Origin of the sequence: Streptomyces griseofuscus, assembly GCF_014673495.1 — a bacterium.
Classification (GTDB): domain Bacteria; phylum Actinomycetota; class Actinomycetes; order Streptomycetales; family Streptomycetaceae; genus Streptomyces; species Streptomyces murinus.
Map to the genome: position 1 here is coordinate 1,882,989 of NZ_CP051006.1, position 57,216 is coordinate 1,940,204.

A 57,216-nucleotide genomic window follows, 5' to 3' on the forward strand; every position below is an offset into this window, starting at 1 on the left:
CCCGCGCCGAACGACAGATGGGAGGCGTCCCGCGGATCGTGCGTCCCGCCCTGCCCCTCGTCCGCGAACAGCGCGAGCGCGCCGTACGACACCACGACGGGCACCGCGGCCCGCACCCACGCGCCGTGGAAGCTGAGCGACTTACGGGCGTACAGCACCCCGTAGTTGGTCAGCGGGGTCTCGTGCCGGAGGACCTCCAGGACGGCGTCGCGCACGGTGCGGGAGCCGCTGGTGAGGGTGGAGTAGTACGCCGGGTTGCCGAGGATGCGGGAGAGCGCGTTGCTCACCAGGTTGGTGGACGGCTCGTGGCCCGCGCCGAGGGTGAGGAAGACCTGCCAGGTGACCTCCTCGGTGGTCAGGCCCAGCGGGTGGTCGAGCAGCCGGCTGGTGAGGTCGTCGCCGCGCCGCGCCGTCTTGGCGCCGATCAGGTCCATGACGTACCTGCCGTACTCGGCCTCGCCCTGGACGGACGCCTCACCGCCCTCCATCAGCGCGCCCAGCGCGTCGTTGAGGCGGTCGGCCTCGCCCTCGGGGAAGCCGAAGAGGCTGTTGAAGACGAGGGTCATCAGCGGGCGGGCGAAGTCGTTCACCAGATCCGCCTCGCCGCGCGGGCCGAACCGGGAGACCAGGATGTGCACGGCGCGCAGCACCCGTTCGCGCAGATCGTGCGGCTCGACCAGGTCGAAGGCCTGGAGCAGGGCGGTGCGGTAGCGGACGTGCTCGGCGCCGTCGGAGAAGAGGGTGTTGGGCCGCCAGCGCATCATGCCGAGGATCGGCAGGTCCTCGGGGACCGTCGCCTGCCAGGGGCGCGGGTCGCGGGACCAGGTCGCGTCGTCGTGCAGCATGTCGAGCGCGGCACGGCGGTCGGTGACCACGTACGCCGGTACGCCCGGGGCGAGTTCGGCCCAGCCGACCGGGCCCTGGGCGCGCAGCGCCTCGTAGTAGCGGCGCGGGTCGACGGCGAACCCGTCCTCCCACAGCCGCACGGGGGTGGAGCGGTCGAAGGACTCCGCGGGGGCGGGGTACGGCGTCACGAGCGCACCTCCCCGGCCACCGCGCGGGCGTTGAGGTCGATCAGGTGCTCCACGAGGGCGAGCAGCGCGTCGACGGAGGAGTTGCGGTCCCGGGCGTCGCACTCCACCAGCGGGGTGTCCGGAGCCAGGTCCAGGGACTCCCGCAGCTGCTCCGCGGGGTAACGGCGTGAGTCCGGGAAGGTGTTGACGGCGACGGCGTACGTCAGACCCGACTCCTCGACCAGGCCGAGCACATCGAAGGAGGCGTCCAGGCGGCGGCTGTCGACAAGGACGAGCGCGCCGAGCGCCCCGTACGCGATGTCCGCCCACAGCGCCCGGAAGCGCTCCTGTCCGGGGGTGCCGAACAGGTAGAGAACGGTCTCACCGCCGAGGGTGATGCGGCCGAAGTCGATGGCGACGGTGGTGGTCTTCTTGTCCCGCACCCCGTCGAGGTGGTCGACGGCGGTGGACGCCTGGGTGAGGTGTTCCTCGGTGTGCAGGGGGCGGATCTCGGACACCGAGTCGATCAGGGTGGTCTTGCCGACGCCGAACGGGCCGACGACGACGATCTTCACCAACTCCCTTGCCGCGGCGGGAAGGTGGAGTTCCCCGGCCCGGACACCGGAGTCGTCGGTCCGGCTGCCGGCCGGGACGGGTTCAGAGCTTGAGGGCGCGGAGGCCATCGGCGACTCTCTTCAGCAGATCGTGGTCGGGCTGGGCGGCGGGCGGGACGGGCGGGCGCGCGGTCACCAGCCCCTGGTCGATCAGGGCGGCGGCGAGGACCCGGATGGCGGAGACCGGCAGCCGCAGCAGCGCCGCCGCCTCCACGACAGTCAGGGAGCCGCCCTCCAGCGACTGGAGCAGCGCGTGCTGGGCCGCGGGCAGGTCGCCGAAGACCGGCCCGGTGGTGGAGGTGAGCACCGACAGGCGCTCCAGGCTGTTGCGGCTGGGCCGCGCCACCCCCGACGTGGAGAGGTAGGCGGGCACCAGCGGGCGGCCGGACCGGTGGCCCCTCACAGCAAAGCGCCGCCCTCGGCCGCGCGGGGGGCCGCGGCCATCGCCTTCTCGCCGAGCCGCGCCACCTGGGAGTGCACACGGTGGCCGAGCAGGTCGAGCCGGACCTCCGGGTCGCCGTACGCGGCGACACAGGTGCCGTGGTCGGTCGGGGCGACCAGGATGTAGCCGTGGTCGGACTCGATCACGACCTGCCTCAGCTGGGCGGCCGGCATGTCCGCGAACGCGGCGGCGGCGGTACGGCAGGCGCCCTGGACGGTCGAGGTGATCGCGGCGACCCGCTCGGCCGACTCCTGGGTGAGTGCCTCCGAGAAGCCGGAGATCAGCCCGTCCCTGGTGAGCAGGACGGCGGCCTTCACATGCGGGACTTCGAGGATCGGGTCGAGAACCCACGCAGTGTCACCGGTGTCGCGGTTGGTCATCGGGGAGCTGTCCCTTCGGATCGAGCTGCATCACGGGCAGCGGCGGTCGCCGACTGCAAGGCACCGAGGGCCGCCGCGGTCTCCTCGGGCGAGCGGGCGGGGGCGGCGGCGGTCTCGGCCGCGCTCGGACGGATCATCGCCGCCTGGTCCGGCGAGACCTGACGACGGCGACGGCGGGGGAGGTCGTCGACGGCGGGCGCGGGCTGATCGGGGCCGGACGTCGGCTGGTCGTCGACGGACACCGGACGGCCGTCGCCGGGCGCGTGGGCGTGCTCGGCATGTTCGACGCGCTCGGCGCGTGCCGCGTGCTCGGCGGGTTCCGCGTGCCCGGCCAGCGGTTCGGGCCTGGGGACCTCGCCGGTGCGGGTGGAGGGCGAGGTGCTCGCGGCGGCGGGGCGCAGCGCTGGGTCGATATGGCTCAGCAGGTGCTTGTCGACCAGCAGGACCGCGCGTACGCCCCCGTAGGGGGACGGCGTGGACAGGTCCACCGAGAGGTCGAACTGCCGGGTCAGCTGGCCGATCGCGGCGAGGCCCATCCGGGGCGGGTCGCCCAGGTCGGAGAACATGATCGGGTCGGTGCCCGCGACCACCCGCTGCGCGGCGGCGCGTTCGTCGGGCGCCATGCCGACACCCGCGTCGTCGACGGTCACGGCGACACCGTTGTGGACGTGTTCGAGGTTGACCACGACCGAGGTGTCAGGGGAGGAGTGCCGCAGCGCGTTGTCGAGGAGTTCGGCGGCGATGATCGCGACGGGCTCCACGGCGTGCGAGACCAGCGCGGTGCCGGGATCGAGGTGGTTGTGGAGCTTGACCCGCCGGTAGCCGGACAGCCGGGCCTGTCCGCCGGTGACGGCGTCGACGAGGTGCGACTCCTCGCGGGCCAGTCCGACCCAGGCTCCGCAGACCACCGCGGCGACCTGGGCGCGGCGCAGCGACTGCTCGTTCTCGTGGTCCAGGCTGTAGAGGTCCTGGGCCAGCTCCGGTTCGTCGTAGCGCTGCTGGAGTCCGTGGAGGATGTCCTGGAGGCGGTAGAGGCTCGCCTGGATCTCCCGGGTGGTGCCGCGCATACCGGCACGGGCGGCGGCGTCGACCCGCTTGCGCTCCTGGAGGACCGCGGTGCGCAGGGCCGCCAGCACCGGTTCGGTCGCGGCGCCCTCGGGGCCGACCGGGCCGGGCACCGGGACGTGCGGGTGCGCGGTGCGGGACGCCTCGGCGGGCATGCGCCGGGTGGCGAGGTGCTCCAGTTCGGCGGTGAACGCCTGCCGGATGCGCTCGGCCTCCTCGGCGCCGGCCCGCGCGGACTGCTCGGCCTGGTGGCGCAGGCCGGTCATCTCCCGCCGCAGCCGGGCGCGTTCGCGCCGGGAGCGCCACAGGCCGCTGCCCAGAGCTAGTGCCGACACCGTCCCGGCGGCCAGGCCTCCGAAGGCCAGCTCCGGTATCTCGATCATGGATGGGGACCTCGGGCATCTCGGATACGTCTGGGCGTCTGACAGTCGACTGCTGGGCGTGGGGGCAAGGGGCGTCCGTCGAGCAGTTGGCAAACTACACACTGTTCGCTGCCGGTTGCACCTGGCATTTGCCCGAATTCCGCTCGCTTTTGCACATTTGACAGCCACTCAGCGCTCGATCCGTGTCCGAATGGACTTCAGGAGGCGCTGTCAGTGGTGGGTGGCAGCAGGGGCGCGTCGGCCGCCGGATGCCACCGTCGTACCGGGAGTTCCCGAAGGTCACCGACGGCTGGCGGCACGCCGGGGGATTCGTGTGGCTGCCGGCCGGGACCGAGCAGGTGCGCCGGCACGAGGACGAGATGGAGCTCGCGGGGATCTTCGAGGAGTACCTGGACAACGGCGCCGGGCCCGAGGAGCGGGTGGAGGCGGACGTCTGGCGGCGCGGGCTCCAGCTCGATGTCGAGTCCGCCGCGACCTCCGTCCTGATGGATCCCGAGGACGTGGACGAGAACGGCGAGTGGGCCGTCTACACCTGGGCGAGCTGGCGGGGCGCACCGCCCGAGCGGCACGCGAATCTCCGGGTGTTCATGCGGGCCATGCACCGGGAGTTCCACAGTCTGCGGGACCACCGTCGCGAGGAGTGGAGGAGTGGCGGTGCTCGCGAGCGGCACGCCCCCTCCAGGGGCGGTGTCGGCCCGGGCGACGGCCGAGGCGGCACCCGTCTCGCGGGCGCGGACCGTGGCCGGCCCGACCAGCGAGTCGGGAGAACCCTCGGTGGCCCACTGCCCGGCGGGCATGCGGGTCCTCAACGCCGGCTACAAACGCGGTCTCCTTCAGCCAGTCCAACGGCGGGGAGCCCTACGACGGGGTCCAGGCGAACGCCCCGCTGTCGGACGGCACCGATGCGATCGGCGGCGGCTACTCCCCGCAGAGCTGGTACAGGAACGGCTGGGGCGAGTCCCAGGACGAGGTGACGGCCGACGCGCCCATCGTCAGCGGCAAGGGCTGGTACGCCGGGTTGTTCGCCGGCGAGGTACGGGCACGCGCGCTGTGCGGCTGAACCGTTCGGAAGAGGCCCGGCGGACGGCTGGGCCTCTTCACTGAGCACCGCCGCCGGTCAATGACGTCCCGCCGGGGTCGGCCAGGTGCTGTACGCGCCGCGGCAGTACAGCAGGGGTTCCCGGGAGTAGGTCTCTCCGCCGTGGACGTCGGCGATCAGCAGCCAGTGGTCGCCGGCGTCCACCGTCTGCACGGTGCGGCACTCGGCGTAGGCCAGCGCGATGTCGGTGAGGATCGGCGCGCCCCCGGCGTGCGCGGAGGGCTCCCAGACGAGGCCCGCGAACTTGTCCGGCCCCTTGTCGGCGAAGGTGCGGGACGCCTGCTCACCGGACTCGGCGAGGAAGTTGACCACGAAGGCGCCGGAGGCGGCCAGCGCCGGGAACGTCTGGGAACTCTTGCCGACCCCGACGAGCAGCCTCGGCGTCGCGGCCGAGACCGAGCAGACGGCGTTACAGGTGAAGCCGCGCGGCCTGCCCTGCTCGTCCAGCGCCGTGACGATGGCGACGGCCGTCGGGAAGGAGCCGAAGATCTCGCGGAACCGCTCGCTGTCTAGGGACATGTGGATCTCACCATGCTTTCGGATTCAGAGCAGTTCATGCTCGAGCTCGCGGATCACCTTGTGTGCGTTGTCGATCTCGACGGGGTCGGGATGCACCAGGAACACCGCGCCCGGCGAGGAGTTGAGGTCCACGGTCGGCCGGGTGGGCGCGCCGTCGGCGATGCGGAAGCGGACGCTCTCGAAGGCGGGGATCCGCTCCAGCGCGGCCGTGATGGCCGCGAGCGGCAGCGGTACGGCACTCCGCGCCATGAGGTTGACGCAGCGCGCCCGCTGGAGCACCGGGTAGCGGGCCGGGCGCCCGGCGAGCGCGACGCCGTCGCCCGCGTGGCAGTCGAGGGTGAGGCTCACCTGGTTCGCGCCGGTGCACAGGTCCAGCGCGGCCGGGTTCGCGAGGCCCGAGATGCGCGCCCCGGTCTCCAGGAGCAGCGGGCCCCGCGCGGTGAGGATCAGCTCGCTGTGCGCGGGCCCGTCGGTGATGCCGAGGGCGTCCAGCGAGCGCGCGATGTACGGCAGGATGATGTCGAGCACCGGGTCGTCCGGCGTCAGCAGGTCCTCCGCCTCGTAGATCCGGCGACCGCCCTCCCGTACCTGCTTGCGGCTGATCCAGGCGTCGGTGAACCAGTGACTCCCCTCGCGGCTTACGGTGTTGACGATGTACTCGTCCCCGGCGAGGTACTCCTGGGCGAGCACCTCCTCGTTCACCCGGAGCATGATGTTGGTCTTGCCGAGGACGGCCCGGCAGGCGTCCAGGACCTCCTGCTCGCTGTCGCAGGTGTAGACGTCGTCGGAGCCCGCGCTGTCCAGCGGCTTGACCACCAGGCGCACGATGTCCGGATGTCCGCGCCACCAGTCGAGCAGTTCGGCGGGGTCGGCGGAGCGGCACTGCCGGGCCGTGGGCACGCCCGCCCGGGAAAGGGCCTCCATCATCAGGGACTTGTCCCGGCGGGCGGCGGACAGCGCGGGGTCGTTGCCGCGCAGCCCGAGCCGGTGGGCCAGTTCGTCCGCCACCTCGACGCCGAACTCGCTCGCCGCGACGACGCCCACAGGGCGTCGCGCCGTCAAGTGGGCCAGTACGTCGGCCTCGTGGCCCGGATAGGTGAGGTCCTCGGTGAGCAGCGCGCTCGGCAGGCTCGCGCCGAAGGTGTCGGAGGCGAGGTCCCGGGAGCGCACATGCAGGACCCGATGGGTCTCGGCCGCCTGACGGGCCAGCATCGAGCCCGTGGAGAACGCGTCCACCAGGACCAGGGCGGGCCGGTCCTGCCGGTCTTGCGGGACAGTCATGGGTGGGGAACCAATCTGGGCTCGGACGAGGCGCTGTCGTAGCGCTCCGCCACGTGGTTGAGCATCCCGTACAGGTCGTCGGAGGAGAGCCGGCCGGCCGTACGGGCGGTGGGGGTGCTCAGGGGCAGGTTTCCGGTGGACCCCCAGGCCAGCGCCCCGCGTTCGTCGATGACGCAGGTCGCCGCCGACCTGTTGTCAGGGTGGAGGCAGTAGGGGATGTCGAGCAGACCGAGCCGGAACGCCTCGGTCAGCGCGGTGCCGATGTCCGCGTCCAGGTCCAGCACCGCCGCCACGATGGCCCGCGCCTCGGCGAGCGTCTCCTCGTAGTACGCGTCCTCCTCGGCGCTCCGGGCGGCCGCCGGTCCACGCGCGGCGGCCGCGGCGAGCCTCAGCGCGGACAGGTTCTCCGAGACGCTCGGGATCTGCCACGCCTCGGAGACCGTCTTGACGATCAGCCGCTCGCAGCCCGCGTCCCGGGCGAGCCGCGCGCTGTCCTCGATGAGCGCGCTCGCGCCCGCCGGGGTGCGCGGGAACAGGCCCATGTACGTGTACAGGACCACATGCCAGGTGGCGTCCCCCAGCAGCTCGGCCGCGAGGGTGCGCAGCGCCCGCAGCGCCCCGCGGTCCTGGGCCGGGAGGGTGCCCTGCGCGTAGCTGAAGGACATGTGGCGCAGCCCGTGGGCGTGGAAGAAGCAGCCCTCCAGCACCGCCGTCGCCACCAGCAGCGAGGGCGGGCAGAGCTGGCCGAGCAGGCAGCCGCCGAAGCTCTCGATGTGCCCGTGCTCGGTCTCCCCGGCCAGCAGCCGGCAGCTCTCCGACCAGGCGCGCACCGCGTCCGCGAGGGGGAGCCTGCTGTAGGGCAGGCAGTAGGAGATGGGGCCGCCCTCGGTGGCGTCCAGGCCGACCTCGACCAGCCGCCGGAACACGGCCAGCGGCAGCGCCGTGCCGTGCCGGACCTGTACGGGGAACTCCGGTCCGTACAGATCCGCCAGCATGTCCCGGGTGGCGGCCGCGGGGTGGGAGACGAGCGGGTAGCCGTTCAGCTCCTCGTCCGCGGCCAGCCGCTCCAGCGGGGTGGTGTGGTCGCCGACCCGGGTGTAGCTGTCGATGGTGATCGTCCCCACCACGGGGAAGTCGAGGGCGGCCACCTCGCGCAGCCCGGCCGCCATCGCACCGATCCTGCCGAAGCCCATGCGGGGCTGCACGACCAGGGTGCGGTCGGCCCGGCGGCCGGCCACGAACCGGTCGAGGTAGCCGGTCACCGCCCTGAGATCAGTTCGGTGGCGGGGGCTCCGCTGGCCGGGTCGATGGTGGCCACGTGGTACTTGTGCGGGTCGCCGGCCCGGACGCGGGAGATGATCGTCCCCGGGGCGGCGAAGTCGACCAGGCTGCTGGTGTAGAGGGTGCGCAGATGGGTGAGGCCGAGGCCGGAGACGTCCTGGAGCCAGGCCGTGATCTCGTCGTCCGCCGCGCCGTCCGCGCCGAGCACCGCGTGGATACGGTCCGCCGCGTCCGCCCGGTCGGGGTGGCAGCGGTCGAGGAAGGCGGCCAGCCGCGCGCCGCGGTCGGTGAAGGGCGAGAACACCATGGCCACGAGGGCCTCTTCGGACAGTCCGAACGCCTCCCGCGCGAACTCGTCGGAGAGCTCGCGCCGGTGGAGCCGCTTCTCGGCCGTGTCGTAGCGGCCGAGCGCCAGGTCGACGAGGTTCTGCGGCATCTCCTTCTTGTGCATCAGCTCCTCGGCCAGCTCCAGGTACTCGGCCAGGCCCTCGTCGTACGTCCGGCCCTGCACGAACTCGGCGCGCAGCGCCCGCAGATGGGCCATCAGGCCGGGGTTGGCGCAGTCGGACTCGCTGAAGCTGAAGGCGAGTTCGTCGAACTGGAACCCGAGGAAGTCCACGATCAGGTCCCAGTGGTCGTGCACCCGGTAACTCACCAGGTCGTAGACCGAGATGAACTGCGGCTGCATCGAGCGGTCGCCGGTCGAGACCTCCCGCTCGGCGAGTTCGCTCTCGCTGTCGTCGCCGAACAGCTCGCGGAAGTAGGTGTCGCCGATACCGCGCAGGGCCAGCAGGATGCCCCGGAAGCCCATCGTGCGGCACTCCTGCACATCCACGCCGGACGCCTTGGCGAGCCGCATGATCCAGGCGGAGTACAGCATTTGCTCGCGCCGGGAGTCGCCGGTCATCACCACGTCGACGCCGCCGTCGAACCAGGCGGCGCGGCCGTAGAAGTCGGCGACGGCCAGGTTGCAGCTGTTGCAGAAGGTCGGCCGGCCGTCGCCCGCGGCGCGGTGGCCGTTCATCAGGACGTCGACGCGGTTGATCTCGATCAGGCGCTCGGGCAGCGGCAGATCGACATGGAAGGGGCGGACCAGCGTGTGGTCGATGGTCAGCAGTTCCGCCCGGTCGTCGTCGAGCAGGCCGAGGGCCCGGTAGACGCGGTCGATGTTCTCCATGACGGCCCGGGGCACGCCCGCGTGCCGCATGTTGGCGACGCGCAGCGTGAAGGTGCGGCCGAAGTTCAGCGCGAGATGCAGCTGCACCGCGCGCACGAACGCGACGACGTACGTGCTGTCCTTGCCGCCGCCGTAGGCCACCATGACCTTGTAGTCGGGCAGCGCGTCGATGCCGCCCGCGGCCTCCACGAGCCGTTCCCCGGTCGCCTTGACGCCGTCGAGCTCCACATCGCTGAGGAAGCCGGTCAGCTGGGCGTGCAGCGTCGGGTACCGCTCGTTCGCGGGCTCCCCCGTGTGCTGGTTCATATGCGTATGGCCTCGAATTCGAAGGTGTCGATGATGCGGTGGATGTCGGCCTCCACCTGGGCCTCGTCGTCGTCCAGGAGGATGAAGCGGCCGCTGTGCAGGGCGTCGTAGGAGCCGCCCGGCTGGAGCACCTCGCCGACCGGGGGCAGCAGTTCCCGCCAGATCGAGGGCACGCTCGCGCGCAGGGAGACGGCCTTGGTGACCTGGGCGGGCAGCTCGGCCGGCTTCGGCACGCACAGCCAACCACCGGACGGGTCACCGGACTTGGTGGTGATCGCGGCGATGGACTCGCCGCCCACGGCGCGCAGCCAGACCTCGAAGAGGTTCACCCCGAAGAGCTTGTTCAGCAGATGCGGCACCTCGCTGCCACCCACCCGGCCGCCGATCTCCAGGAAGACCAGCTCGTCGCCGGGCGTGACGAAGACCTCCAGATGGAAGGGGGTCGCGCGGATGCCGAGCGCGGCGACGCACTCCCGGCTGAACGCCTCGATACGGTCGCGCAGTTCGCTGTTCTGCACCACGACCGAGCCGAGCGGGGCGCCGAGGCCGAAGGCCAGGCAGTCGTTCACATAGCGGGAGACCACCTGGAAGGGGATCTCCGCGTGGTCGTCCGCGTAGCCGTCGATGTGGAAGATGCGGCCGGTGACGAACTCCTCGATCTCGTACCGGGACAGGTCGAGGGTGGGCAGCAGTTCGATGAGCCGCCGCTCGTCCTCGACGCGGTGCACGCCGATGCTGGCGGCGCCGTCGACCGGCTTGAGGATCACCGGGTAGCCGGCGGACCGTGCGAACTCCACGGCGGCTTCCGGGGTTTCGCAGCTGCCGAAGCGCGGGACCCGGACGCCCTTTTGGGCGAGGATCTCCTTCATCCGCACCTTGTCGCGGTAGACCGCGACCTCGTCCGGGGTCGGGCCGGGGATGCCGAGGTCCCGGCGGACCCGGGCGGCGATCTCCAGGGTGAACTCGGACAGCGCGACGAGCTGGTCCACCGGGCCGACCCGGCGGGTGATCTCGGCGACCGCGTCCCGCAGCGCCTCGAAGTCGTTGACGTCGTCGACCTGGACCTGCGCGGCGATCTTCGCGGGATCGGCGAGCACGCCCTCGGCGCCGAGCGGGTCCACCACATAGCTGACCCGGTGGGCGTCGTGGTCGATGAACTCCTCGTAGCGGGTGAGCTCGTTGTCCCAGCGCACCCCGTCGGAGAAGCGCGGCCAGCGATTGACGATGACGATGTGCATTCAGACTGCTCCTGCGATCACGAGTTCCGGGTTGTCCCACGGCGGTACGGGGGCGGACGGCGGCTGCCAGGCGGCGAAGCCGTGCTGCTTGCCCTGGTGGAGGAAGTCCCGGAAGCGGGGGACGGCTTCCTCGCCGGTGAACACGTCGGTCCAGCCCTGGTCGATCAGATCGCGGCGCACCCGGTCGTTGTCCGACTCCGAGGTGGTCAGCTTTCCGCCCACGACACAGGGCAGTTCGATGCCCCGGCTGCGGAGCTCGGTCATCAGGACCCGGGCGCCGTGGTGGCCGTGCCCGTTGATGCTGGAGACCACGAGCAGATCGGGGCGGTGCTCCTCGATGCCGCGCAGCACCACCGGTACCGGGGTGCAGCTGCCGAGGTTGCGCACCAGACCGCCGTGCTCCTCCAGGAGCTTCTGGAGATAGACCAGGTTCCAGATGTGGGAATCGGACTCGACGGTGCTCACGAGGCACCGGAAGGACGTACTCAAGACTGCACTCCTACGGGAAGTCGTTCACGATCCGTGAGCGTCCGGCGGAAGCTGCGCATGGTCAGGGGCAGCAGGACGGCGCCGAAGACGCTGAGCACGACGGCGAGCACGCCCACCAGGCGCTGCGGCCCGTACGTGGCCCCGACGCTGCCGACCAGCAGTCCTGCGATGGGGTACGACAGGAGGTTGAGCAGGTAGAAGGGCCCCATCACCTTGCCGAGGTGCTCCCTGGGGATCACCTTCACCCGCTGGGTGCGGTTGAAGACGTTGTAGTACGCCGTCCCGGTGAGCACCGCGATGAACAGCACGGCGTAGACCGGGAACGAGCCGGCGATGCCGATCAGCAGCAGCGCGGCGCACAGCACCGCGAAGCCGAGCGCGCCCAGCAGCGAGACCTCGAACCGCTTGAGGACGAGCGGGATCACCAGCAGGTTGACCAGTCCGACGACGCCGACGCAGGTGTTGAGCAGCGCGAACGACCAGTCGGGCGCGGCGAAGACGCCGGTCACCAGCGCCGCGTTGGCGCTGAGCACCGAGGCCACCACGAGGTTGATGCCGAAGTTGAGGAAGCCGAGCAGCAGGACGGGGCGGTTGCCGGCCATCAGCTTCCAGCCCAGGCCCAGTTCGCGCAGGGTGGCCCGCGCGGTCACCGGTTCGGTCGGCCGCTCGCCGCGCGGCAGCGGCAGCCAGCAGGCGGCGGCGAGGCCGAACACGGAGGCGGCCACGGCCAGCAGCCACACCTTGCCGATCAGTGCGGCGGCGAGCGTCGCGAGCGCGGGACCGAGGGCCATCGCGAGCAGTTCCATGTTCTGCACCAGCGCCTGGGTACGCGCCATGGCCTCGCCCGCCGCCAGCTGGGGCACCATCTTCTCGACCGACATCCGGGTCGGCGCGACCAGCACCGAGAGGACCGCGCCGCTGGTCATCAGGGCGGGCGTGGTCCAGCCCGGCCGGGTCAGCAGGACCATCACGACCACGGCGAGCGCGAGGGCGCGGGCTCCGGTCACGACGGAGAACAGCCGGGCGCCGCCGTCCCGGTCGGCGATGAGGCCGGCGAAGGGATAGGCGATCAGGCCGGGCAGCCACTCCAGCGCGAAGGCGAAGCCCAGCGTGGAGACCTGCTTGGTGTCCTGGAAGAGCAGCAGCGGCACCGCGAACATCACGACCTGCTCGGCCATCAGACCGAGCAGCACGCCTGTGCCGAACAGGCCGCGGCCGAAGCGGGGTTGAGAGGTCACGAACCCGCCGCGTTTCGCTCGTGCTCGCGGATCAGCGGGGCGACATGCGTGTAGAAGATCCGCATCTCGTCGCGCGTCGGCCAGCCGGAGAAGATGAACTCGCTGACGCCCGCGGCCTTGTAGGCGTAGAGGTACTCGGCGACCTCCGCGTAGCTGCCGACGACGCACAGCGCCGGGCCTCCCCGGTAGGCGACGGCGCCGGACCACAGCATCGGCGACAGCCAGTCGTCGGAGGCGGTGTCGGCGAGCCGGAACGACGTCTTGACGGCCTCGGAGTCGGACTTGCCGACGAAGTCGCTGACCCAGGCGCGGTGTTGCTCGTCGGGGTCGCGCATCATGTCCTCGACCGCGGCGAGCGCCTCGGCGCGGGTCTCCCGGGCGAGGACGTGCATCCGGATGCCGACCTCGCAGCCCTGGGACAGCAGCGGCTCGGTGACGGCCGCGATGCCCTCGGGGGTGTCGCCGTAGCGCAGCCAGCAGTCCGCGTAGGTGATCGCGGTCTTCTGGGCCACCGCGGAGGCGCCGCTGATGTAGATGTGCGGACGGCCGCCGCCCTTGTAGCCGAGGCCGAGCTGCGCGTCCTCGATCGTGTAGTGCTCGCCCTTGTGGGTCAGGGGCGTCTCGCCGCGCCAGAAGCGGTGGCAGACGTCAAGGAACTCCTCGGATCTGGCATACCGCTGGTCATGGGCGAGAAAGTCCCCGTAAAAGGCCTGCTCGGCGGGCGAGATACCGGCCACGAGATTGAGCGCGATGCGCCCGTCGGACATCCAGGAGACGGTGTTCACGATCTGGGTGAACAGCGTCGGGGAAAGCAGTCCGGGACGGTAGGCGAGGATGAACTTGACCCGTTCGGTTTCCCGGACGAGGGCACCGATCATCGGAAGGGGATCGGGCATGTGGTAGCTGATTCCCATGAGGAGGGAATCAACTCCGAGTTCATCTGCTTCACGGGCGAAATCAACTATCCCGTCAAAGTCCAGCTCGCCCGCCTGATACTTGTCGGTGGCTTTCTGCTGGCCACTGTCCAGAGGCGAACACCAGTGCAACTTAAGATCGTTCATAGCTACCCACCCGAAAAGACTCTGTCTTTACAGCCGACGACCGAACAAATGAGGTAAATGGCGAAGCAGAAGAGCTTTACTGGCGCCATGCGAGATGTGTCCGACCTTGACACGTCTCCTGACGTTACGTCAAGATCACGGCGCTGCTCTCAGTAGAGAGTAAACCGCCGACTTTGACTTCGCGGACGAGAGACAACCGTGTCGGGCTGTGCTTCATCTCACACGCAAAGGTTGCAGCCGGCCGGCGTTCGCTTACGAAATAGGTCGGAGCAAAGGCAAATGATTTCTCAACGTCGGCCCAGCCTGAGGTGAGCGGAATGATTCGCCCCGGATCGGCCGGCCGACGCGACCGACGGACATGAAAGGTTACGAGGTTGTCCCAGGAGACGGGTAGGGTCCAACTGCCCACCCCACGCGCCCACCTGACGTCGGACCGGACCCGCGCCACGCTGGCCGTGCAGAGCAAGTTCCTCACCGGTGCCCGGGAGTTCCTGGTCGGCGAGGGCTTCCAGGAGCTGCTGCCGCCCACGATCGGACCGGTCACCGACCCCGGCGCCCGCGGTGCCAAGCAGGTCGACATCGACTACTACGGGCACCGCTACAAGCTGATGACCAGCGGGATCCTGTACAAGCAGGCCTCTTTGCTGAGCTTCGACAAGATCTTCCACGTGGCCCCGAACGTGCGGCTCGAACCGCTGGAGACCGCGGTCACCCACCGCCATCTGGTGGAGTTCCACCAGCTCGACGTGGAAATCGGCGAGGGCTCCCGCGAGGACGCCCTGGACATCGCCGAACGGCTGACGAAGTACGTGGTGGAGTACGTCCTCGTACACGCCCAGACCGAACTCGCGGTGCTGGGCCGCGACTTGGAGGCCTTCAAGCAGATACTCGCCGGCCCCTACGGCCGCCGCAGCCACGCGGATGTCGTGGCGGACCTCCAGGGACGCGGGCACGCCCAGGAGGCCGGCGCGGAGGTCGACTGGGAGGGCGAGGAGATCATCTCCCGGGCCGCCGCCCACCCCTTCTTCATCACCGACTACCCCAAGGGCTCCCGCGGCTTCTACGACAAGGAGAGCACGACGGAGCCGGGGGTGCTGCGCAACTTCGACCTCATCTTCCCGGGCGGTTTCGGCGAGATGATGAGCGGAAGCGAACGCGAATCCGACTATCGCAATCTCGTCATGCGCATCCGGGAAACCGGAGAGAACCCCGCCAAGTATGACTGGTACTTGACGCTCGCCCGCGAGGGACTCCCCTCCAGCGCCGGCTTCGGGCTCGGCGTGGAGCGCTTCACCCGGTTCCTGTGCGGCCTCGACGCGGCCTGGCAGGCGTCGGGCTACCCGAAGCTCCCGGGGGACCCGCGGCCATGACCGATCTGCACGCCCCGGGTTTCCCCCGGCAGCAGGTGGCGGAGCGCGCCCGGCACGGCACCGCGATGGCGTTCCCGGACGCCGACGGCTACGGGACGACCATGTTCGGGCAGCAGCCCACGGAGCCGGACGCGCCCCTGGACGCGATCGACCGGACCCGGCTGGTGCCCCCGGTCTTCGTGCCCCGGCGCCTTGAGCGGCTGATCGACCTGGGCCGTGAGCCGGTGGTGGGGGACGCCGAACTCGCCACCACCATCGGGGGGTTCAACTCTCCGCTGCCGGTCTATGTCTCCGCGTTCGGCTCGACCCGGGTCGCCAGCGGTGACCTCGGCCAGGCCGTAGCACGTCAAGCGGGCCGGCTGGGCATCCCTATGATCATTGGCGAGAACATCGTCCCTGTCGCCGGTTACGGCCGGATGGCGCAGACGGCTCCCAGCTCGCTGCTGCAAAGGATCACCGAGTACGCGGCGGCCGTGCCCGAGGGACAGGGCGGTGTCGTCGTCCAGCAGAGCACCGAGGACGCCGACGCGGAGGTCTGGAATCTCGTCTACAGCGATCCCGCGGTGCAGCCGCTGCTCGAATCGGGGCGCCTGGCCTTCGAGTTGAAGGTGGGCCAGGGCGCCAAGCCCGGCCTGGGCGGCATGACACTCGTACCGCGGGAGAAGGCCACGGCGCTCTCCGCGCAGTACGACCTCATGGACGTCTTCGGCGCCGACAGCGACGCGGTGCTGCGGTGCAGCAGTCCGGGCACCTTCACCGACGAGATCCTGCGGCACCAGATCCGGCTCATGCGGAACAACTATCCGCGCGCCCGGGTGTGGGTGAAGCTGCCGCCGGCCCGCGATGTGGGCGAGGCGGCGGCCGTCGCCTGGGCGGCCGGGGCGGACGCGGTCGGCGTGGACGGCGCCGAGGGCGGCACCGGCTGGGCACCGCGGGCGTTCCTCGGCCATGTCGGGCTGCCGCTCGCGGAGTGCCTCGACCGGGTCGACCCCCAGGACCACTGTCTGCTCGTCACCGGGCGGATCTGGGAGGGGGCGCGCGCCACCAAGTGCCTCGCGCTCGGCGCCCGCGCCGTGGGTCTGGGCCGGGCCGCGCTCGCGGCGGTGGACGAGGACCCGCACAGCGGTCTGGTGAACCTGGTCGAATGCCTGGCACTGGAGATGCGGATGCTGCTCAGTTCGCTCGGCAAGTACGAGATATCCGAGCTGAGCCGGGAGGACCTCTGGTCCGAGGAGCGGCACAAGCGCTGACCGGGGGCGCGGTGCGTGCGGGCGCCGTCCGCGACGGGGGATCGTCTCCCCGGCCGGGCGGCTCCGCACGACGAGGAACGGTCGTTATGACCCTGGAAGACCTGAAGGTGTTCGCGGCCGTGTGCGAGGCGCACAACCTCAGCACGGTGGCCCGCGAGATGAACCGCACCCAGTCCGCCGTGAGCCAGCACATCCGACGGCTGGAGAAGGAGACCGGACTGCCGCTGGTCGAGCGCCGGCCGCGCGGTGTGGTGCCGACCGGGGCGGGACTGATCCTGCACCGCGCCGTGCAGGAGGGGCTCACCGCGCTCAACGACGCGATGCGGCTGCCGGACGAACTGCGCACGGGCCGGCACGGCAGTGTGGCGATCGCCACGGGCAGCACCACGATCCGCCATTTCATGGGCGCCTCGGTCAAGGAGTTCCGGCACGCCTTTCCCGATGTACGCCTGGAGTTCCACACCGAGCGCTCCAGCGAGCGCTGCCTGGACGCGCTGCGCAAGGGCCTCGTGGAGCTGGCCTGGGTCACCATCACACCGGACGTGCACGCCTCTGGAGCAGCGTCCGGTGATCGACCTGGACTGGGTGCCGGCCGTGCCCCGGGACGATCCCCTCGCCGCCGAGCCCGCCCTGCCCCTCGCGGATCTCTCCCGCACCCAGCTGATCCGGCCACCGGCCGGCACCAGTTCCGGACGGCAGGTGGACGAGCGGCTGGGCCTGGGCCACGCGCTGGTGCCCGCCGTCCCCGCGGTCACCTCGCGCCCGGACCCGCTCTGTCTGATCCCGGTGCGCGGGCTGGTGCCACTGAAGGTCGGCTGGGCGGCCCGCCAGTGGTCGGCGCTGTCCCTCTCCGCGCACGCCTTCGCCGACACGGTGATCGCCCACCTCGACGCGCGGGGCGGCACGGCCGAGGAGCGGGAAGCGTCCTGAGCAGTGCCGACCCGCGCGCAGCCGGTCAGGCGGAGGAGCGGGGAAGCGTGCCGAGCCGCGCCGCGCCGCGGGTCGGTGGTCAGGCGGAGGGAGCCCCCGCCGTGCCGTCGGCCAGTTCCGCGACCAGGCGGGTGGCGAGCGGCACCTCGATGCCGTGCCGCCCGGCCGCCCGCAGTACGGCGCCACCGATCGCGTCCAGCTCCAGCGCCCGGCCGGCCTCCGCGTCCCGCAGCATGGAGGACTTGCTCTGCGCCGGGAAGGCGTCGTAGCGCGCGAGGACCTGGGCGGCGTCGCCCGGTCCCCCGCAGGCCCGGCTCACCGCGGTGGTCTCCTCGACCAGCGCCGCCAGCTCCTTGGCGTGCTCGTCCCGGATGCCGCCGATCGACAGCCCGTAACGGGTGGTGAGCAGGGCGAAGGGCGCGAGGAAGGCCAGCTTGGCCCAGAGGGCGGCGTTCTCGTCGGCGACCGTGCGGGTCTTCACCCCGGCGGCACTCAGCACGGCGGCCAGCGGCGCGAGCCGGGCCTCGTCCGCGCCGGCCACGTCGATCTCGGTGAAGGGGCTGCCGTGCTCGACGACGCCCGCGGCGGTGCGGGTGGACTCGACCCGGATGACGGCCGGTACGACCTGCTCGGCGCCGTAGCGTCCGCGCAGCGCGGCGACGTGCTCGACGCCGTTGAGCAGCGGCAGCACAAAGCCCCGGGCGTACTGGGGCGGCACCCGGTCGAGCGCCGTGTCGAGCGCGGTGTGCTTGACGGTGACCAGGCACAGGTCCACGGGCTCGCGCAGCTCGGTGTCCGCCTCCACCGGGGCCGTGAAATCACCGTGCTGTCCGCTGGACACCCGGATGCCGTCCCGGGTGAGCGTCCGCGCGGTGTCCTCCCCCGCCAGGCAGATCACCCGGTGTCCGGCACGGGAGAGCAGGGCTGCGAGGAGGCCGCCGACGCCCCCGGGGCCCAGCACGGCGATGGTCCAGGGCGTTGCGGGCGCGGTGTCCGGTGCGGTGTCCATAAGAAGGGGTGCCCTCTCCTTGGGCCGCGACAGCGACCGGGGATCGTCAGGATGTCCGGCAAGATCATCAGTTTGCGCCGGGGGCTCCGTCAACCCCAGGGATCGCTCGGGACGCCGTAGCGAACCTTTGGCGTGCTCCACGGACCGTCATTCCGCCCTCACGCCGCGTCCGGGAACGAGACCCCGCGACCCCTCTCGCGGTCGACGCCCGCTCCCCCGAAACAGGGACGATCCAGGCCGTTTTGGGGCCTCATCCTGTGACGCCACCCATAGGAGCCAGATCACGTCCTAGGGCGGACCGTAGCAACGGGGCGCCCTGAGCTGCGCAGATATCTCTATATCGGGGCATAACGGGCATTGCTCCGAAGTAGGGTAGTACGTCACATCCTTGCCAAGCACTTCGACCCCGGCTAACCATTGCTGTCGTTGCCGGGAAGCAACGGGCCGGACCGAGCGGATCTCCGTCGGAACCAACCGCCCGGTCCCACCCGCAGCGCGGGGCACACCGCCCCACCGCCACCGCGAGACTCGCGGCAGGCACGACCTTGTCCCCCAGAGGAAGAGTTCACGCATGACCATGGCCACCACTCGCACCCGCATCGCCCGCCTCGCCGTCACCGGTCTCGCCGCCACCGGAGCCGCTGCCGCGGCCCTGACCCTGGTGCCGACCAACGCGCAGGCCGCCGAGATGCCGCAGGTGCACGCCTCTGTGGTCAAGGCATCCCACACCACCGCCACCAAGGCGGGCTCCGGCAACAACCTGGACGGCTGGATCAAGCAGTCGCTGGCCATCATGAAGGCCAAGGGCATCCCCGGTAGCTACGACGGTCTGAAGCGCAACATCATGCGCGAGTCCGGCGGTAACCCCAACGCGCAGAACAACTGGGACGTCAACGCCAAGAACGGCGTTCCGTCCAAGGGTCTGCTCCAGGTGATCTCCCCCACCTTCAGCGCGTACCACGTCTCCGGTACCGCGAAGAACATCACCGACCCGGTGGCGAACATCACCGCCGCGGCCAACTACGCCGCCCACCGCTACGGTTCGATCGACAACGTCAACTCGGCGTACTGATCGCACCTGTTGACGCGGTCCCCGCATCGAAGGCCGGTGCCGGCAGCTCCCACGCTGCCGGCACCGGCCTTTTCAATGTCCCGGCGGGAACGGGGCGTTCAGCCGGCTCGCTCAGGTGCCGTCCGGAGCGCCGAGTCCGGTGAGCGCGCCGACCGGGTCCAGGTCGGGGGTGCCCCGGGGCCACCAGTCCTCTTCGCCGGGCTCGGACTCGTAGACGTACCAGAGTCCGTCGCGGCCCAGGCGGAGCTGGACCTGGCCGAGCGGGTGGGTGAGGCGGTTGCGCCAGGGCCGGAACGCGGGCAGGTCGGCGGCGAGCAGCAGCGGCCGGGCCCGGTCGAAGCGGCCGGCCGGCGGGTCCCACGGCTCCTCCAGGACGGCCAGCCCCTCCACCCCGCCCTGCCGCCAGGCGGCGACGGCCCGCGCGAGGTCGCCCGGGGTGCGGTCGGTGGCCCCGGCGAGCGTCGCGTAGAGCGCGCGGGTCGTCACGGTCAGTCCGGAGCCGGGGCGGGCCGCGGCGAGCCGTACCGCGTCCTGCCACAGGGACAGCTCGCCGACCGGGTCGCGTCCGGTGCCGAGCAGCGCGTGCGCGCGGGCGGCGGCGTCGGTCGCCAGCTGGTCCAGCGCGAACGGGTCCGGGCTGCCGGGCGCGGCGGGATACGCCGGGGGCTGCTCGGGGTGCGCGGGGACCGGCGCGGGCGGGGGCAGCGGGGGGCGTGTGCGCGGGGCGAGGGCCTCGGTGGCGCGTATGCCGGGCAGGGACGAGGGCTCCCGGTCCCGTCCGTCGCGGGCCGCGCGGGCGGCGCTGCGCCGGGAGAGCGCGTCGAGCAGCTCCCGCTCGCCGCGGCCGCGCAGGAGCAGCAGCACGAAGGGGTCGGCGTCGAGCAGCCGCGCCGTCTGGTAGCAGAGGGCGGCCGCGTGCTTGCAGGGGTGGCCCGAGTCGGGGCAGCTGCACCGCGGGGCGAGGTCGCCGGGGCCGGGCAGCAGCGGGACCCCGCAGTCGGCGAGGGAGTGCGGCAGTTCCTTGTCGAGCAGCGCGGCGATATGGCCGGGCCGGTCGACGGCGGTGTCCAGGAACCGCTCCCACTCGGCGTCCGCCAGCGGCCGTACCCGCACCTGGACGCGGTACGGGCGGGGGCGGCTCCCCCGCACATAGGCGAGGACCGATCCGGGGGTCACGGTGATCGCGTCCACATGCCCCTGGTCCGCGTACCCCCGGCCGCGCGCCACCCGCTTGGCGTCCAGCGCGCCCCGCTCCAGCGCCTGAACCCATGCGTTTCCCCACCAGGTCCCGGCGAACGCCCCGTCCTCGGCGCGCTCCCCGCGGGGCGCGAACGCCGGGAAGGTACGCCGGTGTTCACCGTCCCGGTGCGGGGTGGCCATGGTGGGCGGCGCGTGCGGCACGGCGGACTCGGGCTGGTGCTCGTGCTCGGGGAGGGTGGGCGCGGGATCGTCCGCCGGCTCGGCGTCGGCCTCCGGCGGCATCCGGAAGGCGGTCTTGAGGAACTGCCGCATCTCCCCGGCCACCTTGAGCCGCGCGGCCCGGGAGGGATCGTGCTCGCCGGACCGCCCGGAGGAGGCCATGCCCTGGGCACGAGCCTCGGCCCCCGCGGAACGCCCGGGCCTACGCCGCCCACCACGATCGGCCTCCGCCGCCGCTTCCGCCTCACGCCGGGCGGCCCGCAGGGCTTCTCGGGCGATGTCGCCGGGGCGGGGGGTGGAGACGGGTTCGGGGGCGGGACGCGGACCGGAGTCGGAGCTGGGGCCCGGGTCGGGGCGGGACTCTGAGATACGGCCGGGACGGGGGTCGGGGCGGGGCTCGGGTTCGGGGTCGGGGTGGGACTCGCGGTCGGGGTGCGGGTCACCGCCGAGGTGAGGGTCGTCACGCCCAGGCTGAGTGCCACAGCCGGGGTCAGCCTCACGGGCGAGGGTGAGGTCACGACCGGGAGCGGTGTCGTCGCCGAGGCTGGTGCTGGGGTCGGGGCCGGTGTCGTGGCCAAGGCCGGTGCCGCGGTCCACGCCGATACCGCGGCCGAAGCCCGTGCCACGACCAGGGCCGATACCGCCATCGACGCCGGTGTCGTGGCCAAACCCGGTACCCCGCTCGACGCCGCTGCCGCTACCGCTACTGAGACCGGTGCCCCGGTCCACGCCGATACGGCCATCGAGGCCGGTGTCATGGCCAAGCCCGGTGCCCCGCTCGACGCCGCTGCCGCCGCTGAGACCGGGGCCCCGGTCCACGATGCCGCGATCAGGGCCCGTGCCACGACCAAGGCCGATACCGCCATCGACGCCGGTGTCGTGGCCAAACCCGGTACCCCGCTCGACGCCGCTGCCGCTGCCGCTACTGAGACCGGTGCCCCGGTCCACGCCGATACCGCCATTGAGGCCGGTGCCGTGGCCAAACCCGGTGCCCCGCTCGCCGCCTGTGCCCCGGGCCCGGTCGGACTGGCGGTCAGGGCCGGAATCACGGCGGGGACTGAGGTCACGGCCCGGGTGGGGCTCACGGCCGGGACGGGGATCACCCGCCTCCGGCCCGCGGCGCTCTTCCTGGTGCCCCGCGCGATTGCCGCCGGCGGCAGCCGCCCGCAGTGCTGCCCTCGCGGCATCTCCTGGTCTGGGAGTGGGCTCGGCGGTGCGGCCTTCGGGGCTCGCGGTGTCGCCGAGGCCCTCGACACGATCGGGGCCCTCAGAGTCAGCAGGCCGCTCGGCATCGAGCCCCGGCTCATCCGACAGATCCGCATGCGCGCCGGGCTCGACAACCGCGCCGGACTCCACCGGCGCGTCTCCGGTCGACCCCTCTACGGCGGGGCCGTCTCCCGTCGGCCCGCCCTGACCCCGTACAACCGAATCCGCCCCCGGACATGCCCCCTCTCCGTCGCACCCCGCATCCGTCCCCTGGCGCCCGTCGGTCCCGGCGGCCGGACCCGTCGATGCCGCCCGCTCCGCCCCCGGCAGGGCCTGGGAGCGGCGTCGGGCCGCCCGCAGGGCCTCGCGGGCCAGGTCGGCCGGGCGGGTGGGGTCGGTGGGGGTCATGGGGTGCTCCGCAGGGAGACGAGGTCGGAGAGTTCGCGGTCGGTCAGCTCGGTGAGGGCGGCCTCGCCTGAGCCGAGGATGGCGTCGGCCAGGGCCCGCTTCGCGGCGAGCATCTCGGCGATCCGGTCCTCGACGGTGCCCTCGGTGACCAGGCGGTGGACCTGCACGGGCTGGGTCTGGCCGATGCGGTAGGCGCGGTCGGTGGCCTGCTCCTCGACGGCCGGGTTCCACCAGCGGTCGAAGTGCACGACATGCCCGGCACGGGTGAGGTTCAGGCCGGTGCCCGCGGCCTTCAGGGAGAGGACGAGCACCGGTGTGCCGCCGTCCTGGAACCGGTCGACCATCCGCTCCCGCTCCGGCACCGGGGTGCCGCCGTGCAGCAGCTCCACGGGGATCGCGCGGGCGGACAGATGGGCGGTGATGAGGCGCGCCATGCCGACGTACTGAGTGAAGACGAGCACCGAGCCGTCCTCGGCGAGGACCGTGTCCAACAGCTCGTCCAGCAGGGCGAGTTTGCCCGAGCGGTGGACCAGCCGGTCGGTCGCCCCGGCCTCCTTCAGATAGAGCGCGGGGTGGTCGCAGATCTGCTTCAGCGCACCGAGCAGCTTCAGCACGAGGCCCCTGCGGGCGATGCCCTCGGCGGTCTCGATGGCCAGCATCGACTCACGCACCACCGCCTCGTACAGCGCGGCCTGTTCGCGGGTGAGCGGCACCGGATGGTCGGTCTCGGTCTTCGGCGGGAGCTCCGGGACGATCCCGGGGTCGGACTTCTTGCGCCGCAGCAGGAAGGGCCGGACGAGGCGGCCGAGCCGGTCCACGGCCTCCTGGTCCTCGCCGTTCTCCACCGCGCGGGCGTGCCGGGCGCGGAAGGACTTCAGCGGGCCGAGGAGTCCCGGGGTGGTCCAGTCGAGCAGGGCCCACAGCTCGGAGAGGTTGTTCTCCACCGGGGTGCCGGTGAGCGCCACCCGTGCGGGGGCCTCGATGGTGCGCAGCGCCTTGGCGGTGGCCGAGTAGGGGTTCTTCACATGCTGGGCCTCGTCCGCGACGACCATCCCCCAGGTGTGCTCGGCGAGTCGGGCCGCGGCGGAGCGCATCGTGCCGTATGTGGTCAGGACGAAGCCGCCGTCGAGTCCGGCCAGGGTGCGTTCGGTGCCGTGGAAGCGGCGGACGGGGACGCCGGGGGCGAACTTCTCGATCTCCCGCTGCCAGTTGCCCAGCAGGGAGGCGGGGCAGACGACGAGGGTGGGTTCGCTGCGCGCCCGCTTCAGGTGCAGGGCGATGAGGGTGACGGTCTTGCCGAGACCCATGTCGTCGGCCAGGCAGCCGCCGAGGCCCAGGGAGGTCATCAGGTCCAGCCAGGCGAGGCCGCGCAGCTGGTAGTCGCGCAGGGTGGCGGCGAGTCCCGGGGGCGGCTCGGCGGGTAGCAGGCCGGCGGTGAGGCGGTCGCGGAGGGTGGCGAGGGCGCCGACGGGCACGGCCCGGACGGTCTCGCCGTCGACCTCGGCGGTGCCGGTGAGCGCCACGGACAGCGCGTCGAGGGGGTCGAGCAGGCCCAGTTCCCGTTTGCGGGCCTTGCGGACGAGGGCGGGGTCGACGAGCACCCAGCGGTCCCGCAGCCGTACGACGGGACGGTGGGCCTCGGCGAGGGCGTCCATCTCGGCCTCGTCCAGCGGGTCCCCGCCGAGCGCGAGCTGCCAGCGGAAGCGCAGCAGGTCCTCGCTCTCGAAGAAGCCGGTGCCGTCGGTCGCGGAGCCGGGTGCGGGCCGCACCTCGGCGGTGGCGGTGAGGTCGCGGGCGAGGTCCCGTGGCCAGTGCACGGCGACCCCGGCGGCGGCGAGCCGGCTCGCCGCGACGCCGAGCAGGTCGCCCACTTCCTCCTCGGACAGGGCGAGGACATCGGGCACGTCCTGTTCGGCGAGCCGGTCCAGGGGCGGCCACACCCGCCCGGCGCGGCGCACGGCGAGGGCCGCGTCCACCCGGGCGCGGGGGCCGAAGGCGGTGTCGGCCTCGCCCGCCCACAGGGCGGCCGCGTCCGCCACGAGGGTGGGGTCGGCGAGGCTGTGGACCTGCACGATCGCGGCCCCGGCGGCCCGGGCGCCCGCGCTCGCGCCGGTGTCGAAGGCGTCGTAGGCGGACAGGTCCAGGCGCAGCGAGACGCGTACGCCCGCGTCCATGCCCGCGGCGACCTCGGCCGCCCACGCGTGCGCCCCGGGCAGGGACTGGGGCTCGCGCGCGGCGAAGGGGCGGCCGCAGGCGTGGGCGGCGGCGGGGGTGCGGGGCAGGGTGTCGGCGATCGCGTCCAGGAAGGAGCGGATCAGTGCCTCCGGCTCGGGCAGCCGCAGCGGCCCGGGGTCCGGCAGCGGCACGGCGTGTCCCTCCGGAGGCAGGGCGGCGGCGATCGCCCGCAGATGGGCGATGTCGTCGGGCTCCAGCGGACCGGCCCGCCAGGCGTCCTGGCCGCTCGGGGTGAGGCCGGGCAGCAGCCGCCCGCGGGCGACGAGCCGCAGCGCGTGCAGCGCGGCGGCGCCCCAGCACGCGGTGGCCGGATGCGCGGCGGGGTCCCGGCGGGCGCGGACCAGCAGGGGCAGGGCATCGGCGAGCGGCAGGCCCAGCGCGGGCACCTGGCGGCGGCGCACTCCGGCGCCGTGCCGTCGTACGACGGTCAGCTCCTCGGGGTCGCCGGACGCGGTGGGCAGGGGCTCGCCCGCGGGGTCCCAGAAGGCGATACGGCCCTCGCGCGGCAGCGGCGCGGGCAGGTAGACCGCGGCCAGCCGCACGGGCACCGGGGCCGCGCCGGACTCCGTCCGGGAACCCGCCGTCCGCTCGGCCGCCGTCACCACACCGCTCATACGTTCCGCCACCTCCCGCCCGCACATCGGATCAGACGTCTCCGACTCTACGGGCGGGGTCTGACAACCGGCCCCGGAGCAGGGTCTACGGCACTGTCCGCGACACCACGTACACCATCGGGAAGTCCGGGTCGGACATGTTCACGACCACGTCCTGGGTGGGTGCCGGGTTCTTCTGGGTGTGGGTGAGGCCGTACCAGGAGCCGGAGCCGCCGAAGGTCCAGCCACTGACCTTGCGGTCGCGGGCGCTGACGGCGATGTCGCCCTTCTCCAGCTCGTCGCGGCGCTCGCCCATGGACTGGAGGAAGGTGTCCAGGCCGGCCGGGTTGGTGCGGAACTGCACGTACAGGCGGCTGGTCTTCCAGTTGTTGGTCTCGTACGACGCGATGCGGTCGGCGGGGCGCGGGACGTTCACCTGGTAGAGGCGGCGCTGCACCTTCGACGGCCAGCCGGCGGTGAGGCCGGTCGCGGAGTACTTGTCCTCCTTGTCCTTGCCGCTGTTGCGGCTCTGGTTCGCCGAGATCACCAGATAACCGGCCGGCACACCGATGAGCAGCACGATGATCAGCAGGGTGAGCGCACGGCGCCTGGCCTTGTGGCGGGGGTCCTCGGGAGGCCGCCGCGCCGGTTGCGGCGGGGCGGCCTGGCGGGGCAGGGATGTGGAGGCGGTCATGCGGTGTCCCGTTCGCGGCGGCCCTGGGCGTATCGCTCGTAGCGTTCGTACCGCTCGACCCGGCGGCGCTTGGCGCGCCGGAACCGGCGGGCGACCAGGCGGGCCAGGTCGGCCGCCCCCACCATACCGGCCTCGGGGCCGAGCTGGGCGCGGGTGATACGGGCCTCGGGGCGGTAGCCGCGGCCGGTGAGATGGCGCTTGAAGGCGTCCCTGGCGGGGCCGATGAGCAGATCGTCGGCGGCCGAGACGCCGCCGCCGATGACGAAGCAGGAGGGGTCGAGGGCGGCGGCCAGGTTGGCGATGCCGACGCCGAGCCACTGGCCGATGTCCTGGAGCAGCTCCACGCACATCGCGTCGCCCTCGCGGGCCAGCTCGGTGATCATCGGCCCGGTGATGTCGCCGATGTTGCCCCTGACGTGCTCGATGATCCCGTAGGCGACCGGCGAGTCGGCCTGGGCCAGCTCGCGCGCCTCGCGGACCAGGGCGTTCCCGGAGCTGTACTGCTCCCAGCAGCCGCGGTTGCCGCACGGGCAGCGGTGGCCGCCGGGCACGACCTGCATATGGCCGAACTCGCCCGCGACACCGAACTTGCCCCGCTTGACCTGGCCGTCCTCCAGGATCGCGCCGCCGATACCGGTACCCAGTGTGATCATCACCAGGTGGTCCTCGCCGCGCCCGGCGCCGAAGCGCCACTCGGCCCAGGCGGCCGTGTTGGCGTCGTTGTCCACCAGCACCGGCACGGAGAGGCGGCCGCTGAGCCGGTCGCGCAGCGGTTCGTTGCGCCACGACAGGTGGGGGGCGAACAGGACGCGGTTGCGGTCCGCGTCGACCCAGCCGGCGGCGCCGATGCCGACCGCGTGCACGTCATGCCGGTCGGAGAGGTCCAGGACCAGCTCGACGATGGTGTCCTCGACGACCTTGGGGCTCTTCGACTTGTCCGGGGTCTCCGTGCGGAGCTTCTCCAGGATGTTGCCGTCGGCGTCCACGACGCCCGCCATCACCTTGGTGCCACCGATGTCGATGCCGACGGTGGGGACACGGGGGGCCGTCAGGTGGGACCGGCGCTCCCGGGTGCCGACCGTCCGCAGGACGGGGGCGCGGCGGGAGCCGATGGGGGCCGTGAGGTCGCGATAGGTGCTCATCGTTGGTCGATTGTGCCTCAACGACGGTAAGGGTGCCGTACAGGGCGAGGGCGAGGGGCGGGCGATCCCGGTGGTGTCCCGGTTGACCGCGGCGCCCCTCGGAACCCTCAGTCGCGCTGGAGTTCGTGACGCAGGACGTCCAGGTCGGAGCCGCCGGCCATCTGCGCGGTCAGCTCGTCCAGGGTGATCTCGTCCCGTGTGTGATTGCCCACCATGGTGCCGCGGCGCAGCAGCACGAACCGGTCGCCCACCAGGTACGCGTGGTGCGGGTTGTGGGTGATCAGGACGACGCCCAGGCCCTCGTCGCGGGCGGCGGCGACGTACTTGAGGACCACACCGGACTGCTTGACGCCGAGGGCCGCGGTCGGCTCGTCCAGGACGAGGACCTTGGCGCCGAAGTGGACGGCGCGGGCGATGGCCACGCACTGGCGTTCGCCGCCGGACAGGGTGCCGATGGGCTGGTCGACATCGCGCAGGTCGATGCCCATGCGCAGCAGCGCCTCGCGGGTGGTGCGGCGCATGAGGGCGGTGTCGAGGCGCTTGAAGGGGCCGGTGCCCTTACGGGGCTCGGAGCCGAGGAAGAAGTTGCGCCAGACCGGCATCAGGGGCACCACGGCCAGGTCCTGGTAGACCGTGGCGATGCCCCGGTCCAGGGCCTCGCGCGGGGAGGCGAGGCGGGTCTCCTCGCCCTCGATGCTCAGGGTGCCGCCGTCGTGCTGGTGCAGTCCGGCGATCATCTTGATCAGGGTGGACTTGCCCGCGCCGTTGTCGCCGAGGACGCAGGTGATTTCCCCCGCGTGCACCTGGAGGGACACGCCGTCCAGGGCGCGCACATTGCCGTAGTGCTTGCCGACGCAGGACAGCTCGACCAGGGCGGGCGCGGCCGTCGTCGCCGTCGGGGTGGTCTCGTCCGTCATGCCGTCCGTCATGTCGTCGCCTCCGCGCGCTTGCGGACCCAGGCGTTGAGCAGGGTCGCGAGGAGCAGCATCGCTCCGAGGAAGAACTTGAACCAGTCGGGGTTCCACTCGGCGAAGACGATGCCCTTGCTGGTCATGCCGAAGATCAGGGCGCCCACCGCGGAGCCGACCGCGCTGCCGTAGCCGCCGGTGATCAGGCAGCCGCCGATGACGGCCGCGATGATGTAGATCAGCTCATTGCCGACGCCCTCGCCGGACTGGACGGCGTCGAAGGAGAAGAGCAGGTGCTGGCCGGAGATCCAGGCGCCGAAGGCAACGCCCATGTAGAGGCCGATCTTCGTCTTGGCCACCGGCACGCCGACCGCGCGGGCCGCGTCCTCGTTGCCGCCGACCGCGAAGATCCAGTTGCCGACGCGGGTGCGCAGCAGGATCCAGGAGCCGAGGGCGACCAGGGCGAGCCACCACAGGATGGTGATCTTGAAGTCGACGCCGCCGACGGTGACCGTGGAGGCGAAGACGGCGCGGGCGCTGGAGAAGCCCTGCATGTCGGCGATGGTCTTGGTGGAGACCGTGCCGTCGATCAGCTTGGTGAAGCCGAGGTTCATGCCGCACAGCATCAGGAAGGTGCCCAGCGTGATGATGAAGCTGGGCAGCTTGGTGCGCGTGAGCATGAAGCCGTTGAAGGCGCCGATGGCGAGGCTGACCAGCAGGGACACGCCGACGCCGACCCAGGTGTTCGCCGTCATCTGGTAGCTGAACATGGAGGAGATCAGCGCCGAGGACGTCACGAGGACACCGGCCGACAGATCGAACTCGCCGCCGATCATCAGCAGCGCGACCGGTACGGCCATGATCCCGATGGTCGAGGAGGCGTACAGGACGGTGCTGAGGCTGGAGGCGCGCAGGAAGCCGTCGGCGATCAGGGCGAAGAAGACGAAGACGGCGAGGGCGCCGACGACCGAGCCCAGCTCGGGGCGGGCGAGGAGCTTCTTCAGCGGGGAGGTCCGCAGGATCCGCTCGTCGGCCACCGGCGCCTCGGCCTTCTGTTCGACCGTGTTCGGCCCGGCGCTCTGTCCGGCGGTCATCGGGTGCCCCGCTCGGTGTACGCGGCCAGCGTGGCCGCCTGGTCCTTGGTGATGATCTGCGGTCCGGTCAGCACCGGCTTGCCGCCGCCGAGGACGTCGCCGTTGTACTTGTAGGCCCACAGCAGGTCGACCGCCTCGTACCCCTGGAGGTACGGCTGCTGGTCCACCGCGAAGCCCAGGGTGCCGTTCTGGAGCGAGGCCGCGACCTGCGCGTTGAGGTCGAAGGTGTCCACCTCGGCCTTGCTGCCCGCGTCGCTCCTCGCCTTCACGGCGGTGTCGGCGTAGGGCGCACCGAGGGTGACGACGCTGTCCAGGGACTTGTCGGCCTGGAGCTTGGCCTCGATGGCGGACTGCACGTCGGGCATGTTCGTGCCGTTGACGTAGAGCTTCTGGAGTTTGCCCTTGAAGGTCTTGGCGACGCCGTCGCAGCGCTGCTCATGGCCCACGTTGCCCTGCTCGTGCAGCACGCACAGGGCCTTCTTCCTGCCGCGCTTGTTCAGCTCGTCGCCGACCGCCTCACCGGCGATGGTCTCGTCCTGGCCGATGTGGGTGAGCGCGCCGAACGCCTTGGACTCCTCCGAGCCGGAGTTGACCGTGATCACCGGGATGCCGGCCTTCTCGGCGCGCTGGACGGCGGCCTTCATGGCGTCCGGCTTCGCCAGGGTGACGATGATGCCGTCGACCTTCTTGTCGACCGCCGCGTCCACCAGCTGGGCCTGCTGCTGGGCGTCGTCGTCGTGCGAGTACAGGAAGTTGATGTTGTCCTTGACGGCGGCCTGCTTGGCGCCGCTCTGCACGATGTCCCAGAAGGTGTCGCCGTCTCCCGAGTGCGTGATCATCGCGAAGGTCCAGCGGGGGGTGTTCACCGCCGCCCTGCCCTGGGCGACGGCGGCCTTGCGGGCGTCCTCGGCCCGCTTCCCGCCGGTGCTGCTGCAACCCGCGAGGCACACCGAGAGTGCCCCTGCGACCGCCATGACTGCCCAGGTCCGAAACCGTGCCACGAGGCCGTGCCCTTCTCGCTGTCTCCAGCTGACTCTCAGCTGTCCTTGCTCCGACGTGCGGATGGGGCGGCGAACTCACCGTCGGTGTGTCCCGGCGGCGACCTCACCAGCCCCAAACACTTCAGTATCGGTCACCGGGGTGGGCGGGCGGACGGCCGGGGAGGAGATTCCGGTCACCTTGTCCGGACAATGCGACGAACGCCGACCGGACGATATGACGAACGACCGGCGCGATCAGGGCCGTACGAGCAGCTGGAACTCGAAGGCGTAGCGGCTCGGGCGGTAGGTGTGGTCGCCGTACTCGACCGTGCGCCCTGTGTCGTCGTAGGTGGTGCGGCACATGGTGAGCAGCGGGGCGCCGTCGGCCTCGCCGAGCCGCTCGGCCTCCATGGCGGTGGCGCCGCGGGCGCCGATCGACTGGCGGGCGCTGTGCAGGGTGATCCCGGCGGTGCGCAGCAGCCGGTACAGGCCGGTCGCCTCCAGCTGGGCGGTGTCCAGGTCGAGCAGTCCGGGGGGCAGATGGTTGATCAGGTAGGCGATGGGCTCGCCGTGCGCGAGCCGGAGCCGTTCGACGCGGTGGACGTCGGCGCCCTCGGTGACGCCGAGCGCGGCCGCGAGCTCGGCGGTGGCCGGGACGACCGTGTTGACCAGGACCTTCGTCGTGGGGCGCTGGCCTGCCGCCGCCAGGTCGTCGTAGAGGCTGCTCAGCTCCAGCGGGCGCTTGACCCTGCTGTGCACGACCTGGGTGCCGACGCCCCGGCGGCGCACCAGCAGCCCCTTGTCGACCAGGGACTGGATGGCCTGGCGGACGGTGGGGCGGGACAGGCCGAGCCGCGCGGCCAGTTCGATCTCGTTGCCCAGCAGGCTCCCGGGGGTCAGGCTTCCGTGCTCGATCGCGGCCTCCAGCTGCTGGGACAGCTGGAAGTACAGCGGCACCGGTGAACCCCGGTCCACGCGGAGTTCGAGCGCGACGGTCGGGTCCACATCTGGTTTCGGCACGGGCCCGAGCGTAGCCGGGTGCGCAGTTGACGGGAAGTCGTGAAGTCCGGTTGTCCTAACATATGAATTGACAGGGGCCGGGGCGCGCCGTCACTTTGTTTCCATGCGCATCGGGGTCATCGGTACGGGCCGCATCGGCACCCTTCACGCGAACACGCTCAGCCGTCATCGCGAGGTCGGCTCGCTGATCCTGACGGACGCCGACCCGGCGCGTGCGCAGCGGCTCGCGCAGCGGCTGGGCGAGACGGCGGCGCCGGGGGTGGACGAGATCTTCCGCTGGGGTGTGGACGCGGTGGTGATCACCACGGCGACCGCGGCCCACGCCGAGCTGATCGGCCGGGCGGCACGCTCGGGCCTGCCGGTCTTCTGCGAGAAGCCGATCGCCCTGGACCTGCCGGGCACGCTCCAGGCGCTCGCCGAGGTGGCGGCGGCCGGCACGGTGCTCCAGATGGGCTTCCAGCGCCGCTTCGACGCGGGGTACGCCGGGGCGCGCGAGGCGGTGCGCGCCGGGCGGCTCGGCCGGCTGCACACCGTACGGGCCCTGACCTGCGACCAGTCCCCTCCTCCGGCCGAGTGGCTGCGGCCGTCCGGCGGGCTGTTCCGGGACACGCTCATCCATGACTTCGACATCCTGCGCTGGGTGACGGGCCGGGAGGTCACTGACGTCTACGCGGCCGGTTCGGACACGGGCCCCGCGATGTTCCGCGAGGCCGGTGACGCCTGTACGGGCGCGGCGCTGCTCACCCTGGACGACGGCACCCTGGCCACCACGACCGCGACCCGCACCAACGGCGCGGGCTACGACGTCCGGATGGAGCTGGCCGGGGAGCGGGACACGGTGGTGGTCGGACTGGACGACCGCACCCCGCTCGCCTCCACCGAACCGACCGGCCCACCACCCGCGGACAAGCCCTGGACCGGCTTCCTGGAACGCTTCGCGCCCGCGTACGAGGCCGAGCTGTGCGCCTTCGTGGAGGTGCTGCACGGCACCCGCGCCAACCCCTGCGACGGACCGGAGGCCCTCCAGGCGCTGCGGATCGCCGAGGCGTGCGAGATCTCGCGGCGGGAGCGGCGGGCGGTGGCGATGACGGAGATCGCGACGGCGCCGGAGTCCGGGGACGGCTGAGCCCCGGCGGCTCTACCGGCGCGCTCCGGCGGCTCTACCAGCGCACCGGCAGGCTCCGCAGCCCGCGCATCAGCATGCCCGGCAGCCATTCGTCGTGCGGGCCGTCCAGGGCGAGACCGGGGACGCGGTCCAGCAGGGTGGAGAGGGCGATACGGCCCTCCAGGCGGGCCAGGGGCGCACCCAGGCAGTAGTGGAGGCCGTGGCCGAAGGCGAGGTGGCCGCGGGTGTCACGGCGGATGTCGAAGCGGTCGGGGGCGGGGAAGCGGGCGCCGTCGCGCTGGGCGGCGGTGAGGCCGATCATCACGTGTTCGCCCTGCTCGACGCGGACGCCACCGATGTCCAGCGGCTCGGCCGCGTACCGGAACGTGGCGTTCTCCACCGGGCCCTCCCAGCGCAGCGTCTCCTCGACCACACCGTCGATCAGGCTCATGTCGGCGCGCAGGGCGGCGAGTTGGTCGGGGTGGGTGAGCAGGGCGAGGACGCCGTTGCCGATGAGATTGACCGTGGTCTCATGGCCCGCGATGAGCAACAGGAAGGCCATGCCGCGCAGTTCCTCGGGCGAGAGCCGGTCGCCGTCCTCGGCGGTGGTGCGGACCAGGTCGCCGAGAAGGTCGCCGGTGACCCCGGAGCGGCGCTTGTCCTCGATCAGTTCGGTGAGGTAATCGCCGAGCCGGGCCATCGCCTCGCGCTCGGACCCCGGGTCGGTCGGTGCGACCACCTGGGTGGAGATCTTGCGGAACCCGGTGCGGTCCATCTCGGGGACGCCGAGCAGTTCGCAGATGACGGTGAGGGGCAGCGGGTAGGCGAGGGCGGCGATGAGGTCGGCGTGGGAGCTGCTGCCCGCCGACAGCATCTCGTCCAGCAGTTCGTCCGTGATCCGCTGGATACGCGGCCGCAGTTGCTCGATCCGGCGCATGGTGAAGGCCCGGGTGACGAGGGCGCGCAGCCGGGTGTGCTGGGGCGGGTCGGTGGCCAGCAGATCCCTGCCGATCAGCTCCTGGTCGAGGAAGGTCACGCCGATCTTCGTGCCGTCCTTGGCGAGCCGGGGGTCGGCGAGGGCGGCGCGCGCCTCCTCGTACCCGACGACGAGCCAGGTCTCGTAGTCCTCGTCCGCATGGGGTATCCGGACCCGGTGCACCGGGCCGCACTCGCGCAGCATGGCGTACACCGGATGCGGGTCGCGCCGCAGCGCGTCCCCGAACTCCCCCAGGTCCACTGTCTTTCGCCGGTCCATGACTCCCCTTCCGGACTCCCCCGAGGCCGACCGGGCGCGTCCCGGTGCCCGGAGAACGCGCGGGGCGCGAGCCGGGTGCCCGGGACCGCGGAAATTCCCTGCGGGGAACGGGAGATGGCCGAAAAGGACGTGCCGGGCGCCGGGTACGACTCGCCCCGCGGCCGTCGGGTGGGGGTGGGGGCCGCGGGGCGAGGCTCGGTGTGGATCACATGCGGATCAGCCGTGGTTCAGCAGTCGAAGTCGATCAGGTCGAACGTCTCGTAGTGGTCGGAGGTGTAGTAGTCCTCCTGGCTGCGCTCACCGGTGACGATGCGGCGGGTGCCGCGGGTGGGGGCGCCGGGGGTCACCACGGTGTACTCGTGGTAGTAGCCGGAGGACTGGCTGGGCAGGACGCCCTCGCGGTTGGAGAAGACCGTGCCGTCCTGCGAGTAGGGGTAGGGGCCGCCCTTGGCGATGAGGGCGAGGGTGTCGTCGGCCTGCGGCGGCAGGGTGCTGTGGCAGATGCTGCCGACGGAGGCCGCGGAGACGGCGGGCGCGGCGGGGACGACGGACGCGTTCGCCGTGGTGGCGGAGACGGTCCCGCCGGCGAGGAGTGCGGACAGGACTGCGGCTGCGGCGCCGATACGAGCGGCGCGTGGGGGGATACGCATGACGCCATGATGACGCGCGTAGACAAGGACATGTCAACGACAACGCCGTGGAATTTCCCCTCAAGTAACCGTGTTTTTCAACCAGTTCACCTTCCTCCTCGGGACACCCACAGGACGGGCACAGGGCGGTCACCGAAGGCTCGGGGCGAGCCCGGCGCGCGCCTGGCGCGAGCCCGGTTGTGCGCCGGGGTCACTCCGCCTGCGCCAGCAGGGCATGCACCGCCGCGCTCGTCCGTTCCAGGTCGCCGGTGGCGAGGAGGTCCAGCAGGGCGCCCCTGAGGGTGGCGAGCACGAGGGTGCGCCGGGCCAGGCCCGCTTCGGTGTCGCGCACCTCGGGGCGCTGGCCGGCGGCGAGCAGGGCGAGCCAGTCCTCGACCGTGTCGCTCGCGAATCCGGCCCAGGGACCGTCGGGCTCCACGAGGGAGCGGGCATAGCTCTCGACCCAGAGCGTCAGCAGCCCGCGGTGGGCGTCCTCGGACAGCCACCGCCACAGCTCGCGGGCGATCGACCCCAGCCCCGCCGCCGGATCGCGCGCGGCCGCGAGCCGGCGCATGGCGGCCAGCTCATCGGCCCTGGCCCGCGCCAGCAGGGCCCGGACCAGGCCGTCCTTGCTGCCGAACAGATACAGCAGCACCCGCGGGGAGGACTTGATCTCCGCCGCGAGCGGGCGCAGGGACAGATCGGCCAGGCCGCTGCGCAGCGCATGGGCGTACGCCGCTTCCAGCAGTTCCTGCCGTCGCGGAGAAGGGGTTGCTTCGGATCGGGCCACCCGGGTTAGTGTACTGAAACAGTCGTTTCAGTGAGAGGTGGGTGGTCCTGATGGCGGCGGAACACGAGGTGGTCGTCCGTCCGCTCGGCCGGCCCGGGGACCTGGGCTGGGTGGTGATGGCGCACGGCGAGCTCTATGAGCGGGAGTTCGGCTGGGACGCGGACTTCGAGGCGCTGGTCGCCCGGATCGTCGCCGACCACACCCGCGCGACGGGGGCGGGACCGCGGGCGGCCTGGATCGCCGAGGTCGACGGGGTACGGGCCGGCTGTGTCTTCTGCGCGCCCGGCGACGAGGAGGGCACCGCGAAGCTGCGCCTGCTGCTGGTGGACCCCGCGGCGCGCGGGCTCGGGCTCGGCACCCGACTGGTCGAGGAATGCCTGCGCCACGCGCGCGAGGCGGGGTGCGCGGCGATCACGCTGTGGACGAACGACGTACTGAAGACGGCGCGCCGCATCTACGAGGCGCACGGCTTCGAACTGGTCGCGGCGCAGGCCCATCACAGCTTCGGCCACGACCTCGTCGGCCAGACATGGCGACGCGCCCTGTGACGTCCCTCCGCGCGAGCTCCGCGCGAGGGAGCCCGGGGCTCACCCCGCGTGCGTGGAGAACAGGCCGCCCGTCGGACCCTGCTTGTCGCCGCCCTGGGCCTTCTTCAGGGCGTTGGCCAGGCTCTCGATGGTCAGGGACTGGAGGATGACCCGGCCGTTGCCCTCCAGGGTGGCCAGGGAGAGGCCCTCGCCGCCGAAGACGGCGTTCATGATGCCCTGGCGATTGAGGCCGCCGACGCGCTGGACGCCGTACTGGATACCCTCCTCGAAGGCGACCACGCAGCCGGTGTCCACCTCGATACGGCCGCCGAAGTCGGCCGGGTTCAGGTCGATGAAGTTGCCCGCGCCCGCGATGATCACGGTGCCGTGACCGGTGAACTTCTCCAGGACGAAGCCCTCGCCGCCGCTCATGCCCGTACGGCCGCCCGCGAAGGCGATGCCGAACTCCACCGAGGACTCGGCGGCCACGAAGGCGTCCTTCTCGGCGAACCAGGCGCGCCGCCCGTCGAGTTCCAGCGCGCGCATCTCGCCGGGGAGCACGCCCGCGAAGCCGACCGTGCCCTGGCCGCCCTGCGCGGTGAAGTACTGGAAGGCCAGGGACTCACCGGCGAGCATCCGCTGGCCCACCTGCATGGCGGTGCCCATGGCCTGGCGCAGCATGCCGCCCATGCCACCGCTGCCGCCGCCCTGCTGCCCGCCGCTCCCGGAGGGGCCGGACAGCCGGGTCTCCATGGTCACGTTCGTGGTCTTGAACAGGAACTTCCCGGCCTCGCAGTACACGGTCTGGCCGGGGTTCAGGTTGACGACCGCCATCTGCATGGCGTTGCCGACGATCTCTTGCTGAAGGGTCACGCCCGGAAGAACGCGTCAGGAGGGGGCAAGAGTTCCGGCGCCGCACACGCGTGGCGCGGCTCACCCCCCGGTGATCGCCACCGGCGCCCCGGCCCTGGACGGTCGCGCGGCCGGGGGCAGGGTGCCGTCGACCGGGTCGTGGTGGATGCGGTCCGGCGGCAGGGACAGCGCGGTCAGGCCGTACACCGTGGCGGTGACCATCATGGGCGGGCCGCTGACGTAGGCGGTGTGGCCGGACCAGTCGCCGCGCCGGGCCACCGCGTCGGCCACCGAGCCGCTCTCGGCTGCGCCGGACTCCTCGCCGATCACCGGGACGACGCGCAGCCAGGAGCAGTTCTTCTCCAGGCGGGCGAGGGCGGTGGTGTCGTACAGCTCCTCCAGGGTGCGCGCGCCCACGAACAGGTGGGTGCCGCGGTGCAGGGGGCGCCGGGACAGCTCTTCGAGCAGGGCGCGGGCGGTGGCCCAGCCGGTGCCGCCGGCCACGATCAGTACGTCCCGCGCGGGGTCGCCGTCCAGGACCATGGAGCCCTGGGCGGGGCCGAGACGGAGCTGGTCACCGGCGCGGGTACCGGTGACCAGCGCCTCGCTGACACCGCCGGGGGCGGTACGGCGGACATGGAACTCCAGTTCGCCGTCGGGGCGGGGCGCGCAGGCGATCGAGTACGGCCGCCAGGTCAGCGGCAGCAGCGGGGTCTGGATCCGGGTGTACTGCCCGGCCTGGTAGGGAAACGGTTCCGCGGGGCGCACCCGGAACACCGCGAGGTCGGGTCCGCGCAGCTCGTGGGCGGTCACCGTGGCGTTCCAGTACGGCGGTTCGGCGAGCGCCCCGGCCGCGCCGTCCACCATGGCCCCGACCGCGAAGCGCACCATGCGCAGCCACGCCTGCTCCATCTCCTCGTTCCAGCGCGCGCCCGCGCTGCGCCGCAGGGCCTCGGCGAGCGCCTGCTCGAACACCTCGAAGTGCACGGGCCGGACGCCGAGTTTGCGGTGGTCGCGGCCGAGCCGGGCGCAGAAGTCGGCCACCTCCTGCGGCTGGTCGAGGTGTTCGATCAGATACCAGAAGGCCCGTTCCAGGTGGACCCGTTGGAAGTCCATGGAGTCGGGGAAGAGCGAGCGCAGATAGGGGTGGCGTTCGAACATCGCGTCGTAGAGGTGCCCGATGAGCTTGCCGAAGGGGGTGACCAGCGGCAGTTGGCGGGTGATGACCTGCTGGTCCGCGGCGCCGTCGTACGGCTGCCCGTGGGCCCTTCGCGCGGCGCTCACCCAGGGGCCCGGGTCCGGGCGGGCGGACGGGGACAGGAGCTGCTGGCGCAGGCGCATCGCGTCCCGCCGGGCGAGGAGTGCGTGGTACTCGTCGTGGCCGTCGCTGCTGGTGGTGTTCACGGACTGGCTCTCTCCCTGCGGTTCCTCGCGCGCCGCCCGCCCGTGCCCGGCCCCGTACCCGGCGGTCGTCGGCGCGCTCTGTCGGCGCCGTCTTCGCGTGGACCGCGCGGTGCGCCGGGTCACGGGCACCGAGCAACTCCCCTGCGCCGTGCGCGGGTTCACCGCCGGAAGCAGACGAATGGCGGTGGATCCGTGTCCCACGGCACCGGAGGTCCGGCTCGGAAGACGAGCCAGTATTGCACCGCGGGCCCGATGCCGTCCGGCCCCCCGCGATGGGGCCGTTCGGCCCTGTACACCCCCTGCCACCTGCTGATTCGCTGTACGGGCGGCACGCACCGCGGACAGCACGAGGGACGGGCGCCCGCCTCCCCGCGGAGCCCGCCCCTCGATCCGTGTGACGGTGTGTCAGCCACCCAATTCCTGGTGCCGCGCCGCCAGTCGGGCCGACCCGGCCTCGGTCGGGGCGCCGTACAGGCGCAGCCGGGAGATGCCACCGTCGGGGTAGATGTCGATGCGCGCATGGGTGCCGACGGCCGCTTCCGGCAGCACGAACCGGTGGTTGGTGTCGGGCTGGAGGCGGGTGCGGGGCAGGATCTCGCGCCACTCGCCGTCCTCGCCGTCGCGCACCGACACCGATGCCCAGCCGGCGCTGTTGCCCTTGAGGTAGGCGGTGTCGATCTCGACGGCGCCGATCCGGGACTGGGTGACGAGCCGGTAGCGGATCCAGTCGTGGCCCCGGTCGCGGCGGCGCCTGGTCTCCCAGCCGTCGTCCATCTTGCGGGAGCGGCCGGGCTGGATGGTGTTGGTGGCCGGGGAGTAGAAGCGGTCGGAGGCGTCCTCGACGCTGCCGCCGTTCTCCAGGGCGACCACGTCGAAGGTGCCGAGTGCCGCCAACCACGCGGGGTCCGGGGCGACTTCGCCGTAGACGCGCAGCCGGGCGATGCCGCCGTCGGGGTGCTGGTTGACGCGCAGATGGGTGAAGCGCTGCTCCAGGGAGACGGGGAAGCCGTTGGCGGCGTGGCCGCCGACGGGGGTGCGCGGGACGAGGGTCGTCCACTTCACGTCGTCGCCGAGCAGTTGCTCGGGCGAGGGCGAGCCGGGGACCGATGCTGCCTCGACGGAGACGGCCTGCGGGTAGTTGCCGCGGAAGTGGGCGGTGTCCACGACGATGCCGCGGATCACCCCGGGGGCGCCGAGGCGGACCAGCGCCCAGTCGTGGTCCTCGGGGGTGGGCCAGGGGTCCTCGGTGGCGGCGCCGCGCCGGCGGCGGGTCTCCCAGCCGTCCATGATCTTGCCCTTGTGCCCGAAGTGCTCGGGGTCGAACTCGGCGCGCTCGGGCACCAGCAGGTTCTCGCGCTGGGCGAAGAACTCGTCGTTGGCGGCGACGACACCGGCGCCGAGGCGGCGGTCGGCGAGGTTGGCGTACTGGGTGAAGGGGAAATCGGCGGTGCGGTAGTCCGCGTACGGGTCACCGCCTCCGTAGGGGTTCGCGTCGCCGGTAAAACCTGGTGTCGCCGTCACGGTGATCAGTGGTTCCTCTCGGGAGTCGGCCGGATGGGTCCTCGGGATGCCCCGGGGCGGGGCGGGGCTCAGGGGCGGTCGAGCAGGGTGCCCTTCGGCGGGGTGAACTCGCCGTCGGCGACGATGCGTTCGCCGCGCAGCCAGGTGGATCTGACGACGCCGTGCAGGGTGCGGCCCGCGTACGCGGTGACCCGGTTGCGGTGCTGGAGTCCCGCCGGGTCGACCGTGAAGGTCTCCTCGGGCGCGAGGACCGCGAAGTCGGCGTCGCGGCCGGGGGCGATGGCGCCCTTGCGGGCGTCGAGTCCGACGAGGGCTGCGGTGCGCGCGGACATCCAGCGCACGACGTCGTCCAGGGTGTGGCCGCGCCTTCGGGCCTCGGTCCACACGGCCGAGAGGCTGAGCTGGAGGCCGGAGATGCCGCCCCAGGCGGTGGCGAAGTCGGCGGTCTTGAGGTCGGCCGTGGAGGGCGAGTGGTCGGTGACGACGCAGTCGATGGTGCCGTCGGCGAGCGCGGCCCACAGCAGGTCCTGGTTGGCGGCCTCGCGGATCGGCGGGCAGCACTTGAACTCGCTGGCGCCGTCGGGGACTTCCTCGGCGGTGAGGGTGAGGTAGTGCGGGCAGGTCTCCACGGTGATCCGGACGCCCTCGGCGCGGGCGGCGCGGATCAGCGGCAGCGCGTCACTGGAGGACAGGTGCAGGACATGCACCCGGGCGTCCAGGCGGCGGGCGTGGGCGATCAGCGCGGCGATGGCGGTGTCCTCGGCGTCGCGGGGGCGCGAGGCGAGGAAGTCGGCGTAGCGGGGGCCGCCGTGCTGGGGGGCGGCGGCCAGGTGGTGCGGGTCCTCGGCGTGCACGATCAGCAGTCCGCCGAAGCCGGCGATCTCCGCGAGCGAGCGGGCGAGCTGCTCCTGGTCGAGGTGCGGGAACTCGTCCACGCCGGACGGGGACAGGAACGCCTTGAAGCCGAAGACCCCGGCGTCGTGCAGCGGGCGCAGGTCCTTGACGTTGCCGGGCAGGGCGCCGCCCCAGAAGCCGACGTCGATGTGCGCCTTGTCCCGGGCCACGTCCCGTTTGATCCGCAGATGCTCGACGGTGGTGGTCGGCGGCAGGGAGTTCAGCGGCATGTCGACGAGAGTGGTGATGCCGCCGGCGGCCGCGGCGCGGGTGGCGGTCCAGAAGCCCTCCCACTCGGTACGGCCCGGGTCGTTGACGTGCACATGAGTGTCGACCAGACCGGGCAGCAGCGCGTCGTCGCCGACGTCCACCAGGCGTGCGCCGGCCGGGATCTCGGTGTCGTACGGCAGTACGGCCGTGATCGTCCCGGCGGACACGGTGACCGTGGCGGCCCGCGTCCCCTCCGGGGTGATTACGCGCGTCGAGCGCAGCACCAGTTCAGCGTCGGACACCCGGACCCCTTTCTGTACCGCCGTCGGACACCCGGACCTCACGCCCGGGGAACGGGATATACAGCCACGAAACGGATTTCAACGTTCTGTTGAAGGAGTCTTCACTCCCGGTTCGGCGTCGTCAAGGGGCGTCCACTCGGCGGCGGATGCCAGGAGAGCACCCTGGACGTTTCCACAAAGCGGAATTAGAATTCCAGCAAGCAGAACGTAGCTCCGTACAAGCGGGGAGTCAACCGTCCGCCGGGTAGGCTGCTGCCCTCCGTTCGTCCCGAAAGGAACGTGCCGTGCCCACGTCGAGCGCCAGCACCCCCGAATCCGCCAAGGCCTCCGGCGGTGGCGGGGTCCAGTCCCTTGAGCGCGCCTTCGACCTGCTGGAACGGATGGCGGACGCGGGCGGCGAAGTGGGCCTCAGCGAACTGTCCGCGACCAGCGGGCTGCCGCTGCCCACCATCCACCGGCTGATGCGCACCCTGGTCGCCTGCGGCTATGTGCGCCAGCAGCCCAACCGGCGCTACGCGCTCGGCCCCCGGCTGATCCGGCTCGGCGAGTCGGCGTCCCGGCTGCTGGGCACCTGGGCGCGGCCGTATCTCGCACGGCTCGTGGAGGAGACCGGCGAGACCGCGAACATGGCGCTGCTGGACGGCGACGAGATCGTGTACGTGGCACAGGTGCCCTCCAAGCACTCGATGCGGATGTTCACCGAGGTCGGCCGGCGGGTGCTGCCGCACTCCACGGGCGTCGGCAAGGCGCTGCTCTCGGCGGTGCCGGACGGCGAGGTGCGGGCACTGCTGGGCCGTACCGGGATGCCCGCGGCGACGGACCGGACCATCACCACGCCGGAGGGGTTCCTCGAGGCGCTGGCGGAGGTACGGCGGCAGGGGTACGCCGTGGACGACAACGAGCAGGAGATCGGGGTGCGCTGCCTCGCCGTCTGCGTACCGGACTCCCCGACGGCCGCGGCGATCTCCATCTCGGGTCCGGCGGGCCGGGTGACCGAGGACGCGACGGACAAGATCGTGCCGGTGCTCCAGCAGGTCGCGATCGAGCTGTCCCGGTCGCTGGCGAGCTCCGGCGCGTAGGTTGCGCGAGCTGTTCGACGCCATCGCCCATACCGCGCGGCTCCGCGAGGTCGAGCGGCACAACAACGCCACCGCGGACCGCAGGGAGAGCGTCGCCGAGCACTCCTGGCATCTGGCGCTGGTCTGCTGGCTGCTGCACGGCGAGTTCGAGCGGGAGACCGGCCGGTCGCTGGACCTGGCGCGGATGATGAAGATGTGCCTGATGCACGACCTGGTGGAGATCGACACCGGAGACCCCTCGGCCTGGAGTCCCGGCGATCGGGAGGAGAAGGCGCGGCGGGAAGAGGCCGTCGCGCTGCGGCGGTTCGGCGCGCTGCCCGGTCCGCTGGCCGACGAGTTCCTGGACCTGTGGCACGAGTACGAGCGGGGGGCCACCGCGGAGGCGCGTCTGGTGCGCGGGGTGGACCGGCTCAACCCGGCCCTGATGCGCCTGCTCACCGGTCAGGGCTGGCACGACGTGCCGGCCGACGCCGAGGCGCTGGACCGGCTCCAGCTGCCCCGGGTGGCGGTGAGCGGGACGCTGACCGCGCTGTACCGCCGTATCCGGGAAGAGGCTCAGGAGCGGGGGCTGTTCGCGTCGGAGGAGTGATCCGGGCGGGGCAGTGACCCCTGGCCGCGGCGCGCGGGCTCCCCGAACAGGTCCACCGCCGCCCTGACCGCCCGCAGCGCCCCCGACAGCGCGCTCATCGAGCCGATGGCGCCCGCGAGGACCAGCAGGGAGCCGCGCAGCCGAGGTATCTCCGGGACGCCCTCGCAGGTCATGGCGGCGAGCGCGGCCAGTTCGTCCTCCGCCGCCGCACGGTCCGGGAAGTCCGTGCGCAGGGCGGCCAGTTCGCGGCGTAAGCGGGACACCGCCATGCGCAGCTCCGTCACCCTCGGGTCCTCTTCATCGCCGGTCACCGGCCTGTGCCCCAAGCTCCGCAAAGCAGCCCTCCCCAGGCAGCCACGCCGTCGTGCGCGGGTCAGTAAACGCCACCCGGCCCGGCGAGCGCCATGGGGCATACCGAAAATCAGCCCGGGATTCCGGAAAGCCGGGCCGCCGTCGGGTATGCAGGAGCCATGACGGACATCGAGGACCCCACCACGGAGGTCGCCGGTCTGGTGCTGGCCGCCGGGGGCGGCAGACGGCTCGGCGGACGGCCCAAGGCGCTGCTGGAACACCGGGGGCGGCCCCTGGTCGAGCACGCGGTGGGGGTGCTGCGGGCGGCCGGGGTCGGACGGATCCATGTCGTGCTGGGCGCGCGGGCCGAGGAGGCGCGCGAGCGGGCGGACCTGGGCGACTGCGTCCTGGTCGACAACCCGCGCTGGGCCGAGGGCATGGGCTCCTCGCTGCGCGCGGGACTCGCCGCGCTCGCCCGGACGGACGCACGGGCGGCCCTGGTCTTCCTGGTCGACCAGCCGGGCATCGGACCCGAGGCGGTGGCGCGGGTCCTTCGGGCGTACGACGGCGAGAACGCGCTGGTCTCGGCGGCCTACGACGGCACGCGCGGGCATCCGGTGCTGTTCGGGGCGGCCCACTGGGCGGGGATCGCGGCGGCCGCCACCGGGGACCGGGGCGCCCGCGCCTATCTGAAGGCCCACGAGGGAGCCGTCCGGCTGGTGGAGTGCGCGGATGTTGCGCGGCCGTACGACATCGACACCGAGGCCGACCTGAGCCACCTTGAGTGAACGGGGTGTCGCCGGCCGGGCTTGTGGCACCCGGCGTCAGCTTGCCTCGACCCGGAGAATCTCGACATCAACACACCATTGAAGTTCCACAATGAGGAAACTAGTATCCACTGATCAGAAGCGTCCGGCCGCACAGCGGGCGCGATTCATCCCTTTCGTGCCACTTGGCACGTGGTGCCACCGCTGAAGGAAGTGACAGCTCATGTCCGCACCAGCGCCGTCCCCGCTGGCCATCGTCGACGCCGAGCCCCTGCCCCGGCAGGAAGAGGTCCTCACGGACGCGGCGCTCGCCTTCGTGGCGGAGCTGCACCGGCGGTTCACCCCGCGCCGTGACGAACTCCTGGCCCGCCGGGCCGAGCGCCGCGCCGAGATCGCCCGCACCTCCACGCTCGACTTCCTGCCGGAGACCGCCGCCATCCGCGCGGACGACTCCTGGCGGGTCGCCCCGGCCCCGGCCGCGCTGAACGACCGGCGCGTCGAGATCACCGGGCCCACCGACCGCAAGATGACCATCAACGCGCTCAACTCGGGCGCCAGGGTCTGGCTCGCCGACTTCGAGGACGCCTCCGCGCCCACCTGGGAGAACGTCGTCCTCGGCCAGCTCAACCTGATCGCCGCCTACACGCGGGACATCGACTTCACCGACCCCGGGTCCGGCAAGTCGTACGCGCTGCGACCGGACGAGGAGCTGGCGACCGTCGTCATGCGCCCGCGCGGCTGGCACCTGGCCGAGCGCCACCTCGTCGCCGCCGACGGCAGTCAGGTGCCGGGCGCGCTCGTGGACTTCGGCCTGTACTTCTTCCACAACGCGCAGCGGCTGCTGGACCTCGGCAAGGGCCCGTACTTCTATCTGCCGAAGACCGAGTCGCACCTCGAAGCACGCCTGTGGAACGACGTGTTCGTGTTCGCGCAGGACTACGTGGGAGTCCCGCAGGGCACCATCCGCGCCACCGTGCTGATCGAGACCATCACGGCGGCGTACGAGATGGAGGAGATCCTCTACGAACTGCGCGACCACGCCTCGGGGTTGAACGCGGGACGCTGGGACTACCTGTTCTCCATCGTGAAGAACTTCCGTGACGGCGGCCCCAAGTTCGTGCTGCCGGACCGCAACGCGGTGACGATGACCGCCCCGTTCATGCGCGCCTACACCGAACTGCTCGTGCGCACCTGCCACAAGCGCGGCGCGCACGCGATCGGCGGCATGGCGGCCTTCATCCCCTCCCGCCGGGACGCGGAGGTCAACAAGGTGGCCTTCGAGAAGGTCCGCGCCGACAAGGACCGTGAGGCGAACGACGGTTTCGACGGCTCGTGGGTGGCCCACCCCGATCTGGTGCCGATCGCCATGGAGTCCTTCGACCGGGTGCTCGGCGACAAGCCGAACCAGAAGGACCGGCTGCGCGAGGACGTGCAGGTGTCGGCCGCCGACCTGATCGCCGTGGACTCGCTGGAGGCGAAGCCGACGTACGCCGGTCTGGTCAACGCCGTGCAGGTGGGCATCCGTTACATCGAGGCGTGGCTGCGCGGCCTCGGCGCGGTCGCCATCTTCAATCTGATGGAGGACGCGGCCACCGCCGAGATCTCCCGCTCCCAGATCTGGCAGTGGATCAACGCGGGCGTCGAGTTCGAGAACGGCGAGAAGGCGACGCCGGAGCTGGCCCGCAAGGTCGCGGCGGAGGAACTCGACAGCATCCGCAAGGAGATCGGCGAGGAGGCGTTCACCGCCGGGCACTGGCAGGAGGCGCACGATCTGCTGCTGCGGGTGTCCCTGGACGAGGACTACGCCGACTTCCTGACGCTGCCGGCGTACCAGCAGCTCAGGGGCTGAGCCCCGGCGGGTCTCGGGGTGGCTCGGGGTTTCCGCCCCGGGCCACCCCGCCGTTTTCCGGGGCCCGTCAGCGCAGGTGGATCGCCCCGTCGTGTTCCACGGCCGGCTTGCCGTGCAGATCGGGGACCTGCTTCAGCCAGTCCGGGCGGCCCGCCTGGGTACGGGCTGCGCGGGCGGCCTCCTCGGCTGCGACCTGTTCACGGCTCGGGAAGTCGGTGGGCAGCCACTCGGCCGACCGCCGCACCCGGGCCAGCAGATAGCCGACGTAGGCGTCCCGGACGTCGTCGGGCGTGGCGAACCCCGCGTCCTCGGCCAGCCAGGCGTCCGGCACCTCGGCGACGATCGCGCGCAGCAGCTCCTCCGTGACGCGCGGGGCGAGTTCGGCGTCGGCGGCGCGGACGTCGGGGCCGTACTGGCCGAGGGCGTGATGGCGGAAGTCGTACCGCTTGGCCGGGGTGGTGGTGTCCCAGCGGTGGTGGAAGACGAGGGCGGCGCCGTGGTCGATGAGCCACAGCCGCGGCGGCACGGTGCCGAGGGTGGGCCACACCATCAGGTTGGAGCTGTGCACGGTGCGGTCGACATTGACGGTCAGCGCGTCCAGCCACACCACGCGGCCGGCCTCCAGCGGGTCCACCGGGAAGACGCGGGCGAGCTCCGGGGTGAGGTCGCGGGCGCCCGGCAGATAGTCCATGCCGAGGTTCACCCCCGCGCTGGCGCTGTGCAGGTCGCGCACCTCCTGGTGCGGCTCCGCGGCGGCGACGGCCGGGTCGAAGTGCACGAGGACCAGCTCGGGGAAGCGCAGCCCGAGCGCGCGGGCCAGCTCGCCGACGATCACCTCCGCGACCAGCGCCTTGTGCCCCTGTGCCGAACCGGTGAACTTCACGACGTACGTGCCGAGGTCGTCGGCCTCGACGATGCCGGGGACGGAGCCGCCGGAGCGCAGCGGCTCGATGTAGCGGGTCGCGGTGACCTCTCTCAGCATGTCCTTGCGTCACCAGCCTCTGCCGCCCTGCGTTCCACCAGGTGAGCATAGACCGAGCGCGCCTCACCGGTGCCGGGGGAAGCGGCCGGTGACGCGATTCGGGCGGGCGGCGGGGGCGGTCAGCGGTCCGCGGGTGGCCACCGAGGCGACGTAGCCGCGGTCCACCGGGACGTCCCTGAAGTGCCAGTCGACCCGGGGCCGCGGGCCGTCCGGGGTGCCCAGCCCGATGTAGTCCAGGGCGGGGTCGCGGCCGAGACCGGTGCCGAGGCCCTTCAGATACGCCTCCTTCCGCGTCCACAGCCGGGCCACGGCCCCGGGGCGGCGGACCGGGTCGAGGGCCCGGGCCTCCCGCTGCTCGTCGGGGTGCAGCATCAGGGCCAGCTCGCCGCTCCCCTCGATGTCGGGCACCAGCTCCACGTCCACCCCGATCGGCTCGCCCGCGACGCCGATCAGCACCAGGTCGCCGCGGTGGGAGAGCGAGAAGTGGAGATCGCCGGGGAAGCCGAGGAGAGCGGGGCGGCCATGGGGTCCGCCGCAGCAGGGGCAGGTCTCGCGGGCGTAGCGGATCTCCCCGGGCGGCACCCCTAGGTAGGACCCCAGTACCGTGCGCAGCGTGCGGTGCGCGGCCGTGAAGCGGACGCGGTCCACGGGTCTGGCGAAGGAGGCGGCACGCTCGCGTTCGGACGCGTCCAGCGTGGCCGCGTCGGGGGCGGCGTCCGAGCCGGCGTCCGTGGTGTCGGACAGCCGTAGCAGCCGCAGGTCGGGGGTGCCCGGGGGCGGGAGGCTGTGCCGTACTGGCTGCGGGGTGGATTCCACTGGACTGCTCCCGGCCGTGGAGGGGGTGTCATACGTGTTCATACGAGTCATACGCGTTCGTCAGAGAGGGCCGTCACATCGCGCGGGCCGTGGCCGTGGCCGTGCGCACCGGTGCCGCCGTCGCCTCCGCCGCGGACCGCTCCCCGGCCACCGGCTCGGTGGGCAGGTCGCGGCGTCCGGCCAGCGGCTTCACCAGCAACAGCAGGCTGCTGACGGCGAGTCCCGCGGTCAGCAGCCACAGCGTCGGCCGCAGTCCGACGGCCGTACCGAGCGCGCCGCCGAGCAGCGCGCCGACCGGCACCGAGCCGTAGTTGGCGACGGAGTAGCTCGCCGTGATCCGGCCGAGCAGTCCGGGCGGGCAGTATGTCTGCCGGAACGCGCCCTGGATGACGCTGCCGCAGACGACGCCCACCGACAGGCCCGCGAGGCCCAGGGCCACGAGCACGGAGCGGGCGCCCGGGCCCGCCAGCGGGATCAGCAGTCCCAGGGGGGCGGTGACGAGTTTGCACAGCAGCATGCCGCGGGCCGTGCCGAAGCGCCGGGCCATCGGGCCCGCGGCGAGGGCGCCGAGGAATCCGCCCACGCCGCCCGCCGCGAGCAGCCAGCCCACCGCGCCCTCGCCGACGCCCAGTTCACGCACCAGGAAGACGGTGAGGATGGCCTGGCAGCCGGTCAGCAGCAGATTGGTGACCGACCCGTAGACCGTGAGCACCCGGAGGTAGGGATCGCGCAGGGTGTGGCGCAGGCCCTCCCGGATCTCCGCGCGCAGCCCGGGGCGCGCCCGGGGCGTCTCGACGCGCGGTTCGCGGCCCCGCACGGCGAGCAGGCACAGGGTGGAGACCAGGAAGGTCGCCGCGTCGGCCAGCAGCCCGGTCACCGCGCCGAGGGCCCCCGCCAGCAGACCGCCGGCCCCCAGACCGCCCAGCTGCGCCACCGACTCGCTGCCCTGAAGCTTGGCGTTGGCCGCGGACAGCTCGTCCTTGGCCACGACGGTCGGCAGATAGACGCGGTACGCCACGGAGAAGAGGACGCTCGCGCAGCCGGTCAGCAGGGACACGGCGAACAGCTGCGCCAGGGTGAGGACGCCGTACCAGGCGGCGACGGGAACGCCGGCCAGCAGCACCAGCGAGACCAGGTTGCAGGCGATCATCAGCGGGCGCCGCCGTACCCGGTCCACCCAGGCGCCCGCCGACAGCCCGAAGAGCAGCCAGGGCAGCCAGGCGGCGGCGGCCAGCACGCTCACCCACAGGGTGCCCGCGTGCAGGGTCACCACGGCCACCAGCGGCATGGCGACGCCGGAGATGCTGCTGCCGAACTTGCTGACGGTCTCGCCGCCCCACAGCAGCCGGAAGTCGCGCCGGGGCCGCATGTCCAGCCCCGTTCCGCCGTCGTTCTCGTCGCCCATCACGGATCTCTCTTCGCCCATGACCGCGTTCTCGTCGCTCATGACGATTCGACCAGCGCCCGTACCGTCGTGGTGAGCCGGTCGGCCGCCTTCGTCCAGCGGGTCCTGCGGGCCGTCACCTCGTCGTGCAGTCCTTCGAGTTCGGCGGTGAGCCGGCGCAGGGCCGCCTCGGTCGAGGTGGCGCCGGGCCCGCCGCCGTAGGCGTACGCGGCGGCGACGTCCGCGGGATCGAGCCAGGACGAGCCGTCCCCCGCTGCGAGCGCGGCGACCTCGGGCCGCTCGCGGCCCGCCTCGGTCAGCGAGACCCCCCGGTCCAGGGCCGACAGCACGGTCTCCCCCACCAGATGGTGGGCCTTGCGGAACGGCATGCCGTCCATCACCAGGGACTCCGCCAGGTACGTCGCCGTGGTGAAGCCCCCGACGGCCCGCTCCTCCATCCGCTCGCGCTCCGGCTCCGCGCCGGCCACCACCAGCCGCAGCAGGGTGACCGCGTCCAGGGTGTCGCGCAGGCCCGGCCACAGATGGCGTACCGACTCGGTGCCCACCGCGATGGCGTTGGTGAAGCCGGCCGTGCTCATCGCCGAGGAGGCGGCGACGAAACCGCCGAGGGCGGCGTTCGACCGGCCCTGGATGTGCTCCAGCAGGAACGGGTTGCGCTTCTGCGGCATCATCGAGCTGGAGCCGACCAGGTCGTCGGCCATCCGCAGCAGCCCGAACTCCTCCGAGGTCCAAGTGCTCAGATCCCGGGCGACCCGGGCCATCGTCACCCCGAGGGTGGAGCAGGCGGCGAGCAGGCGCAGCACGAAGTCCCGTGAGGCAACCGCGTCGACCGAGTTGGGTGCCGCGCCGGTGAAGCCCAGCAGTTCGGCCGTGCGGTGCGGGTCGATGCGGACGGAGGTGCCGCCGACGGCACCGGCCCCGAGCGGGTTGACGTCGATCTCCCGGCCCGCCTCCAGCAGCGCCGCCAGGCTCCGCAGCACCGAACTGGCCACGCCGGTCAGGTAGTGCCCGTAGGTGATCGGCACGGCGGGCTGACCGTGGGTGTAGGCGGGCATGGTGACATCGCGGTAGACATCGGCGGCGGCCAGCAGGATGTCGGCCAACTCGGCGACCTCGGTGAGGAGTTCGCCGTACGGGCCGCGGGTCTTCAGCCGTACGGTCGTCGCGTTGAGGTCGTTGCGGGACCGTCCGGTGTGCAGGACCCCGCCGATCCGCTCGCCGAGCCGCTCCACCAGTCTGCCCTCGTAGGCCAGGTAGACGCCGCGGGGCATGGGCATGCCGCGCAGTTCGGCGAAGTCGTCGGCGCGCAGCGCGGAGATGGTGTCCAGCAGGATCGCGACCCGGCCGGTGTCCACGATGCCGCGTTCGGCCAGCATGACCAGATGGGCCAGGTCCACCTCGCTGATCAGGCGCAGCTCCTGGACCATGCCGTCCCGGCCGGAGCCGGAGCCCGGCAGGTACTGGTCGTAGACGATCCGGTGCGCCTCGTCGTTGAGCGTGGTCCGCAGCCGGCCGGTGTCGGCCCCGTCACGGACGGCCGTCGCGGTTCGGCAGGCGATCGCGTCGAGGGCGTGGATGGCATCGATGGCGCTCATACGGTCTCCTGGCGGTCCTTGGGGTCCTTGTGTTCCTCGCGACCCCTGTGGCCCTGATGGTCCTGGTGGTCCGGGGCGGTGTCGGCCGGTGCGGGCGGCTGGGCCGTCGGCGGCGCGGCCGGGGGGCGCAGTGCGCCGGCCAGCCTGGTCACCGCCTCGTCCGCCGCCCGTGCCGCGGCTGCTGTCGAGGAACCGGCCGTGATCACATGGCCGAGTCGGCCCCGGAAGTCCTCGGCGGGTCCCACGGGCGCCTCCGGCGCGCGGTACAGCGCGGCGTCCACCACCTCCGGCACCTGCCGCGCCCGGGACAGTGCCCCCTCGACGGCGGCCGCGGGGCCGAGGGTGCCCGCCGCCTCGACGGTCAGGAAGCGGATCGACGCCCCGGCGTCCCGGTCGCGCTCCAGCGTCACCGGCAGCCCGGCGGCGGACCGGACCTGCGCCGTGACCAGGTCGATCCCGCAGGCGCGGCGCACCAGTTCGGGGATCATGCCGCCCGCCAGCCGCGGGTTGACCTCGATCACCCGGGGGGTGTCGCCGTCCAGCCGCAGCTCCACGTGCGCCGCGCCCCAGCCGAGGCCGAGGGCCCGTACGGCCGCGACCGCGCACCCGGTCAGGGCGTCCCGTTGCCGCGCCGGCAGGTCGGCGGGCAGGTCGTGGCCGGTCTCGACGAACACCGGTGGCGGGCCGACGTGCTTGGCGACGGTCACCACGGCCTCGTGCCCGACCACCTCGACCGAGAACTCCCGGCCCGTCAGATACGACTCGACCAGGATCCGGGTGGGCGCGGCCAGCCCCCGCTCGTTGACGGTGGCCGCCAGCAGGGTCCCGGCGTGGTCGGCGACCTCCCCGAGGCTCGCGCACAGCCGTACGCCCACGCTGCCGGAGCCCTGGACCGGCTTGACCACGACGGGCAGGCCCAGCCGGGCGGCCGCGTCGACGGCCTCCGCGACCTCGCCGGCCTCCGTGAACCCGGGCACCGGCACCCCGGCTCCGGCGAGGAGGCGGCGCTGGGTGGTCTTGTTGCGGCAGGCCCGTACGGCCTCGGCGGCCGGGCCGGGCAGCCCGAGCCGGTCCGCCAGCTCGGCGGCGGTGGCCACGAAGTACTCGGAGCTGGACAGCACGCCCGCGATCTCGGCGCCCTCGGCGAGTTCCCGCACCGCCGACCAGAGGGCCGCAGGGTCGGCGGTGTCGACGACCACCGTGCGCAGCCCGTCCTCGGCGGCATACGGATAGCGTCCTGGGTCGGCGCTGAGCAGTACCGGTTCGGTGCCCGCCGCGACGGCCCGCTGGGCGAACTGGCGCCCTGTGCCGGTGGTGTTGGACTCGATCAGGAGGAGCAGCCGGTCGTTCATGCGCGCGCTCCGGGCACCATCACATCGTCGAACCGGCGCCGCGCCCACAGCAGCCGGGACCAGGTGGACGGCGCGTCCAGCGGGTGGTCGACCAGGGTCGGGCCCGCCGGGTTGGCGGCCGGGGTGATGCCCTGCTCGCGCAGCCAGGTCTCGTTGTAGACGGTCGACTGGTAGCGGTAACCCTCGTCGGGCAGTACGGCGACCACCGTGCTGTCGGGGTTCTGCCGCGCCCACCAGGCGGCGACCTGGAAGGACGCGCCGCTCGTCGGGCCCATGAACAGGCCGTGGGTGCGGAAGAGTTCATGGGTGGCGTGGAACGCCTCGGGCGCGGTGACCCAGTGCACCTCGTCGTAGGCCGAGTGCCGCACATTGCCCGGGTGGATGCTGCTGCCCAGGCCGCGCAGCATCCGGGGGCGGTCCGGGGTGCCGAAGATGATCGAGCCGTGGGTGTCGACGCCGACCAGGTGCAGGGTCGGGTCGGAGAGCCGCAGGGCCGCAGCGAGACCGCCGGTGGAGCCGCCCGAACCGACCGGGCCGACCAGGCAGTCGACCGGGCCGAGGGTGCCGCCGATCAGTTCGGCGACCGAGCCGTACGCGGCCGGGTTGTCGGGGTTGTCGTACTGGCCCGGTACGAAGCTGCCCGGGCGCAGCTGGCGCAGTTCCTCGACCCGGGCGAGCCGGGCGCCCTGGATGCCGCCGGGCTGTCCGGTGTCCTCGACGATCTCCACCGTCGCGCCGAGCATCGTCAGCCGGGTGTACAGCTCCCGGTCGATCGCCGCGTCGCCGACGATGGTGAGGGGGTAGCCGCGCAGCCGGCACACCATGGCGAGGCCCAGGGCGAAGGTGCCGGAGGAGGTCTCGATGATCGGGGTGCCCGGGAGCAGCGTCCCGGCGGCCTCGGCCTGGTCGATGATGTAGCGGGCGGGCAGCAGCTTCATCAGGCTGAAGGCGGCCCCGTAGAGGTTGTCGGTGAGTCGGATGAGGCGCGGGAGCTCGGTGGCTTCCACTACGGACGAGTGCACTTTGGCGGCACTCGCGACCACGGTCGTCGTCATGTCAGTCACCCGTCGTGAAGATCCACTGCTCGTGGATGCCCGTGCTGTGCAGAAGGTCTTTCGCGTGTTCGGTGCGGGCCTCGACATCGCGGTCGTCGCGGTCGAAGAGGATGCCGGCGATGTCCCCGCTGTGGGCGGTCTGCACCCCGAGGGCGCCGACCTCCCGGACGATCCAGCGGATCCGGTCGAGGTCCGGTATCGGCAGATGCCGCTGGTTGATCTCGGTGCTGGCGGTGGCCACCGCGCCGAGGAGGGCCGCGTCCTTCGTCTGGATGGCGTCGCGGAGCATGGCCTGGAGCTCGGCGAAGCTCCGGGTCTCGTCGGTGCCGTAGCTGGCCGGCGGGAAGGCGAGGGTGTCCACGCCCTGGCCGTTGTTCTGCGGCCGTGAGCCGAAGCCGAGGACGCGCACCGGTGGCATGCGGTAGCCGAAGTCCTCGATGACCTCGCCGTCGCGCTGGGCGAACAGCACCGATGTCTCCTCGAACATCAGGGAGTCGGAGGCCAGTTCCGCCTGTACGGCGAGCCGGGCCACGTCCTCGGGGGCCAGCGCGCTGACGAACGCGTCCTTGACCGCCCAGATGGTGGCGAGGACATCGCTGGTGGAGGAGCCGAAGCCACGGCACAGCGGGACGTCGCCGGAGAGGTCGAGGTGACCGCCCACGGGGTGTTCCCCGTCCGGTCTGATCGCGGCGATGGTGAGTTCGGCCGCGCGCAGGGCCTTGGTCTTCCAGGCCGGGGAGACGGTCAGTTCGGCACCGGGTGCCGGCATGAAGGTCGCGTGTGTCTTGTAGATGGTGCAGGGGAGCGTCACCAGGCCCCTGGTGAGTCCGCCCTCGTGGGGGAAGACTCCCTGAAGGATCTCGCCGTGATGGATGGGAGCCGAAGCGATACCGAGGCGCCAGCCGGAATGATCAGCCATATCCCTTGCTTCCTCTGAGGCCGGGCCGCTCCTTTGCGTACCGGGTCGGCCGTTCGGACACGTTCACGTTAGGAAAAAGACCCGGCCGAATCCGGTGGCTGGGGCGGCAGTTCCCGGGCAGTCACCGCGTGGCGGAGGGGGCGGGGTGAGGGGGGCGCGCTCGTCCGGGGGCCGCTCGGGTTCGTTCGGGGATCCGCCCGGGGTTCGTTCGGGGATCCGCCCGGGGGTTGGCCAGGGGTCCGACCGACGACCGCCCGGCGGCCCGGTCGAAAGTGACTCGGGGGCCGCCGGGCGGTCGGTCGGAGGGCCGGGTGGCGGGGCTAGCGCCTGGCGGGGCGCAGCCGGCCCGACAGGATCTCGCCGATCGCGCGCAGGGGCTCGGGCTCGGTCATCTCGGCGTGCCGGCAGTCGATGTCGACCTCCTCGATCCGGCCGCCCACGTACGGCGCCCAGGCCTCGGCCGCCGTCAACGGGGCAGGCGTGCCGGTGGCGTTGAAGAAGAGCAGGTCGCCGGTGAAGGGCAGGTCCGGCACATGGCGCAGCCGGATGTCCAGGTTGGCGATGGTCGCCTCGACGACGGCTGCCGCGCCCGGTCCGTCGAGTTCACCGAGCCCGGGTGCCCGCTCCCGTACCAGCAGGGCGAGTTCGCGTACGTCCGGCGCCCCCTCGGCGCAGTGGACGGACACGTCCGCCGGCACCTCGCCGAGCAGGCCGTGCAGTACGTCCCCGCCGGTGATCGGCCGCGGTTCGAAGCCCTCCGGCAGCGGATAGGCGTCCAGCAGCCCGAGCAGCCGTACCTCCTCGCCCAGCCGCTCCAGCCGGGCGGCGACGGCGTGCGCGACCATGCCGCCGAAGGACCAGCCGATCAGGTGGTACGGCCCGTGCGGCTGGACCGCGCGGATCGAGGCCAGGTAGTCGTCCGCCATCTCCGCGATGGACCCGGGGCGGCGCTGCGGCTCGGTGAAGTGCCGGGCCTGCAACCCGATGACGGGGTGCTCCTCGCCGATGTGCCGCAGCAGACCGGCGTATCCCCAGCTGATCCCCGAGATGGGGTGGACGCAGAACAGCGGCGGCGCGGATGCCTCCGCCGAGCCCCGGATCCGCAGGACCGCCTCCAGCGGGTTGGCCCTGCCGCCGCCCGCACCGGCCGCGATGTGCTCGGCGAGCAGTGCGGGTGTCGGATAGCGGAACAGGTCGCTGATCGTGGTGTGCGTGCTCCAGATGGTGCGGATGCGGCTGATCAGCCGGGTGGCGAGCAGGGAGTGTCCGCCGCGGTGGAAGAAGTCGTCGTCCACGGCGGCCGAGGACAGGCCGAGGACCTCGGCGAACAGGGTGCACAGGACTTCTTCGGCGGGGGTGCGGGGGCCCCGGCCGGTGCGGGGCTGGTCGTCGGGGTCGGGCTGGGGCAGGGCGCGGCGGTCGAGCTTGCCGTTGGTGGTGCGCGGGAGGACGTCCAGGGGGACGTAGGCCGCTGGGATCATATGGTCGGGAAGCGACACGGAGGCGTGGGCGCGGAGACCGGCGATGTCGATGCGGGCCCCGTCGAGGGGGGTCACATAGGCGATGAGGCCCTTGTTGCCGGGCCGGATCTCGCCGATGACCACGGCCGCCTGGGCCACGGAGGGGTGCCCACGCAGGACGTTCTCGATCTCGCCGGGTTCGATGCGGAACCCCCGGAGCTTCAACTGCTGGTCCGCGCGACCGAGATACTCCAGCTCGCCCCGATGGTTCCAGCGGGCCAGGTCACCCGTCCGGTACATACGACTGCCGGGCGGACCGTACGGGTTCGCGGTGAACCGGTCGGCCGTGAGCGCGGGTTGGCCGATGTACCCGTGGGCCAGGCCATGTCCGGCGACGTACAGCTCACCGGGCGTGTTGGGCGGGAGGAGTTCGAGGTTCGGGCCGAGGACGTACGCGTTCTTGCCCGTCACCGGACTGCCGATGGGGATGGTGGTGGCGTCCGTGGTGTCGGCGGTGATGGGATGGGTGGTGGTGAAGCCCATGCTCTCCGCGGGACCGTAGCCGTTGATCAGGTGCAGATGAGGGTGGTCGGCGAGGGCCCGAGCCGTGTGGGTGGGCGAGGCGGCCTCCCCGGCCGTCATGGCCTCACGTACGACGTCGAAAACGGCCGGGTGCTCGTCCAGCATGTGGTTGAACAGGCTCGCGGACATCTGAAGCGTCGTGATCCGATGCCGCTCGACCAGCTCCACGATCTGGTGCGGATCGGTGTGCTGACCGGGCTGGAGGACACAGGTACCGCCATGCAGGAGCGGGCCGAAGACCTCAAGCGCGAAAGCGTCCCAGGAGATCGGCGAGCACTGCAAGTAGCTCTGCTCCGGGCCGAAATGAAGGTACTCCGGGCCCAAGAACGTCGCCGCCAGCGCGCGATGAGAGGCGGCCACGCCCTTCGGGGTGCCGGTCGAACCGGACGTGAACATGATGCAGGCCACGGCCTCGGGATGCCCGGACGTCTCCACCGCCGCACCCGAAGTCGCCGCGATCACCGTCGCGTCGGCGGTCAGATCGATCAACGGCGCGGCGTGCTCCAGCGCAGGGAGGTACGCCTGACTGATCACGGCGGCCGGATCGGTCTGCGCGAGAACGCCGTTCAGGCGCTCCAGCGGGAACTGGGGGTCCAGCAGGGTGTATCCGGCGCCGGCCTTCAGCACCGCGAGCAGCGAGGCGATCAGCAGAGGTGAGCGTTCGAGGTGGATCGCGACCAGGCCACCCGGCCGTACGCCCCGCGCGGTGAGGTGGCGGGCCAGGCGGTTGGACCAGATGTCCAGCTCCGCATAGGTGATCCGCTGCTCCTCATGGACAAGGGCCACCGAGTCGGGGACCCGCGCCGCCCGCTCGCTGAACAGCCGGTCCAGGGAGAGCCGTGGGGCGGAGGTGTCGGGACCGGCCAAGGCCGTGAGCCGGCCGCGCTCCTCCTCGCCGAGGATCTCCAGTCGGCCGAACGGCAGATCGGGCGCCTCGGCCGCCGCGCCGAGCAGCCGGACCAGGCGCGCCACGGCGGCCCGTACCGTACCGGCGTCGTACAGGTCGGTGGCGTACTCCACGCAGATGTCGAAGCCGGCCGAACCGCCGTCCTCGGCCAGGTGCTCCTCGAAGCCGAAGGTCAGATCGAACTTCGCGATCCTCAGCTCCGGGACGACGAACTCGGTTTCCAAGCCATCAAGTTCGGGTCCGGAACCGAGGGACTGGCCGACGGTGAGCATGACTTGGAACAGCGGGTGCCGGGAGGCCGAGCGCTCCGGATTGAGGGCCTCGACAAGGCGGTCGAAGGGAACGTCCTGGTGGGCCCAGGCGGCGAGGTCCGTGTCCCGGGCGCGGCGCAGCAGTTCGCGGAAGGAGGGGGCGCCGCTGGTGTCGGTGCGCAGGACCAGGGTGTTGACGAAGAAGCCGACCAGATCGTCGAGCGCCTGGTCCGCGCGGCCGGTCACGGGTGAGCCGAGGACGATGTCGGTACCGGCGCCCGAACGGGTCAGCAGCGCGGCCACCGCCGCCTGCGCCACCATGAGGAACGTCGTGCCGGTCTCCCGGGCCAGGGCGGTGAGCGCGCGGTGCGTCTCGGCCGGGCAGGACACGGTGTGTGTGGCGCCCCGATACGACGCCACCACCGGACGCGGCCGGTCGGCGGGAAGGGTCACCTCGTCCGGTACGGCCTCCAGGGCGTTGCGCCAGTGGCCGAGTTGGGCGGCGATCAGGCTGTCCGGGTCGTCGGCGTCCCCCAGGAGTGCCTGCTGCCACAGGGTGTAGTCGGCGTACTGGGCGGGCAGTGGCTCCCAACCCGGCGCCGCCCCCTCGACCCGAGCGGAGTACGCGGTCCCCAGGTCCCGCATCAGCGGGGTGTTCGACCAGCCGTCCGAGACGATGTGGTGCACCACCAGGAGCAGGACGTGATGGTCCGGCGCGAGCTCGAACAGGACGCCGCGCAGCGGGAGTTCGGAGTCGAGGGCGAAGGGCCGGCCGGCCTGCTCGCTGATCCGGGCCGCCAGGGTGTCCTCGTCGGCGCCGAGGACGGTGAAGGGGACCTCCGCCCGGTCGGCCGGGACGATCTGCTGGCGGGGTTCGCCGTGCTCGGCGGGGAACAGGGTGCGCAGGGCCTC

Annotated in this window: 48 protein-coding genes and 2 pseudogenes (2 of these 50 running past the window's edge); 12 read left to right on the forward strand and 38 right to left on the reverse strand. The window is 72.3% G+C overall.

Translation table 11 applies throughout. The features are described 5' to 3' along the window. The 5 genes in view from HEP81_RS08375 to HEP81_RS08395 are tightly spaced (each overlapping or abutting the next) and all read right to left on the reverse strand, a layout consistent with a single transcriptional unit that may run on beyond the window. Nucleotides 1-1,034 carry the 5' portion of a cytochrome P450 family protein gene (locus HEP81_RS08375; RefSeq protein WP_051850429.1) on the reverse strand. The gene continues 241 nt to the left of window position 1, outside the view, so only the first 1,034 of its 1,275 coding nucleotides appear in the window; it begins with the start codon at nucleotides 1,032-1,034; its stop codon lies off the left edge, out of view. Beyond that, entirely contained in the window at nucleotides 1,031-1,696 is a 666-nt protein-coding gene (locus HEP81_RS08380; protein ID WP_037659764.1) for a GTP-binding protein, read from the reverse strand. The genes HEP81_RS08375 and HEP81_RS08380 overlap by 4 nt, the downstream gene beginning before the upstream one ends. Next, nucleotides 1,671-2,030 carry a DUF742 domain-containing protein gene (locus tag HEP81_RS08385; RefSeq protein ID WP_037659767.1) on the reverse strand — a complete coding sequence of 120 codons (360 nt, stop codon included), beginning with the start codon at nucleotides 2,028-2,030 and terminating at the stop codon, nucleotides 1,671-1,673. Before HEP81_RS08385 ends, HEP81_RS08380 begins: the two co-directional genes overlap by 26 nt. Beyond that, a complete protein-coding gene (locus tag HEP81_RS08390) occupies nucleotides 2,027-2,449 on the reverse strand; it encodes a roadblock/LC7 domain-containing protein (RefSeq protein WP_037659770.1) in 423 nt (140 codons plus the stop codon). Before HEP81_RS08390 ends, HEP81_RS08385 begins: the two co-directional genes overlap by 4 nt. After that, nucleotides 2,446-3,897 (reverse strand): ATP-binding protein, encoded by a 1,452-nt coding sequence (locus HEP81_RS08395; protein WP_037659771.1) that lies wholly within the window; start codon nucleotides 3,895-3,897, stop codon nucleotides 2,446-2,448. Before HEP81_RS08395 ends, HEP81_RS08390 begins: the two co-directional genes overlap by 4 nt. Nucleotides 3,898-4,145: 248 nt before the next feature. On the opposite strand from HEP81_RS08395, the pseudogene HEP81_RS41410 reads away from it, so the two are divergent. After that, nucleotides 4,146-4,526, forward strand: a pseudogene (locus HEP81_RS41410) (SMI1/KNR4 family protein); the annotation flags it as partial. A gap of 488 nt (nucleotides 4,527-5,014) precedes the next feature. Here HEP81_RS41410 and HEP81_RS08400 read toward each other — a convergent pair. The 8 genes from HEP81_RS08400 to HEP81_RS08435 are packed head-to-tail and all read right to left on the reverse strand — an operon-like array spanning nucleotide 5,015 to nucleotide 13,586. Then, nucleotides 5,015-5,515: a flavin reductase family protein gene (locus HEP81_RS08400; protein WP_037659776.1), complete on the reverse strand. Its 501-nt coding sequence runs from the start codon at nucleotides 5,513-5,515 to the stop codon at nucleotides 5,015-5,017. 24 nt (nucleotides 5,516-5,539) lie between these two features. Then, nucleotides 5,540-6,796 carry an ATP-grasp domain-containing protein gene (locus tag HEP81_RS08405; protein WP_051850430.1) on the reverse strand — a complete coding sequence of 419 codons (1,257 nt, stop codon included), beginning with the start codon at nucleotides 6,794-6,796 and terminating at the stop codon, nucleotides 5,540-5,542. Beyond that, nucleotides 6,793-8,058, reverse strand: a complete 1,266-nt coding sequence (locus HEP81_RS08410) for a methylaspartate mutase (RefSeq protein WP_037659780.1) — start codon at nucleotides 8,056-8,058, stop codon at nucleotides 6,793-6,795. The genes HEP81_RS08405 and HEP81_RS08410 overlap by 4 nt, the downstream gene beginning before the upstream one ends. Then, complete coding sequence (locus HEP81_RS08415) at nucleotides 8,055-9,560, reverse strand: hypothetical protein (protein WP_037659783.1); 1,506 nt, start codon at nucleotides 9,558-9,560, stop codon at nucleotides 8,055-8,057. Before HEP81_RS08415 ends, HEP81_RS08410 begins: the two co-directional genes overlap by 4 nt. Beyond that, the gene (locus HEP81_RS08420) at nucleotides 9,557-10,798 is read right to left on the reverse strand and encodes an ATP-grasp domain-containing protein (protein WP_037659786.1); all 1,242 of its coding nucleotides are present in this window, start codon (nucleotides 10,796-10,798) and stop codon (nucleotides 9,557-9,559) included. The genes HEP81_RS08415 and HEP81_RS08420 overlap by 4 nt, the downstream gene beginning before the upstream one ends. Then, the gene (locus tag HEP81_RS08425; RefSeq protein WP_037659788.1) at nucleotides 10,799-11,287 is read right to left on the reverse strand and encodes a cobalamin-dependent protein; all 489 of its coding nucleotides are present in this window, start codon (nucleotides 11,285-11,287) and stop codon (nucleotides 10,799-10,801) included. Continuing rightward, nucleotides 11,284-12,525: an MFS transporter gene (locus tag HEP81_RS08430; protein WP_037659790.1), complete on the reverse strand. Its 1,242-nt coding sequence runs from the start codon at nucleotides 12,523-12,525 to the stop codon at nucleotides 11,284-11,286. The genes HEP81_RS08425 and HEP81_RS08430 overlap by 4 nt, the downstream gene beginning before the upstream one ends. Beyond that, a complete protein-coding gene (locus HEP81_RS08435; protein ID WP_037659792.1) occupies nucleotides 12,522-13,586 on the reverse strand; it encodes an LLM class flavin-dependent oxidoreductase in 1,065 nt (354 codons plus the stop codon). The genes HEP81_RS08430 and HEP81_RS08435 overlap by 4 nt, the downstream gene beginning before the upstream one ends. A gap of 374 nt (nucleotides 13,587-13,960) precedes the next feature. Here HEP81_RS08435 and HEP81_RS08440 point away from each other — a divergent pair, with 374 nt between their 5' ends. The 4 genes and pseudogenes from HEP81_RS08440 (at nucleotide 13,961) to HEP81_RS42315 (ending at nucleotide 17,136) form a co-directional block, all read left to right on the forward strand. After that, on the forward strand, nucleotides 13,961-14,956 hold the full coding sequence (locus HEP81_RS08440) for an asparagine synthetase A (protein ID WP_051850431.1): 996 nt from the start codon (nucleotides 13,961-13,963) through the stop codon (nucleotides 14,954-14,956). Beyond that, a complete protein-coding gene (locus HEP81_RS08445) occupies nucleotides 14,953-16,206 on the forward strand; it encodes a glutamate synthase-related protein (protein ID WP_037659794.1) in 1,254 nt (417 codons plus the stop codon). The genes HEP81_RS08440 and HEP81_RS08445 overlap by 4 nt, the downstream gene beginning before the upstream one ends. Before the next feature lie 86 nt (nucleotides 16,207-16,292). After that, nucleotides 16,293-16,415, forward strand: a pseudogene (locus HEP81_RS42310) (LysR family transcriptional regulator); the annotation flags it as partial. Nucleotides 16,416-16,773: 358 nt separating this feature from the next. Next, nucleotides 16,774-17,136: a type 2 periplasmic-binding domain-containing protein gene (locus tag HEP81_RS42315; RefSeq protein ID WP_051850432.1), complete on the forward strand. Its 363-nt coding sequence runs from the start codon at nucleotides 16,774-16,776 to the stop codon at nucleotides 17,134-17,136. Between the two features lie 79 nt (nucleotides 17,137-17,215). On the opposite strand, the gene HEP81_RS08455 is transcribed toward HEP81_RS42315, so the two are convergent. Further along, entirely contained in the window at nucleotides 17,216-18,145 is a 930-nt protein-coding gene (locus HEP81_RS08455; RefSeq protein WP_037659797.1) for a ketopantoate reductase family protein, read from the reverse strand. A gap of 388 nt (nucleotides 18,146-18,533) precedes the next feature. On the opposite strand from HEP81_RS08455, the gene HEP81_RS08460 reads away from it, so the two are divergent. Then, nucleotides 18,534-19,217: a transglycosylase SLT domain-containing protein gene (locus tag HEP81_RS08460; protein ID WP_375139861.1), complete on the forward strand. Its 684-nt coding sequence runs from the start codon at nucleotides 18,534-18,536 to the stop codon at nucleotides 19,215-19,217. 111 nt (nucleotides 19,218-19,328) lie between these two features. Here HEP81_RS08460 and HEP81_RS41415 read toward each other — a convergent pair whose 3' ends face one another. The 8 genes from HEP81_RS41415 to HEP81_RS08500 form a co-directional block, all read right to left on the reverse strand. Next, a complete protein-coding gene (locus tag HEP81_RS41415; protein ID WP_243279336.1) occupies nucleotides 19,329-21,455 on the reverse strand; it encodes an SWIM zinc finger family protein in 2,127 nt (708 codons plus the stop codon). A gap of 791 nt (nucleotides 21,456-22,246) precedes the next feature. Then, on the reverse strand, nucleotides 22,247-25,099 hold the full coding sequence (locus HEP81_RS08470; protein WP_037659802.1) for a DEAD/DEAH box helicase: 2,853 nt from the start codon (nucleotides 25,097-25,099) through the stop codon (nucleotides 22,247-22,249). Nucleotides 25,100-25,184: 85 nt separating this feature from the next. Next, nucleotides 25,185-25,772: a hypothetical protein gene (locus tag HEP81_RS08475; protein WP_037659803.1), complete on the reverse strand. Its 588-nt coding sequence runs from the start codon at nucleotides 25,770-25,772 to the stop codon at nucleotides 25,185-25,187. Beyond that, nucleotides 25,769-26,914, reverse strand: coding sequence for an ROK family glucokinase (locus HEP81_RS08480; RefSeq protein ID WP_037659806.1), 1,146 nt, complete (start codon nucleotides 26,912-26,914; stop codon nucleotides 25,769-25,771). The genes HEP81_RS08475 and HEP81_RS08480 overlap by 4 nt, the downstream gene beginning before the upstream one ends. Before the next feature lie 107 nt (nucleotides 26,915-27,021). Next, nucleotides 27,022-27,843 carry an ATP-binding cassette domain-containing protein gene (locus HEP81_RS08485; RefSeq protein ID WP_243279338.1) on the reverse strand — a complete coding sequence of 274 codons (822 nt, stop codon included), beginning with the start codon at nucleotides 27,841-27,843 and terminating at the stop codon, nucleotides 27,022-27,024. Continuing rightward, entirely contained in the window at nucleotides 27,840-28,916 is a 1,077-nt protein-coding gene (locus HEP81_RS08490; RefSeq protein WP_051850433.1) for an ABC transporter permease, read from the reverse strand. The genes HEP81_RS08485 and HEP81_RS08490 overlap by 4 nt, the downstream gene beginning before the upstream one ends. After that, entirely contained in the window at nucleotides 28,913-29,917 is a 1,005-nt protein-coding gene (locus tag HEP81_RS08495; protein ID WP_037659808.1) for a sugar ABC transporter substrate-binding protein, read from the reverse strand. The genes HEP81_RS08490 and HEP81_RS08495 overlap by 4 nt, the downstream gene beginning before the upstream one ends. A 234-nt stretch (nucleotides 29,918-30,151) precedes the next feature. Beyond that, nucleotides 30,152-30,901 (reverse strand): GntR family transcriptional regulator, encoded by a 750-nt coding sequence (locus HEP81_RS08500; protein ID WP_037659813.1) that lies wholly within the window; start codon nucleotides 30,899-30,901, stop codon nucleotides 30,152-30,154. 118 nt (nucleotides 30,902-31,019) lie between these two features. Between HEP81_RS08500 and HEP81_RS08505 the strand changes: the two genes are divergently transcribed. Next, nucleotides 31,020-32,042 carry a Gfo/Idh/MocA family protein gene (locus tag HEP81_RS08505; RefSeq protein WP_037659815.1) on the forward strand — a complete coding sequence of 341 codons (1,023 nt, stop codon included), beginning with the start codon at nucleotides 31,020-31,022 and terminating at the stop codon, nucleotides 32,040-32,042. A 34-nt stretch (nucleotides 32,043-32,076) separates the two neighbouring features. On the opposite strand, the gene HEP81_RS08510 is transcribed toward HEP81_RS08505, so the two are convergent. The 3 genes from HEP81_RS08510 to HEP81_RS08520 form a co-directional block, all read right to left on the reverse strand. Continuing rightward, entirely contained in the window at nucleotides 32,077-33,276 is a 1,200-nt protein-coding gene (locus tag HEP81_RS08510; RefSeq protein WP_037659817.1) for a cytochrome P450 family protein, read from the reverse strand. 227 nt (nucleotides 33,277-33,503) lie between these two features. Further along, nucleotides 33,504-33,926: a ribonuclease domain-containing protein gene (locus HEP81_RS08515; protein ID WP_037659819.1), complete on the reverse strand. Its 423-nt coding sequence runs from the start codon at nucleotides 33,924-33,926 to the stop codon at nucleotides 33,504-33,506. Between the two features lie 190 nt (nucleotides 33,927-34,116). Continuing rightward, nucleotides 34,117-34,695 (reverse strand): TetR/AcrR family transcriptional regulator, encoded by a 579-nt coding sequence (locus HEP81_RS08520; RefSeq protein ID WP_037659822.1) that lies wholly within the window; start codon nucleotides 34,693-34,695, stop codon nucleotides 34,117-34,119. Between the two features lie 50 nt (nucleotides 34,696-34,745). On the opposite strand from HEP81_RS08520, the gene HEP81_RS08525 reads away from it, so the two are divergent. Next, complete coding sequence (locus HEP81_RS08525; protein ID WP_037659825.1) at nucleotides 34,746-35,243, forward strand: GNAT family N-acetyltransferase; 498 nt, start codon at nucleotides 34,746-34,748, stop codon at nucleotides 35,241-35,243. Between the two features lie 39 nt (nucleotides 35,244-35,282). Here HEP81_RS08525 and HEP81_RS08530 read toward each other — a convergent pair whose 3' ends face one another. The 4 genes from HEP81_RS08530 to allB form a co-directional block, all read right to left on the reverse strand. Then, nucleotides 35,283-36,095, reverse strand: coding sequence for an AIM24 family protein (locus HEP81_RS08530; RefSeq protein ID WP_078967553.1), 813 nt, complete (start codon nucleotides 36,093-36,095; stop codon nucleotides 35,283-35,285). A 60-nt stretch (nucleotides 36,096-36,155) separates the two neighbouring features. After that, entirely contained in the window at nucleotides 36,156-37,478 is a 1,323-nt protein-coding gene (locus HEP81_RS08535; protein WP_051850434.1) for a globin domain-containing protein, read from the reverse strand. Nucleotides 37,479-37,883: 405 nt separating this feature from the next. Next, entirely contained in the window at nucleotides 37,884-38,999 is a 1,116-nt protein-coding gene (gene alc, locus HEP81_RS08540) for an allantoicase (protein WP_037659831.1), read from the reverse strand. Between the two features lie 68 nt (nucleotides 39,000-39,067). Beyond that, the gene (gene allB / locus HEP81_RS08545; protein ID WP_037659834.1) at nucleotides 39,068-40,405 is read right to left on the reverse strand and encodes an allantoinase AllB; all 1,338 of its coding nucleotides are present in this window, start codon (nucleotides 40,403-40,405) and stop codon (nucleotides 39,068-39,070) included. A gap of 284 nt (nucleotides 40,406-40,689) precedes the next feature. On the opposite strand from allB, the gene HEP81_RS08550 reads away from it, so the two are divergent. Both HEP81_RS08550 and HEP81_RS08555 read left to right on the forward strand, forming a co-directional pair. After that, nucleotides 40,690-41,484 carry an IclR family transcriptional regulator gene (locus tag HEP81_RS08550; protein ID WP_037659836.1) on the forward strand — a complete coding sequence of 265 codons (795 nt, stop codon included), beginning with the start codon at nucleotides 40,690-40,692 and terminating at the stop codon, nucleotides 41,482-41,484. Between the two features lies 1 nt (nucleotide 41,485). After that, complete coding sequence (locus tag HEP81_RS08555; RefSeq protein WP_037659840.1) at nucleotides 41,486-42,073, forward strand: HD domain-containing protein; 588 nt, start codon at nucleotides 41,486-41,488, stop codon at nucleotides 42,071-42,073. Here the strand turns inward: HEP81_RS08555 and HEP81_RS08560 are convergent. Beyond that, on the reverse strand, nucleotides 42,040-42,408 hold the full coding sequence (locus HEP81_RS08560; RefSeq protein ID WP_375139860.1) for a DUF5955 family protein: 369 nt from the start codon (nucleotides 42,406-42,408) through the stop codon (nucleotides 42,040-42,042). The genes HEP81_RS08555 and HEP81_RS08560 overlap by 34 nt on opposite strands. Before the next feature lie 135 nt (nucleotides 42,409-42,543). On the opposite strand from HEP81_RS08560, the gene HEP81_RS08565 reads away from it, so the two are divergent. Both HEP81_RS08565 and aceB read left to right on the forward strand, forming a co-directional pair. Continuing rightward, complete coding sequence (locus HEP81_RS08565) at nucleotides 42,544-43,152, forward strand: nucleotidyltransferase family protein (protein ID WP_037659842.1); 609 nt, start codon at nucleotides 42,544-42,546, stop codon at nucleotides 43,150-43,152. A 202-nt stretch (nucleotides 43,153-43,354) separates the two neighbouring features. Beyond that, the gene (gene aceB / locus HEP81_RS08570) at nucleotides 43,355-44,980 is read left to right on the forward strand and encodes a malate synthase A (RefSeq protein ID WP_037659844.1); all 1,626 of its coding nucleotides are present in this window, start codon (nucleotides 43,355-43,357) and stop codon (nucleotides 44,978-44,980) included. Nucleotides 44,981-45,047: 67 nt separating this feature from the next. Here the strand turns inward: aceB and HEP81_RS08575 are convergent, their stop codons facing one another. The 8 genes from HEP81_RS08575 to HEP81_RS08610 form a co-directional block, all read right to left on the reverse strand. Further along, entirely contained in the window at nucleotides 45,048-45,962 is a 915-nt protein-coding gene (locus HEP81_RS08575) for a HipA family kinase (protein ID WP_037659845.1), read from the reverse strand. 63 nt (nucleotides 45,963-46,025) lie between these two features. Beyond that, on the reverse strand, nucleotides 46,026-46,778 hold the full coding sequence (locus HEP81_RS08580; protein WP_063755263.1) for a 4'-phosphopantetheinyl transferase family protein: 753 nt from the start codon (nucleotides 46,776-46,778) through the stop codon (nucleotides 46,026-46,028). A 73-nt stretch (nucleotides 46,779-46,851) separates the two neighbouring features. Further along, on the reverse strand, nucleotides 46,852-48,225 hold the full coding sequence (locus tag HEP81_RS08585) for an MFS transporter (RefSeq protein WP_243279339.1): 1,374 nt from the start codon (nucleotides 48,223-48,225) through the stop codon (nucleotides 46,852-46,854). Further along, nucleotides 48,222-49,778 (reverse strand): argininosuccinate lyase, encoded by a 1,557-nt coding sequence (argH, locus tag HEP81_RS08590; protein ID WP_051850436.1) that lies wholly within the window; start codon nucleotides 49,776-49,778, stop codon nucleotides 48,222-48,224. The genes HEP81_RS08585 and argH overlap by 4 nt, the downstream gene beginning before the upstream one ends. Then, on the reverse strand, nucleotides 49,775-51,130 hold the full coding sequence (locus tag HEP81_RS08595) for an ATP-grasp domain-containing protein (protein ID WP_078967555.1): 1,356 nt from the start codon (nucleotides 51,128-51,130) through the stop codon (nucleotides 49,775-49,777). The genes argH and HEP81_RS08595 overlap by 4 nt, the downstream gene beginning before the upstream one ends. Beyond that, a complete protein-coding gene (locus HEP81_RS08600; protein WP_051850437.1) occupies nucleotides 51,127-52,185 on the reverse strand; it encodes a PLP-dependent cysteine synthase family protein in 1,059 nt (352 codons plus the stop codon). The genes HEP81_RS08595 and HEP81_RS08600 overlap by 4 nt, the downstream gene beginning before the upstream one ends. A 1-nt stretch (nucleotide 52,186) precedes the next feature. After that, the gene (locus tag HEP81_RS08605) at nucleotides 52,187-53,104 is read right to left on the reverse strand and encodes a GHMP family kinase ATP-binding protein (RefSeq protein ID WP_037659848.1); all 918 of its coding nucleotides are present in this window, start codon (nucleotides 53,102-53,104) and stop codon (nucleotides 52,187-52,189) included. A gap of 320 nt (nucleotides 53,105-53,424) precedes the next feature. Then, a protein-coding gene (locus tag HEP81_RS08610; protein WP_190275969.1) for an amino acid adenylation domain-containing protein crosses the window boundary here: on the reverse strand, nucleotides 53,425-57,216 show its 3' portion. 3,333 nt of this gene lie beyond the right edge of the window; 3,792 of the gene's 7,125 nt are visible here — the last part of the coding sequence; its start codon lies off the right edge, out of view; it ends in the stop codon at nucleotides 53,425-53,427.

Bases quoted from the DNA above. Each gene is read 5' to 3' on its own strand.
- aceB (WP_037659844.1), top strand. From the start codon at position 43,355: ATGTCCGCACCAGCGCCGTCCCCGCTGGCCATCGTCGACGCCGAGCCC.
- HEP81_RS08505 (WP_037659815.1), top strand. From the start codon at position 31,020: ATGCGCATCGGGGTCATCGGTACGGGCCGCATCGGCACCCTTCACGCG.
- HEP81_RS08575 (WP_037659845.1), bottom strand. From the start codon at position 45,962: ATGCTGAGAGAGGTCACCGCGACCCGCTACATCGAGCCGCTGCGCTCC.
- HEP81_RS08395 (WP_037659771.1), bottom strand. From the start codon at position 3,897: ATGATCGAGATACCGGAGCTGGCCTTCGGAGGCCTGGCCGCCGGGACG.
- HEP81_RS08605 (WP_037659848.1), bottom strand. From the start codon at position 53,104: ATGGCTGATCATTCCGGCTGGCGCCTCGGTATCGCTTCGGCTCCCATC.
- HEP81_RS08485 (WP_243279338.1), bottom strand. From the start codon at position 27,843: ATGACGGACGGCATGACGGACGAGACCACCCCGACGGCGACGACGGCC.
- HEP81_RS08565 (WP_037659842.1), top strand. From the start codon at position 42,544: ATGACGGACATCGAGGACCCCACCACGGAGGTCGCCGGTCTGGTGCTG.
- HEP81_RS08490 (WP_051850433.1), bottom strand. From the start codon at position 28,916: ATGACCGCCGGACAGAGCGCCGGGCCGAACACGGTCGAACAGAAGGCC.
- HEP81_RS08595 (WP_078967555.1), bottom strand. From the start codon at position 51,130: ATGAACGACCGGCTGCTCCTCCTGATCGAGTCCAACACCACCGGCACA.
- HEP81_RS08470 (WP_037659802.1), bottom strand. From the start codon at position 25,099: ATGAGCGGTGTGGTGACGGCGGCCGAGCGGACGGCGGGTTCCCGGACG.
- HEP81_RS08415 (WP_037659783.1), bottom strand. From the start codon at position 9,560: ATGAACCAGCACACGGGGGAGCCCGCGAACGAGCGGTACCCGACGCTG.
- HEP81_RS08585 (WP_243279339.1), bottom strand. From the start codon at position 48,225: ATGAGCGACGAGAACGCGGTCATGGGCGAAGAGAGATCCGTGATGGGC.
- HEP81_RS08480 (WP_037659806.1), bottom strand. From the start codon at position 26,914: ATGAGCACCTATCGCGACCTCACGGCCCCCATCGGCTCCCGCCGCGCC.
- HEP81_RS08420 (WP_037659786.1), bottom strand. From the start codon at position 10,798: ATGCACATCGTCATCGTCAATCGCTGGCCGCGCTTCTCCGACGGGGTG.
- HEP81_RS08405 (WP_051850430.1), bottom strand. From the start codon at position 6,796: ATGACTGTCCCGCAAGACCGGCAGGACCGGCCCGCCCTGGTCCTGGTG.
- HEP81_RS08510 (WP_037659817.1), bottom strand. From the start codon at position 33,276: ATGGACCGGCGAAAGACAGTGGACCTGGGGGAGTTCGGGGACGCGCTG.
- HEP81_RS08600 (WP_051850437.1), bottom strand. From the start codon at position 52,185: ATGACGACGACCGTGGTCGCGAGTGCCGCCAAAGTGCACTCGTCCGTA.
- HEP81_RS08525 (WP_037659825.1), top strand. From the start codon at position 34,746: ATGGCGGCGGAACACGAGGTGGTCGTCCGTCCGCTCGGCCGGCCCGGG.
- HEP81_RS08475 (WP_037659803.1), bottom strand. From the start codon at position 25,772: ATGACCGCCTCCACATCCCTGCCCCGCCAGGCCGCCCCGCCGCAACCG.
- HEP81_RS08515 (WP_037659819.1), bottom strand. From the start codon at position 33,926: ATGCGTATCCCCCCACGCGCCGCTCGTATCGGCGCCGCAGCCGCAGTC.
- HEP81_RS08435 (WP_037659792.1), bottom strand. From the start codon at position 13,586: ATGAACGATCTTAAGTTGCACTGGTGTTCGCCTCTGGACAGTGGCCAG.
- HEP81_RS08400 (WP_037659776.1), bottom strand. From the start codon at position 5,515: ATGTCCCTAGACAGCGAGCGGTTCCGCGAGATCTTCGGCTCCTTCCCG.
- HEP81_RS08455 (WP_037659797.1), bottom strand. From the start codon at position 18,145: ATGGACACCGCACCGGACACCGCGCCCGCAACGCCCTGGACCATCGCC.
- argH (WP_051850436.1), bottom strand. From the start codon at position 49,778: ATGAGCGCCATCGATGCCATCCACGCCCTCGACGCGATCGCCTGCCGA.
- HEP81_RS08445 (WP_037659794.1), top strand. From the start codon at position 14,953: ATGACCGATCTGCACGCCCCGGGTTTCCCCCGGCAGCAGGTGGCGGAG.
- HEP81_RS08390 (WP_037659770.1), bottom strand. From the start codon at position 2,449: ATGACCAACCGCGACACCGGTGACACTGCGTGGGTTCTCGACCCGATC.
- HEP81_RS08380 (WP_037659764.1), bottom strand. From the start codon at position 1,696: ATGGCCTCCGCGCCCTCAAGCTCTGAACCCGTCCCGGCCGGCAGCCGG.